General features: G+C 67.3%; 59 protein-coding genes and 1 other RNA gene (1 of these 60 running past the window's edge). 32 read left to right on the top strand and 28 right to left on the bottom strand.

What is annotated here, in order from left to right; genetic code table 11:
* Together purE and CXY91_RS04425 are read right to left on the bottom strand one after the other, a co-directional pair.
* On the bottom strand, positions 1–159 hold the start of the coding sequence (purE, locus tag CXY91_RS04430) for a 5-(carboxyamino)imidazole ribonucleotide mutase (protein WP_091838792.1). It extends 339 nt beyond the left edge of the window; 159 of the gene's 498 nt are visible here — the first part of the coding sequence; the start codon lies at positions 157–159; its stop codon lies off the left edge, out of view.
* A gap of 101 nt (positions 160–260) precedes the next feature.
* Positions 261–479: a YdcH family protein gene (locus tag CXY91_RS04425; protein ID WP_100959452.1), complete on the bottom strand. Its 219-nt coding sequence runs from the start codon at positions 477–479 to the stop codon at positions 261–263.
* 228 nt (positions 480–707) lie between these two features.
* Between CXY91_RS04425 and CXY91_RS04420 the strand changes: the two genes are divergently transcribed.
* The 6 genes from CXY91_RS04420 to CXY91_RS04395 all read left to right on the top strand — a co-directional run bounded on the left by CXY91_RS04420 (position 708) and on the right by CXY91_RS04395 (position 6,340).
* Entirely contained in the window at positions 708–896 is a 189-nt protein-coding gene (locus CXY91_RS04420; RefSeq protein ID WP_091838802.1) for a YdcH family protein, read from the top strand.
* Positions 897–1,079: 183 nt separating this feature from the next.
* A complete protein-coding gene (locus CXY91_RS04415) occupies positions 1,080–1,925 on the top strand; it encodes a helix-turn-helix domain-containing protein (protein WP_100959451.1) in 846 nt (281 codons plus the stop codon).
* 66 nt (positions 1,926–1,991) lie between these two features.
* On the top strand, positions 1,992–2,711 hold the full coding sequence (locus tag CXY91_RS04410; RefSeq protein ID WP_100959450.1) for an alanyl-tRNA editing protein: 720 nt from the start codon (positions 1,992–1,994) through the stop codon (positions 2,709–2,711).
* An 8-nt stretch (positions 2,712–2,719) separates the two neighbouring features.
* A complete protein-coding gene (locus CXY91_RS04405; RefSeq protein ID WP_100959449.1) occupies positions 2,720–3,658 on the top strand; it encodes a DMT family transporter in 939 nt (312 codons plus the stop codon).
* Positions 3,659–3,664: 6 nt separating this feature from the next.
* Positions 3,665–4,762: an acetylornithine deacetylase gene (argE, locus tag CXY91_RS04400; RefSeq protein ID WP_100959448.1), complete on the top strand. Its 1,098-nt coding sequence runs from the start codon at positions 3,665–3,667 to the stop codon at positions 4,760–4,762.
* Positions 4,763–4,864: 102 nt separating this feature from the next.
* Positions 4,865–6,340 (top strand): AMP-binding protein, encoded by a 1,476-nt coding sequence (locus CXY91_RS04395; protein ID WP_100959447.1) that lies wholly within the window; start codon positions 4,865–4,867, stop codon positions 6,338–6,340.
* 2 nt (positions 6,341–6,342) lie between these two features.
* Here CXY91_RS04395 and CXY91_RS04390 read toward each other — a convergent pair whose 3' ends face one another.
* From CXY91_RS04390 to CXY91_RS04380, 3 genes are all read right to left on the bottom strand, one after another.
* Complete coding sequence (locus CXY91_RS04390; RefSeq protein WP_100959446.1) at positions 6,343–7,227, bottom strand: MBL fold metallo-hydrolase; 885 nt, start codon at positions 7,225–7,227, stop codon at positions 6,343–6,345.
* 37 nt (positions 7,228–7,264) lie between these two features.
* Complete coding sequence (locus CXY91_RS04385) at positions 7,265–8,002, bottom strand: DUF1013 domain-containing protein (protein WP_091838848.1); 738 nt, start codon at positions 8,000–8,002, stop codon at positions 7,265–7,267.
* A gap of 141 nt (positions 8,003–8,143) precedes the next feature.
* Entirely contained in the window at positions 8,144–9,142 is a 999-nt protein-coding gene (locus CXY91_RS04380; RefSeq protein WP_100959445.1) for an NAD(P)H-quinone oxidoreductase, read from the bottom strand.
* Between the two features lie 79 nt (positions 9,143–9,221).
* Here CXY91_RS04380 and CXY91_RS04375 point away from each other — a divergent pair, with 79 nt between their 5' ends.
* The 3 genes from CXY91_RS04375 to rcdA all read left to right on the top strand — a co-directional run bounded on the left by CXY91_RS04375 (position 9,222) and on the right by rcdA (position 10,905).
* Positions 9,222–9,419 carry a DUF1192 domain-containing protein gene (locus CXY91_RS04375; protein WP_091839418.1) on the top strand — a complete coding sequence of 66 codons (198 nt, stop codon included), beginning with the start codon at positions 9,222–9,224 and terminating at the stop codon, positions 9,417–9,419.
* 436 nt (positions 9,420–9,855) lie between these two features.
* Positions 9,856–10,014 carry a hypothetical protein gene (locus CXY91_RS30010; RefSeq protein WP_158673259.1) on the top strand — a complete coding sequence of 53 codons (159 nt, stop codon included), beginning with the start codon at positions 9,856–9,858 and terminating at the stop codon, positions 10,012–10,014.
* 363 nt (positions 10,015–10,377) lie between these two features.
* Positions 10,378–10,905, top strand: coding sequence for a protease adaptor protein RcdA (gene rcdA, locus CXY91_RS04370; RefSeq protein ID WP_091838862.1), 528 nt, complete (start codon positions 10,378–10,380; stop codon positions 10,903–10,905).
* Positions 10,906–11,124: 219 nt separating this feature from the next.
* Here rcdA and rpmE read toward each other — a convergent pair whose 3' ends face one another.
* Positions 11,125–11,358, bottom strand: a complete 234-nt coding sequence (gene rpmE, locus CXY91_RS04365; protein ID WP_091839422.1) for a 50S ribosomal protein L31 — start codon at positions 11,356–11,358, stop codon at positions 11,125–11,127.
* A 144-nt stretch (positions 11,359–11,502) separates the two neighbouring features.
* Here rpmE and CXY91_RS04360 point away from each other — a divergent pair, with 144 nt between their 5' ends.
* A complete protein-coding gene (locus tag CXY91_RS04360) occupies positions 11,503–13,281 on the top strand; it encodes an ABC transporter transmembrane domain-containing protein (RefSeq protein ID WP_100959444.1) in 1,779 nt (592 codons plus the stop codon).
* Positions 13,282–13,374: 93 nt separating this feature from the next.
* Here CXY91_RS04360 and CXY91_RS04355 read toward each other — a convergent pair whose 3' ends face one another.
* The 17 genes from CXY91_RS04355 to CXY91_RS04275 all read right to left on the bottom strand — a co-directional run bounded on the left by CXY91_RS04355 (position 13,375) and on the right by CXY91_RS04275 (position 29,956).
* Positions 13,375–15,129, bottom strand: a complete 1,755-nt coding sequence (locus tag CXY91_RS04355; RefSeq protein WP_100959443.1) for an ankyrin repeat domain-containing protein — start codon at positions 15,127–15,129, stop codon at positions 13,375–13,377.
* 349 nt (positions 15,130–15,478) lie between these two features.
* Positions 15,479–16,669, bottom strand: a complete 1,191-nt coding sequence (locus CXY91_RS04350) for an ABC transporter substrate-binding protein (protein WP_100959442.1) — start codon at positions 16,667–16,669, stop codon at positions 15,479–15,481.
* A gap of 37 nt (positions 16,670–16,706) precedes the next feature.
* The gene (locus CXY91_RS04345) at positions 16,707–17,729 is read right to left on the bottom strand and encodes an N-acetylglucosamine-6-phosphate deacetylase (RefSeq protein ID WP_100959441.1); all 1,023 of its coding nucleotides are present in this window, start codon (positions 17,727–17,729) and stop codon (positions 16,707–16,709) included.
* Between the two features lie 7 nt (positions 17,730–17,736).
* On the bottom strand, positions 17,737–18,480 hold the full coding sequence (locus CXY91_RS04340) for a glucosamine-6-phosphate deaminase (protein ID WP_100959440.1): 744 nt from the start codon (positions 18,478–18,480) through the stop codon (positions 17,737–17,739).
* A gap of 165 nt (positions 18,481–18,645) precedes the next feature.
* Positions 18,646–20,064, bottom strand: a complete 1,419-nt coding sequence (locus tag CXY91_RS04335) for a peptidoglycan-binding domain-containing protein (protein WP_100959439.1) — start codon at positions 20,062–20,064, stop codon at positions 18,646–18,648.
* A gap of 127 nt (positions 20,065–20,191) precedes the next feature.
* Positions 20,192–21,211, bottom strand: coding sequence for a peptidoglycan -binding protein (locus CXY91_RS04330; RefSeq protein ID WP_100959438.1), 1,020 nt, complete (start codon positions 21,209–21,211; stop codon positions 20,192–20,194).
* A gap of 177 nt (positions 21,212–21,388) precedes the next feature.
* Entirely contained in the window at positions 21,389–22,432 is a 1,044-nt protein-coding gene (locus CXY91_RS04325) for a flagellar motor protein MotA (RefSeq protein ID WP_100959437.1), read from the bottom strand.
* Between the two features lie 86 nt (positions 22,433–22,518).
* Positions 22,519–23,307 carry an inositol monophosphatase family protein gene (locus CXY91_RS04320; protein ID WP_091838901.1) on the bottom strand — a complete coding sequence of 263 codons (789 nt, stop codon included), beginning with the start codon at positions 23,305–23,307 and terminating at the stop codon, positions 22,519–22,521.
* A 97-nt stretch (positions 23,308–23,404) separates the two neighbouring features.
* Positions 23,405–24,325 (bottom strand): tetratricopeptide repeat protein, encoded by a 921-nt coding sequence (locus tag CXY91_RS04315; protein WP_100959436.1) that lies wholly within the window; start codon positions 24,323–24,325, stop codon positions 23,405–23,407.
* Positions 24,322–24,975, bottom strand: a complete 654-nt coding sequence (locus CXY91_RS04310; RefSeq protein WP_100959435.1) for a thiamine phosphate synthase — start codon at positions 24,973–24,975, stop codon at positions 24,322–24,324. Before CXY91_RS04310 ends, CXY91_RS04315 begins: the two co-directional genes overlap by 4 nt.
* Positions 24,972–26,126, bottom strand: coding sequence for a benzoate/H(+) symporter BenE family transporter (locus CXY91_RS04305; RefSeq protein ID WP_100959434.1), 1,155 nt, complete (start codon positions 26,124–26,126; stop codon positions 24,972–24,974). The genes CXY91_RS04310 and CXY91_RS04305 overlap by 4 nt, the downstream gene beginning before the upstream one ends.
* Before the next feature lie 8 nt (positions 26,127–26,134).
* Complete coding sequence (locus CXY91_RS04300) at positions 26,135–26,959, bottom strand: TIGR00282 family metallophosphoesterase (RefSeq protein WP_100959433.1); 825 nt, start codon at positions 26,957–26,959, stop codon at positions 26,135–26,137.
* Positions 26,960–27,140: 181 nt separating this feature from the next.
* Positions 27,141–27,716, bottom strand: a complete 576-nt coding sequence (locus CXY91_RS04295; protein ID WP_100959432.1) for a 5-formyltetrahydrofolate cyclo-ligase — start codon at positions 27,714–27,716, stop codon at positions 27,141–27,143.
* A 4-nt stretch (positions 27,717–27,720) separates the two neighbouring features.
* Positions 27,721–27,876, bottom strand: a non-coding RNA gene (ssrS, locus tag CXY91_RS04290) — 6S RNA.
* Between the two features lie 248 nt (positions 27,877–28,124).
* On the bottom strand, positions 28,125–29,189 hold the full coding sequence (locus CXY91_RS04285; protein ID WP_100959431.1) for a D-alanine--D-alanine ligase family protein: 1,065 nt from the start codon (positions 29,187–29,189) through the stop codon (positions 28,125–28,127).
* A 90-nt stretch (positions 29,190–29,279) separates the two neighbouring features.
* Positions 29,280–29,648 carry a cell division protein ZapA gene (locus tag CXY91_RS04280; protein WP_100959430.1) on the bottom strand — a complete coding sequence of 123 codons (369 nt, stop codon included), beginning with the start codon at positions 29,646–29,648 and terminating at the stop codon, positions 29,280–29,282.
* Complete coding sequence (locus CXY91_RS04275) at positions 29,648–29,956, bottom strand: DUF4164 family protein (RefSeq protein ID WP_244543938.1); 309 nt, start codon at positions 29,954–29,956, stop codon at positions 29,648–29,650. The genes CXY91_RS04280 and CXY91_RS04275 overlap by 1 nt, the downstream gene beginning before the upstream one ends.
* Positions 29,957–30,214: 258 nt before the next feature.
* Here CXY91_RS04275 and tkt point away from each other — a divergent pair, with 258 nt between their 5' ends.
* The 7 genes from tkt to fba all read left to right on the top strand — a co-directional run bounded on the left by tkt (position 30,215) and on the right by fba (position 37,152).
* The gene (gene tkt / locus CXY91_RS04270; protein ID WP_100959429.1) at positions 30,215–32,218 is read left to right on the top strand and encodes a transketolase; all 2,004 of its coding nucleotides are present in this window, start codon (positions 30,215–30,217) and stop codon (positions 32,216–32,218) included.
* 108 nt (positions 32,219–32,326) lie between these two features.
* Complete coding sequence (gap, locus tag CXY91_RS04265; RefSeq protein ID WP_091838943.1) at positions 32,327–33,337, top strand: type I glyceraldehyde-3-phosphate dehydrogenase; 1,011 nt, start codon at positions 32,327–32,329, stop codon at positions 33,335–33,337.
* Between the two features lie 71 nt (positions 33,338–33,408).
* Complete coding sequence (locus CXY91_RS04260) at positions 33,409–33,873, top strand: hypothetical protein (protein WP_100959428.1); 465 nt, start codon at positions 33,409–33,411, stop codon at positions 33,871–33,873.
* Entirely contained in the window at positions 33,870–34,439 is a 570-nt protein-coding gene (locus tag CXY91_RS04255; protein WP_100959427.1) for a putative glycolipid-binding domain-containing protein, read from the top strand. The genes CXY91_RS04260 and CXY91_RS04255 overlap by 4 nt, the downstream gene beginning before the upstream one ends.
* A 13-nt stretch (positions 34,440–34,452) precedes the next feature.
* Positions 34,453–35,646, top strand: a complete 1,194-nt coding sequence (locus CXY91_RS04250) for a phosphoglycerate kinase (protein ID WP_100959426.1) — start codon at positions 34,453–34,455, stop codon at positions 35,644–35,646.
* 110 nt (positions 35,647–35,756) lie between these two features.
* Positions 35,757–35,978 (top strand): hypothetical protein, encoded by a 222-nt coding sequence (locus tag CXY91_RS04245; protein ID WP_158673258.1) that lies wholly within the window; start codon positions 35,757–35,759, stop codon positions 35,976–35,978.
* A 91-nt stretch (positions 35,979–36,069) separates the two neighbouring features.
* Positions 36,070–37,152, top strand: coding sequence for a class II fructose-bisphosphate aldolase (fba, locus tag CXY91_RS04240; RefSeq protein WP_091838959.1), 1,083 nt, complete (start codon positions 36,070–36,072; stop codon positions 37,150–37,152).
* A 230-nt stretch (positions 37,153–37,382) separates the two neighbouring features.
* Here the strand turns inward: fba and CXY91_RS04235 are convergent, their stop codons facing one another.
* Entirely contained in the window at positions 37,383–39,386 is a 2,004-nt protein-coding gene (locus tag CXY91_RS04235) for a PhoX family protein (protein WP_100959424.1), read from the bottom strand.
* Between the two features lie 79 nt (positions 39,387–39,465).
* Positions 39,466–40,818, bottom strand: a complete 1,353-nt coding sequence (locus CXY91_RS04230; RefSeq protein WP_100959423.1) for a globin-coupled sensor protein — start codon at positions 40,816–40,818, stop codon at positions 39,466–39,468.
* Between the two features lie 176 nt (positions 40,819–40,994).
* On the opposite strand from CXY91_RS04230, the gene CXY91_RS04225 reads away from it, so the two are divergent.
* The gene (locus tag CXY91_RS04225) at positions 40,995–41,741 is read left to right on the top strand and encodes a YebC/PmpR family DNA-binding transcriptional regulator (RefSeq protein WP_100959422.1); all 747 of its coding nucleotides are present in this window, start codon (positions 40,995–40,997) and stop codon (positions 41,739–41,741) included.
* A gap of 48 nt (positions 41,742–41,789) precedes the next feature.
* On the opposite strand, the gene CXY91_RS04220 is transcribed toward CXY91_RS04225, so the two are convergent.
* On the bottom strand, positions 41,790–42,569 hold the full coding sequence (locus CXY91_RS04220) for a sulfite exporter TauE/SafE family protein (protein ID WP_100959421.1): 780 nt from the start codon (positions 42,567–42,569) through the stop codon (positions 41,790–41,792).
* Between the two features lie 128 nt (positions 42,570–42,697).
* On the opposite strand from CXY91_RS04220, the gene ruvC reads away from it, so the two are divergent.
* Complete coding sequence (ruvC, locus tag CXY91_RS04215; RefSeq protein ID WP_100959420.1) at positions 42,698–43,216, top strand: crossover junction endodeoxyribonuclease RuvC; 519 nt, start codon at positions 42,698–42,700, stop codon at positions 43,214–43,216.
* On the opposite strand, the gene CXY91_RS04210 is transcribed toward ruvC, so the two are convergent.
* Positions 43,198–44,409 carry an NAD(P)/FAD-dependent oxidoreductase gene (locus CXY91_RS04210; protein WP_248307349.1) on the bottom strand — a complete coding sequence of 404 codons (1,212 nt, stop codon included), beginning with the start codon at positions 44,407–44,409 and terminating at the stop codon, positions 43,198–43,200. The genes ruvC and CXY91_RS04210 overlap by 19 nt on opposite strands.
* 92 nt (positions 44,410–44,501) lie before the next feature.
* Between CXY91_RS04210 and ruvA the strand changes: the two genes are divergently transcribed.
* From ruvA to CXY91_RS04175, 7 genes are all read left to right on the top strand, one after another.
* Positions 44,502–45,119: a Holliday junction branch migration protein RuvA gene (gene ruvA / locus CXY91_RS04205; RefSeq protein ID WP_100959599.1), complete on the top strand. Its 618-nt coding sequence runs from the start codon at positions 44,502–44,504 to the stop codon at positions 45,117–45,119.
* Positions 45,116–45,604, top strand: coding sequence for a GNAT family N-acetyltransferase (locus tag CXY91_RS04200; protein WP_091838986.1), 489 nt, complete (start codon positions 45,116–45,118; stop codon positions 45,602–45,604). The genes ruvA and CXY91_RS04200 overlap by 4 nt, the downstream gene beginning before the upstream one ends.
* 23 nt (positions 45,605–45,627) lie before the next feature.
* Positions 45,628–46,650 (top strand): Holliday junction branch migration DNA helicase RuvB, encoded by a 1,023-nt coding sequence (ruvB, locus tag CXY91_RS04195; protein ID WP_100959598.1) that lies wholly within the window; start codon positions 45,628–45,630, stop codon positions 46,648–46,650.
* Between the two features lie 95 nt (positions 46,651–46,745).
* Entirely contained in the window at positions 46,746–47,249 is a 504-nt protein-coding gene (locus CXY91_RS04190; RefSeq protein ID WP_158673257.1) for a DUF3828 domain-containing protein, read from the top strand.
* Between the two features lie 80 nt (positions 47,250–47,329).
* Positions 47,330–47,737: a tol-pal system-associated acyl-CoA thioesterase gene (gene ybgC, locus CXY91_RS04185; protein WP_100959418.1), complete on the top strand. Its 408-nt coding sequence runs from the start codon at positions 47,330–47,332 to the stop codon at positions 47,735–47,737.
* A gap of 57 nt (positions 47,738–47,794) precedes the next feature.
* Positions 47,795–48,442 carry a TetR/AcrR family transcriptional regulator gene (locus CXY91_RS04180; protein WP_091839004.1) on the top strand — a complete coding sequence of 216 codons (648 nt, stop codon included), beginning with the start codon at positions 47,795–47,797 and terminating at the stop codon, positions 48,440–48,442.
* Positions 48,443–48,800: 358 nt separating this feature from the next.
* A complete protein-coding gene (locus tag CXY91_RS04175) occupies positions 48,801–49,253 on the top strand; it encodes a DUF2852 domain-containing protein (RefSeq protein ID WP_091839008.1) in 453 nt (150 codons plus the stop codon).
* A gap of 118 nt (positions 49,254–49,371) precedes the next feature.
* On the opposite strand, the gene CXY91_RS04170 is transcribed toward CXY91_RS04175, so the two are convergent.
* Positions 49,372–50,100, bottom strand: a complete 729-nt coding sequence (locus tag CXY91_RS04170) for a hypothetical protein (protein WP_100959417.1) — start codon at positions 50,098–50,100, stop codon at positions 49,372–49,374.
* A gap of 338 nt (positions 50,101–50,438) precedes the next feature.
* Between CXY91_RS04170 and tolQ the strand changes: the two genes are divergently transcribed.
* From tolQ to CXY91_RS30785, 6 genes are all read left to right on the top strand, one after another.
* Positions 50,439–51,152, top strand: coding sequence for a protein TolQ (gene tolQ, locus CXY91_RS04165; RefSeq protein ID WP_091839015.1), 714 nt, complete (start codon positions 50,439–50,441; stop codon positions 51,150–51,152).
* An 11-nt stretch (positions 51,153–51,163) separates the two neighbouring features.
* On the top strand, positions 51,164–51,613 hold the full coding sequence (gene tolR, locus CXY91_RS04160; protein ID WP_425285461.1) for a protein TolR: 450 nt from the start codon (positions 51,164–51,166) through the stop codon (positions 51,611–51,613).
* A gap of 46 nt (positions 51,614–51,659) precedes the next feature.
* On the top strand, positions 51,660–52,781 hold the full coding sequence (gene tolA / locus CXY91_RS04155; protein ID WP_199777355.1) for a cell envelope integrity protein TolA: 1,122 nt from the start codon (positions 51,660–51,662) through the stop codon (positions 52,779–52,781).
* Between the two features lie 5 nt (positions 52,782–52,786).
* Positions 52,787–54,139, top strand: a complete 1,353-nt coding sequence (gene tolB / locus CXY91_RS04150) for a Tol-Pal system beta propeller repeat protein TolB (protein ID WP_100959415.1) — start codon at positions 52,787–52,789, stop codon at positions 54,137–54,139.
* Positions 54,140–54,333: 194 nt separating this feature from the next.
* Positions 54,334–54,837, top strand: coding sequence for a peptidoglycan-associated lipoprotein Pal (gene pal / locus CXY91_RS04145; protein ID WP_091839027.1), 504 nt, complete (start codon positions 54,334–54,336; stop codon positions 54,835–54,837).
* Positions 54,838–55,023: 186 nt separating this feature from the next.
* Positions 55,024–55,235 (top strand): YbgF trimerization domain-containing protein (locus CXY91_RS30785; RefSeq protein WP_282569360.1); only part of this gene is annotated, 212 nt, incomplete at its 3' end.

Below are 55,235 nucleotides of genomic sequence, written 5' to 3'. Positions count from 1 at the left end.
GGCGAAGGCATACATCCGGTCCGGCGTGCGATGGGCCGACATGATGCGCGCGTCGAAGGCGATGCCGAGTTCGGCAAGCGTGTCTGCGGCATGGCGCATCGTCGCCCAGTCGGACTGGCTGCCCATGATGATGGCGACGGGTGGGGTCGGCTCGGCCATGAAATCGGCGCTTCCCGGCAGGAGGGAGGAAGCGCGCGATCTAGACTGGCCGCTGCGTCATAGGCAAGCGGCGAATCGGGATTCCTGCGGATTTTCCGTGGCTAAGCGATGATGTCGGGCGTCAGCTGGTCTTCGAGATAGGAGATGCGGTCGCGCAGATAGAGCTTGCGCTTCTTCAAGCGCTGGATCTGGATCTGGTTGATCGGGCCGAGGCGTTCGAGCGCATCGATGGCGCTGTCGAGATCGCGATGTTCCTCACGCAACCGCGCGAGTTCCGCCTGCAGAACCTCGATCTCCTCCGCGCTCAATTCGAATCCCATGAAGCCGTCTCATCATCGCCGCGATCGCGTCCGACTATGCGCAGGCGCGGGCGGCCCGGCAAGGTGTCGCTGGCGTGATGCGGGCCGGCTCGCTCGCATTCATGCGCCTCGGGAAAGGTCCCGGAAGGGATCACAGAAACTCATGGTGCAGTGCACGTCTGCCCCGCAGACGCGAAGCCGGCTCTGTGTCAGACTTCTCTTGCTAGAACGCTCATCAGGAGGATCCAGATGTCGCTGCAGACACATCTCGCCGAGCTCGAACGCAAGCATCGCCAGCTCGAGGAAGCCATCGCCCAGGCGGTTGCCAGCCCCTCGTCCAGCGATCTCGGCGTGGCAGAGCTCAAGCGGAAGAAGCTGCTGCTGAAGGATGAGATCGAGCGCGTGCGGCTGACCATGCCGGCACCGACACTACACTGACATGCCAGAGCGGACCGCGGCGGTCCGTGACGAATTCGCGCAAGGTGCGCTTCACCGGCCCCGAAAGGGGCCGGTTTTTTGTGACTACAAGCGCTGCGACCTGCGGCCGGCGCTGACGGACGCCGGGCTTGGACGCGATCGAGGGATCGTGCGAGACTGCGCCGAGATGAGAGGAATGCGCCGTTGGCCCGTGTCGATAGGCACAATACCGCACGCTACTGGAACGCGACCGGCGTCGACGGACTCAGCTGCCTCCACGCCGATTTCACCACGCATGACTACGCGCCGCACCAGCACGAGGCCTTCGTCGTCGCAGTGACGGAGAGCGGCGGCTCCGAGTTCAAGAGCCGCGGCCGCAGCGACGAGGCTCGCGAGAGCGTGCTGCTCGTCTTCAACCCCGCCGAGCCCCATTCCGGCCGCATGGGCTGGAGCAGAAGCTGGCGCTATCGCTCGTTCTATCTGACGCAACCCGCCATCGATCAGGTCACGGCCGATCTCGGCATCGATCGCCCGGCCTATTTCATGCGCAATGTCATTGGTGACGCCGATCTGATCGCGGCTTTCGGCCGGCTGCATCGCAGCCTGGATGACGGCCATGATCCGCTCGAAGAGCGCGAACTCCTCGTCGCCAGCTTCGGCCAGCTCTTCGCGCGTCATGGCGACGGCGCCCACGCGATCCCGATTGCGCCGCGCGACGAGGCCGCGCTTTCGCTTGTGGCCGGGCGGATGGCCTCGCAGCATGCGGAAAGCGGGCTGAGCCTGACCGAGATGGGGCTTTGGGTCGATATGACCCCGTTCCAGCTCATCAGCCTGTTCAAACGCACGGCCGGCCTGACGCCCCATGCCTATCTGACCCAGCTCCGGCTGAAGGCGGCGATCCGGGAGCTGAAGGCCGGCGTGCCGATCGCCGACGCGGCGCTGGCCAGCGGCTTCTATGACCAGAGCGCCCTGACGCGGCACTTCAAGCGCTCCTTCGGCATCACGCCCTTGCAGTATCAGCGGGCGGGCGCTGCCGGCCGCGCCCGCTGATCGGTCAATTTCCGCCAATACGGTTCCAAGCCGCGTCCCCAGACTTCTTCGAAAAGGAGTCTTCGTGTGACGCGCTATTTCTGCCTGGACGAGCCGGAGGTGTTCGCCCTCGAAACCGTCGTGACGGCCGCAGAGCCGGGCCGTATCCGGCTCGATCGATCGCCGTTCTATCCCGGCGGTGGCGGCCAGCTTCCCGACAAGGGCACATTGCAATGGTCGGGCGGCGAGGTCGCGATCGCCGGCTTCGAGGACGCAGGCGATGGCATCTGGCATCTTCTGGCCGAGCCGATCTTGCTCTCGGGGGCCGTGGTCGCCGAGGTCGACCGCCCGTTCCGGCAGCTCATGCGCGAGCTCCATACCGATCTGCACATCGTCAATGCGCTGGTCTATCAGGGCTTCGACGGCGCGCTCGTCACCGGCGTCCAGATGAATGAGGACGGCACGGCGCGGATCGATTTCGACCTGCCGGAGGCCGACAATGAGCGCCTGCGCGGTCTGGAAGGCGCCATCAACGACGTGATCAGGCAGGACCTGCCGGTCCGTGAGACCCATGTCGGCGAGGGCGAGGCCTTCGACGAGCCCGGCCTGATCCGTTCGCGCTCGGTCACGCCGCCGCCGACGGCCGATGGCCGGATCAGGGTCGTCGAGATCGCCGGGCTCGATCGCCAGGCCTGTGGCGGCACGCATCTGGCGTCTACGGGAGCGTCGCGCCCGCTGCGCATCCTGAAGATCGACAACAAGGGCCGGCACAATCGGCGCCTGCGCATCGGCCTCGACGGCGGGTGAGGCCGGCCATGTCCACGCTGCTGAAAGGGCTCTGGGGGCGTCCGCTCCTGCTGCTCTGGCTGCCGCCATTGTTCTGGGCCGGCAATCTCGTGCTCGGGCGCGCATTGGGGCCGAGCTTTCCGCCGGTTTCGCTCGCCGTCGGGCGCTGGCTCGTGGCGCTGGCCTGCCTTGCTCCGTTCATCGGCCGGCAAGCCTGGCGGCAGCGGGCGCTGCTGCGGCGGCACCTTGCCCTGATCGCCGCCTGCGGCGCCTTCGGCATCGCCGGCTACAACGCGCTCGGATATCTCGCCTTGCGGACGACGCCGGCCGCCAGCGTCGCTTTCCTGAACTCGACCCTGCCGCTGATGGTGCCGCTCGCGGCCTTCGCGCTCGGTGTCGAGCGTGTCTCCGGCCGGACGCTCGCCGGCATCGCGCTGTCCTTCACCGGCGTGGTCTGGATCGTCGCGCGCGGCGACCTGCAACAGCTCGGGGGATTGCGGGCCGATGGCGGCGAGCTCCTGGTGCTGATCGCCGTCGCCAACTACGCGATCTATTCCGTCTTGCTGCGGCGCAAGCCGGCAAGCTTGAGCCCGCTCGTCTTCCTGGCCGCGACGATGGCGGCGGGCCTGCTGGTGCTTGCGCCGTTCTGGGCGTTCGAATTGGCGCAAGGCGCGCACATCCCGACCGATGCGGGCTCGGTTGCGGCGGTTCTCTATATCGGCGTGTTCGCCTCGCTGATCGCCTTCATCCTCTGGGGCCATTGCGTCGCGACGCTGGGCCCGAGCGTCACCGGCGTCTCGTTCCATCTGGTCGCGCTGTTCACGGCGCTGCTCGCGGTCGCGGTCCTGGGCGAGCCGGTGCGTGGCTTCCATCTCGCCGGCATGGCGCTGATCCTTGCCGGCTTCTTCCTCGCGACAGGAAAGTGGACAGGCACGCGGCTGCAGCCGGCACGGCAGCGGGGCGCTTAGGCCGACATGGATACCGCCGAGATCCTGCGCAGGCTCGTCGCCTTCGACACGACATCGCGGCGCTCCAATCTCGACCTGGTCCACTGGGCCGCTGACTATCTGGAAGGTGCGGGCGCGCGGATACGCCTGACCAGCGACACGTCGGGCGAGAAGGCCAACATCCTGGCGACGATCGGGCCGGATGCGCGGGGCGGCATCGTCCTCTCCGGGCATACCGATGTCGTTCCGGTCGACGACCAGGACTGGGTGAGCGACCCGTTCTCGCTCGCGAGCCGGGACGGGCGACTGCACGGCCGCGGCACCGTCGACATGAAAGGCTTCGTCGCGGCCTGTCTCGCAGCCGTTCCCGGCTGGCGGGCCCGGGAGCTGCGGCGGCCGATCCATCTGGCTCTGTCCTATGACGAGGAGGTCGGCTGCCTTGGCGTGCCCTCGCTGATCGCCGACATGCTGGCGCATTGCCCGCGCCCGGCACGCGCCATCATCGGCGAGCCGACACAGATGCGCATCGGGCTCAGCCATCGCGGCTTCTACGGCTATCGCAGCGTTTTCCATGGCCGCGCCGCCCATTCGAGTGACCCGCGCCGCGGCGCCAGCGCGATCGAGCCGGCGGCGGCATTCGTCGCAGCGCTCGCCGGCTTCGGGAAGCAAGATGGCCGGGCGCTGACCACCGTCAATGTCGGCAGGATTACCGGCGGCAGCGCCATCAACATCGTTCCCGAACGCTGCGAGGTCGTCTGGGAGTTCCGGCCGCCCGACGAAACTGCCGTTGGCTTCGTCCTGGCCGAGATGGAGGGTTTCGTGGCGGGACTGCCTCCGGGTGTGAGTGTCGAGACGATGCCGTTGGCGCGGGTGCTGCCGCTCGATTGTGCAGTGGTTAGTCCGGCTGTAGCGGTGGCGCGCGAGCTCGGCGGGCTGTGGCCGCCGCTTGCGATGCCGTTCGGGACCGAAGCCGGCTTCTTCCAGCAGGCGGGCATCCCGGCCCTGGTCTGCGGTCCCGGCTCGATCGCGCAGGCACACCAGCCGAACGAGTGGATCGCGATAGCCGAGCTGGATGCCGCGGATCGCTTCCTCGCGCGTGTCGGCGCCTGGGCTGCCGCACCTTGAGGTGAACAACGGTCGGCAGAAGGTTCATGCCGTTTTCGACGACCCGATTTTACCTGCCGCTAAAGACTCCAGCGTAACGTTCGAGGCCGAAACGCGGTGCGTATGGCGGTGTTCGACGACATCATCGACAGTCTCTTCGACGCGACGCCGAAGCTGATCATGACCGCGACCTGCGGCATCGAGCCGACGCGCGTGGTCGAATACAAGCCGCTGCTCGACGCGGCGATCGATCTCGCGACGCATAAGCCAAATGCCTGCATCGTCTTGCAGCGGCCGCAGGTCGACGCCTCCATGCATGTCAGCCGCGACAAGAACTGGCGCACGCTCGTCGCCGCTGCGCGGGCAAACGGCCGCAAGGCCGACTGCGTCGAGGTCGCCGCGACCGACCCGCTCTATGTGCTCTACACTTCCGGCACCACCGGCAGGCCCAAGGGCGTGGTCCGCGACAATGGCGGGCACATGGTCATGCTGGTCGCGACCATGACCCAGCTCTACGACGTCAGGCCCGGCGAGGTGATGTTCACCGCCTCCGATGTCGGCTGGGTCGTCGGCCACAGCTATATCGTCTACGGCCCGCTGATCCAGGGCGCGACCTCAATCCTCTACGAGGGCAAGCCGGTCGGCACGCCCGATCCCGGCGCGTTCTGGCGGGTGATCGCCGAGCACAAGGCGGTGGCGATGTTCACCGCCCCGACCGCCTTCCGGGCGATCCGCAAGGAGGATCCGCAGGCGACCTATCTCAAGAATTACGACCTTTCGCAGTTCCGCACGCTCTTCCTCGCCGGCGAGCGGGCCGATCCCGATACGCTGAAATGGGCAGAGGATGTGCTCGGAGTGCCCGTGGTCGACCATTGGTGGCAGACCGAGACCGGCGCCTGCATGGTCGGCAACCCGGTGGGACTGGGATTGCTGCCGATCAAGCACGGCTCGCCGAGCGTGCCGTTGCCGGGCTACGACATCCAGTGCCTCGACGAGGGCGGCCGGCCGGTGCCGGCGGGAACGATGGGTGCGATCGTGGCGAAGCTGCCGCTGCCCCCCGGCGCATTGCCGACGCTGTGGCAGGACGACGAGCGCTTCCGCAGCGCCTATCTCGAGACCTATCCCGGCTTCTACAATACGTCCGATGCCGGCTTCATCGACGAGGACGGCTATGTCTTCATTATGGGCCGCACCGACGACATCATCAACGTCGCCGGCCACCGGCTCTCGACCGGCGGCATGGAGGAGGTGCTGGCCTCGCATCCGGCCGTGGCGGAATGCGCAGTGGTCGGCATCAGGGACGCGCTCAAGGGCGAGCAGCCCTGCGGCTTCGTCGTGATGAAGGCGGGGGTGACGCAGTCGCCGGCCGAGGTCGAGAAGGAGCTGGTCGGGCTGGTGCGTGACAAGATCGGTCCCGTCGCCGCCTTCAAGCTGGCGATCACCGTGGCGCGTCTGCCGAAGACGCGCTCGGGCAAGATCCTGCGCGCGACGATGAAGAAGATCGCCGACGGCGAGGAGTATGCGATGCCGGCGACGATCGAGGATCCGGCTGTGCTGGGCGAGATCGGGACCGCGCTGAAGGGCAGGGGGCTGGGCTAAGCTCAGAACCCGATCGCGGCGCCGTTCCAGCGCAGCAGCCGCGCCGGCAATTCCAGCCGCATCAGGTCCTCGCCGACGACCAGCGGTCCGGCATAGCCGCCGGCCCGGACTTCGGCGAAGAGCGCCGCGGTGTCGGCCCCCGGCGGGACGAGATGGGTCAGCGCCAGCGCCTTGACGCCGGCGCGCCGGGCGAGGCCGGCCACGACCGCCGGGGTCATGTGATAGCTCTGCACCGACGCAACCGTTTCGGCCGAACGCACACCGGCGGTCACCGGCATCTGGCTGTCGATGAAGACCTCGCAGACCAGGAGATCGCAGCCATCAGCGGCCTGTTCGAGCGATGGCGTCAGGCGGGTGTCGCCGGAGAAGACGATGCGGCTGCCATTGGCCGAGAGGCTGAGCCCGAAGGCCGGTTCGACCGGCTTGTGATCGACCAGGAAGGCTTCGACTGCGAGGTCGCCAAGTCCCGCTACCGGGCCTTCCCGCAGTTCCTCGAACACGACCTCCAGGCCGGTCGCGTCCGGGCGCTTCTCGAAGGCGATGCGCAAGGCGCGCTCGCGGGCGAAGGCCTCGTACTGGCCGCGCATATTGGCGAGCGCCGGCTCGGGCGCGAGCACGCGCCAGGGCCGCTTGCGGCCCTGATGCCAGGACGAGACGATCAGCTGGTAGAAATCGACCAGATGGTCGGAATGCTCATGGGTGACGATCAGCGCGTCGATCTGCGCCCCGGCATGGCCGGCGGCGACGAGGCGCTGGCTGACGCCCGAGCCGCAATCGATCAGAAGCTTGCTGCCGCCCGCCTCGACCAGATGGGCAGGGCCGGCGCGGCGCAGGCTGACGGGCGGTGCGCCGCTGCCGAGAAAGGTGAAGGCGAGGTCCGTCGTCATCGTCGCTCGCCTCCGATCCTAATCCGGCCGGCCGGACTCAGTAGCCGCCGTCGTCATCCTCGTCGTCAGCCGGGCGCTTGAGCTGCTTCAGCTTGGCGAAGACCGAATCGACGTCGATCTTCTCCTCGTCCTGGCGCTTCGGCCGGCTCATGTCGGCGAAGGGCTGCGAGGACGGCGCCGGCTCGGGCGCGGTGGTCTCCTCGGCCGGGAGCAGGGTCGAGCCGGTGTTCTGCAGGACCATGGCCGGACGCTCCTTGGCGGCGCGGGCCACTTCGAAGTCGAGGTCGATCTGCGAGGTCAGGCCGAGGCTGACCGGGTCGATCGGCTGCAGCTGCTGGGTGTTCCAGTGCGTGCGGTCGCGAATCTGGGCGATCGTCGTTTTGGTCGTGCCGATCAGGCGGATGATCTGCGCGTCCTTGAGCTCGGGATGGTTGCGCAGCAGCCAGAGGATCGCGTTCGGGCGGTCCTGGCGCTTCGAGACCGGGGTATAGCGCGGGCCCTTGGTGCGCTTGATCTCCGGCACCTTGACCTTGCGCTCGGCGAGCTTGAGCTGGTGCGCCGGGTTCTTGGCGGCGCGCTCGAGCTCCTCGCGGGTGAGCTGGCCGGAGGTGATCGGGTCGAGGCCCTTGATGCCGGCGGCGACTTCGCCATCGGCGATGCCACGGACTTCGAGCGGATGCAGTTTGCAGAACTCGGCGATCTGCTCGAAGGTCAGCGAGGTGTTCTCGACCAGCCAGACCGCAGTGGCTTTCGGCATCAGCGGCGTTTGTGACACGGGCCGTCTCCTGGAATGTCGCGGGCAATAGCTCTCGGGCGCCGACCGGCCGCCCCGGCCGGTCATCCAAATCATCGACGATGAGGAGGATAGGCCGCCTTATAGGCAAAGCCGGGAAGGCTGTCCAATCAATCCGATCGCTCAGATCGTCAGCACGATCTTGCCGATATGGGCGTTGCTCTCCATCAGCCGGTGGGCTTCTGCGGCCTGTGCCAGCGGGAAGCGGGCGTGGATCACCGGCTTGCAGCGCCCTTCGGTCAGCAGCGGCCAGACCTTCGCTTCCAGCTCGCGCGCGATTCCCGCCTTCTCGGCAATGCTGCGCGGGCGCAGGGTCGAGCCGGTATGGGTCAGCCGCTTCATCATCAGGCGGCGGAAATCGACCTCGGCCTTGGGCCCGTTGAGGAAGGCGATCTGGACGATGCGGCCGCTCTCCGCGGCGGCGTCGTAATTGCGGTTGATATAATCGCCGCCGACCATATCGAGGACCAGGTCGACGCCGCGTCCGCCGGTTGCGGCCTTCGCCGCTGCGACGAAATCCTCGGTGCGGTAGTTGATGGCGTGGTCGGCGCCGAGGTCACGGCAGGCGGCGCATTTTTCGTCCGATCCCGCGGTCGCCAGCACGGTCGCGCCAAAAGCCTTGGCGAGCTGGATCGCGGTGGTGCCAATACCCGAAGTGCCGCCATGCACCATGAAGCTCTCGCCCTTCTTCAGCCCGCCGCGCTGGAAGACATTGGTCCAGACGGTGAAATAGGTCTCCGGGAGGGCGCCGGCCTCCTCCAGCGACAGCCCGGACGGAATCGGCAGGGCATTGTCCTCATGGACCACGGCATATTGCGCATAGCCGCCGCCGGCGACGAGCGCGCAGACCTGATCGCCGACCTGGTAGCGCGAGACGCCTTCGCCGAGCGCGACGATCCGGCCGGCGATCTCCAGCCCGGGGATGTCGGACGCGCCGGGCGGCGGGGCATAGCCGCCGAGGCGCTGCAGCACATCCGGCCGGTTGACGCCGGCGACCGCGACATGGACGAGGAGCTCGCCGGGACCGGGCTGCGGCACCGGGCGCTGCTGGGCTTTGAGCACATCCGGGCCGCCGGGGGCATCGAAGCCGATGGCGGTCATCATCGCGGGCAGGGCAGTCATGCAGTGTCTCCTCGCCTGTGGTCTCGGCGTTCGCGTCCGATTAAGCTCCCGCGCTCCGAGGATGCAAGGCGAGGCTATGATGGCTGGATTTCTCGACGACGATCGCCCGGCGCCGAAGCGGGCCCATGAGATCGGGCAGGACCTGTCGCAACTCGCGGTCGCCGAACTCAGCGAGCGGATCACGCTTCTGGAAGCGGAGATCGAGCGGCTGAAGGAAGCGCGTGAGAAAAAATCGGCCTCGCGTTCCGCAGCCGACGCCTTCTTCAAGAAGGCCTGAGGCGAAACCGCGGCGGTCAACAGGGTTGGTCGGTTGGGCAGCAATTTGTGCGAGATTGAGTCCTTCCTGCCACGCGACAAGATGCGCCAGCAGATGAACGGATATTCATCTTCGCGGTGCGGGTCGAAACGCCTATCCTGAGGACGTGGACAGAAGGCGGCCGAATGCCGCCCGCCCTTGCCGACGCAATGTCGCGGCCGGGGTCGCTTCCGACAATGACAGCAGGTGGAAACGCGCGGAGAGACGGCTGGGTGCCGTCCCCGATCGCGTGCCCGCCTTGCGACAGGAGACAAGACGATGCGCTTCGTCGCACTCGCCACGGCCTTGCTCGCCGCAGCACCCGCCATCAGCCGTCGAGGACACTGCCAGGATCGGGCTGCGCGAGGATGGCGGCAAGCCGCTCGCCGCTTTCCAGCTCCGTTGGCCGCAGACCATTGTGACCATGCAGGCACCGGTCACGGTGCTCGGCGGCCACAGCATCGAGATCCGGCGCGAGATCGCGCCCAGCGTCAGCCTGGGAGGGACCTATCGCTATTCGCTCGGCGAGCGCTTCGTCAGCGAGCGCTTCGGCCTGAAGCTGACGGTGACGCGCTGAGGTTCTGCAATGCGTCAGGATCGTTCGAATTTGTCGCGTTTTCGGGCGGCGTTAACGGTCGCTTAACGATTCCAAAGTATGAATCGCATCATCCAGTTTGTCTGGATGTCGAGTGGCTCCTGCCCACTCTGTTTGACGCCTCCCTGTTGACCTTCGAGCCGCCCTCAAGGCGGCTCTTTTTTTGGTCTGGTGCCCGGATTCTCGGGCAGGGCAAGGCGTCGCCGGGCCGGACCATCGCACCGTTAACCTTAATGATACGTTACCGCGGCGCCGACAGAGTGATGGCGTTATCCTTGCGATGTCCCGGCCAGTCCGGCGTCGCGTCCCTCGATCGCGCGCCACTGTGCCGATTGGAGACATGGGATGACCGATTTGACGATGCTGAGGCCCGAGGCCGACGATGGCGCGATCCCGTTTGCGCGCAGCTTCGTCAAGTCCGAGGCGTTCATGCAGCTGTTCCGCGAGGGGATGGGTTTGGTCGAGGCCACCGCCTCCTACCTCGACGGCGAGGGGCGGGCCGAATCGGCCGCTCTGCAGCGCGAGGTCTCGCTGACCTATGCGACCGAGAGCATGCGCCTGACGACGCGGCTGATGCAGATCGCCTCCTGGCTGCTGGTGCAGCGCGCCGTCGCCGAGGGAGAGATGAGCGCCGAGCAGGCGCGCAGCGAGCACAACAAGGTGCGTATCGCTGAGCCGATGCTGCAGCCGAGCAGCGCCGAGGCGGCGCGTCTGCCGCAGCGCCTGCGCGATCTCGTGGCCCACTCGATCCGCCTGCAGGAGCGTATCCGCAATCTCGACCAGCAGATGTCGGGCGCTGTCCGCCCCGCGCCGGCAAATCCGGTGCGCGGCCAGATCGAGAGCCTGCAGGCCCGGCTCGGCCTGCTGCGCTGAGAAGGGCGCGTCATGCTCAGGCTTGCGCCGAGCATCTCAGGCCGGAGGGGGCTCCGATAGAGCCTTCTCGTTATAGGATTCTCGGGTCTGCGCTGCGCTTCGCTCGAGAACGACGGCAAGTCTGACCGCGGCGTATCGTCGCCGCCAATGCAAAAAGCCCGGCCGCGAGGCCGGGCTTCTCTATTTGGCTCTCGGGCCAGAAGGCCCGGAAAACACAAATTACTTCTTGCCGAGGGTGCCCAGCGCGCCGAAACGCGAGTTGAAGCGCGAGACGCGGCCGCCACGGTCCAGCATGTGCTGGGTGCCGCCGGTCCAGGCCGGGTGGGTCTTCGGGTCGATGTCGAGGTTGAGGGTGTCGCCCTCCTTGCCCAGCGTCGAACGCGTGAAGTATTCGGTGCCATCGGTCATGACGACCTTGATGGTGTGGTAGTCGGGATGAATGCCGGTCTTCATGGCGAAATCCTCAATTCGAAAAGCTGGCGGCCGGAACTCGGCGCGCATCGCCGGCTCTTCGAACAATTCGTATGAGCCTGTTGTGAAGTGGGCTGCCCATAGCGCAGCCGCGGCGACGGTGCAAGCTTTTCGGGATAGGTAAGCGTGGCGAACGAGATCAAGGAAGACCAGAAGGCGCGGCCGGATTTCAGCGCGCTGCGCTCGTTCTGGCCCTATGCACTGGCGCAGAAGCAGCGGATCGCCTTCGCGCTGGTCGCGTTGATCGTCGCCTCGGTCGCGACTCTCGCGCTACCCATGGCGGTCCGGCGTGTCATCGATGTCGGCTTTTCCGGCGGTGAGCAGCAGCTGGCGAACTCTTATTTCGCGATCCTGATCGGCGTCGTCGCCGTTCTGGCGCTGGCGAGCTCGTTTCGCTTCTATCTGGTGATGACTGTGGGCGAACGTGTCGTCTCGCAATTGCGCTCCGACGTCTTCGCCCATCTGACCAAGCTCGAGCCGGCCTTCTTCGACGCCAGCCGGGCCGGCGACCTGGTCTCGCGCCTGACCGCCGATACCACGCAGATCAAGTCGACCTTCGCCTCGACCGCCTCGATCGCCTTGCGCAACGGCATCATGTTCCTCGGCGCTCTGGCGCTGATGGTCGCGACCAGCCCGCAGCTCTCGGCGATCGTGATCGGCGCGATCCCGCTCGTCGTGCTGCCGCTGGTCTTCTCCGGCCGCAGCGTGCGCAAGCGCGCCCGCGCCGCGCAGGACCGGCTCGCCGATGCCTCCGCCTTCGCCTCGGAGGCGATCGGCGCGATCCGGACCATGCAGTCCTTCGGCGCCGAGCGCGCGACGACGCAGCGTTTCCAGGGGGCTTCGGACGGTGCTTATGAGGCCTCGCGCGATGCGACGCGCTCGCGCGCCTGGCTCTCCGGCATCGCGATCTTCCTGGTCTCGGCCAGCGTCGTGCTGGTGCTCTGGGTCGGCGCGACCGAGGTCTTCGCCGGGCGGATGAGCGGTGGGCGCCTGTCGCAGTTCGTACTCTACGCCGTGCTGGCGGCAAGCTCGCTCGGCCAGCTCTCGGAGGTCTATGGCGACATCTCGGCTGCCGCCGGCGCGGCCGGACGGCTCGGTGAGATCCTCGCGACCAAGCCGGCGATCGCCGCGCCGCCGCACCCGAAGGCGTTGCCGACACCGCCGGTCGGCGCGCTGTCCTTCGAAGGCGTCTCCTTCCGCTATCCCGGCCGCAGCAACCTCGCGCTCGCCGATCTCGATCTGGCGATCAAGCCGGGCGAGCGGGTCGCGCTGGTCGGTCCGTCCGGCGCCGGCAAGAGCACGGTTCTGCAATTGGCGCTGCGCTTCTACGATCCCTTCGCCGGCCGCGTCGTCGTCGACGGCGTCGCCGGGCCGGAGGCCGACCCGACCGACTGGCGCAGCCGCTTTGCGCTGGTGCCGCAGGAGCCGACCGTGTTCGGCGTCTCCGTCGCCGACAACATCGCCTATGGCCGTCCCGGAGCGAGCCGGGCCGAGATCGAGGACGCGGCACAACTCGCCGCCGCCGACGGCTTCATCCGGGCGTTGCCCGAGGGCTACGACACCATCATCGGCGAGCGCGGCGTCACCTTGTCCGGCGGCCAGCGCCAGCGCCTGGCCATCGCGCGGGCCGTGCTGAAGGATGCGCCGATCCTGCTGCTCGACGAAGCGACCTCGGCGCTCGATTCGGAAAGCGAGCGCGCCGTGCAGGATGCACTCGACCGCCTGATGCAGGGGCGCACGACTTTGGTCGTGGCTCACCGCCTTGCGACGATCCTCTCCGCCGACCGCATCCTGGTGATGGAAGACGGGCGCGTGGTCGAGGAGGGCACGCACGCCGCCCTCGTCGCCAAGGGCGGGCTCTATGCGCGCCTCGCTGCGCTCCAGTTCGGGCTCGAGGCGGCTTAGCTTCCTTCTCCCCTCGGGGGAGAAGGTCCCGGCAGGGGGATGAGGGCGGGCCGACTGGGTTGACGAGAGAGGGCCGCTTGCGCAGCCCTTCCCTCATCCGTCAGCGCTTCGCGCTGCCACCTTCTTCCCCGAGGGGAGAAGGGGAGCTGCCAGCAGCGCTGCGGCATCTAGCAGCCCCCGCTTGTGCGCGACCTGCGCCGGCATCAGCCCTTCCGCATTGCGCACCGTCGGATCGGCCCCCGCCGCGAGTAAGAATTCGACGAGATCGCAGGCGCTGGTGTCGTCGTCGGGCAGGCAGAACAGCGGCGCCTCGCCCAAGCGCGCCGGCGCATTGGCGAGTGCCGGTTCCTCTGCAAAGAGCGCCTCCAGCCGCTCGATCTCGGAGGCCTCGCACAGAGCTTCGATGTCGTGGCTGCGTGAGGCCAGATAGATCTGCGCGGCGCTGGCGCCCTGATGACGCGCCCAGCCGAGCGGCGTCGAGCCATAGCGGCGCTCGATCGGATCGATCTCGGCGCCCGACTCGACCAGGAGCGCGACGATCTCGATCGCATCGCTCCCCGCCGCCTCATGCAAGGCGCGAACGCCGTCCTGCGTCCCGGCATCCGGCGAGACGCCGAGGCGCAAGGCAAGAGCTGCGATCTCCGACTTGCCCTGCCGGATCGCGACGAAGAGCGGCGCCGGGCTGAGCAGGAACTCCTGATTGCCCGTGAGCAGCCGGCGCGCTTCGGCCTCATCGCCGCGTGCGACCGCAGCGGTGAAGGCCTCCTGTCCATCGAGCTCGACCGGGCTGGCGCCATTGTCGACGAGCAGGCGAACGAGATCGCTGCGGCCGTCAAGCATGGCCTGCTTGACCAGGCTCTGTTTCGAGTAGGCGTTGAGCGCCTGCGCATTGGCGCCATGGGCGAGGAGCCAGGCGGCCCGCTTCGGCTGGCGCGGTACGGCGTTGCCGAGCAGGTAGTCGAGCGGCGGCGCCGGCAGTTCGCGGACGGGCTCATGCCAGCGCCGGGTCTCGCCGCGCTTCTCCGTCTCGCTCCAGAGCAGGTCGAGCCAGGTGACGTCGTCGGCGCCGAGCGAGGAATTGTAGAGCGCCTGGCCATTCAAGGGGTCGGCGCCGCGCGCGATCAGCAGCCGCGCCAGTGCTTCGGCCTGCGGATGCGGCGGCTGGTTGTTCTCGCCGCCGCCGATGACGCCGGTGAGCGGCGTGAAGTGGTTGGTGCCGTCGCTGAACAGCGCGTTCGGATCGGCGCCATGGTCGAGCAGGAGCTGCGCGATCGCGACGGCGTTGTGCGACTGCGCTTCGTTCGGCAGCCGCGTGAAGGCGAGGCGGACGAGCGGCGTCCAGCCGTCGAACTCGCTAGGCCTGTCCGCGAGCTTGGCATCCTTGCTGAGCCAGGCGCTGACGGCAGCGAGATCATGCGCGGCGACGGCGGCGTGGACGCTGTCACGAGCGATCTCGGGATGGCGTTCGAGCAGGCGCTGCGCCAACCCGCCGCGCGCCGGCCGGTCGGCTTCGTATTCGCCCCAGCGTTGCGTGCCGGGCTTGACGCCATAGCGCAGCGCCGACTTCTCCAGGAACAGCGCGACGAGCGCGGCATGGCCGCGCGCCGCGGCCTCGCGCGCGATGAGTTCCTGTTTCAGCGCCGCCCAGTTCGCCTGCCCGTAGTCGCAGGCGAGGGCATGCTGGACCTCGCGCAGCTTCGGCACGGCGGCATGGTTTGGGATCAGCTTGCGGAAGCGGACAATGGCCTCTGCATCGCCGGCCTCGATCTCCTTCAGCCAGCGCTTGGCCTGGCGGCGGATCGTTTCGAGGGTCGAACGGGGCGTGAGTTCGCGGGTCGCGTCAGACATGGGTCTTCCTTCCGGGATCAGCCTGATGTCCGCTCGACAGGCCGGAAGAAAGCGATGATGCGATGTCGTCGCCTGGATATGGGTGGGAGCAGGCTCCCTTGCCGCGGACTGGTGGCGCCCCACGCGCTCTGCGGCGATGAAAAGCGCAGGGGGGCGGGGAAGTCAATCGGCATTGATGCCGGCCGCGACGCCTCTTCCTTCTCCCGGATGGGAGAAGGTGGCGCGGAGCGCCGGATGAGGGCCTGCCTTGTCGGCAGGGGGCGCAACGGAACCGTAGTGCCTTTACAATCGGCGGCGGTCCCTCACCCCTGCCCCTCTCCCATTCGGGAGAGGGGTTTTGCGCGGAGCTTCACTTCGCCCGCTTCGCCCCCACCAGCTCGTCCCACTTGCGGAAGGCGACCACCATCTTGTCGGGCTTCAGCGGCAGTTCGATCGGGTTGTTGGCGATGAGATCGGCATATTCCGGCCGGCCGAACTCGGCGATGACCTTCTGACTCGATTCCGGCGCCAGCGAGAGCGGCACGTTCTTCACCGCCGGGCCGGGATAGAGATAGCCCTCGTCATAGGAATAAGCCTGCATCTTCGGCGTCAGCACATGCGCCATGATGTCGAGCACGACGGCGAGCCGGTCATTGGGCAGGCCCTTGGGCACGCACATGAAGAAGGCGTCCGAGACCCAGTGGAAACCCTTCAGCGTCTGAATCCTGGCTTCCTTCGGCACGATGCCGAGCGCGCGGGGATTGATGTCCCAGCCGGTGGTCGAGATGATGATGTCGCGCGAGCCGTCGCCGAACTCCTTCATCGTCGCGCCTGTGCCGGCCGGATAGTACTCGATGTACTGGCCGAGCTCCTGCAGATAGGCCCAGGTCTTGTCCCAGCCGCCGACCGGGTCCTGCGGGTCCTTGTCGCCGAGGAGGTAGGGCAGTCCCATCATGAAGGTGCGGCCCGGGCCGGAATTGGTCGGGCGGGCATACATGAACTTGTTCGGATTGGCCTTGGCCCAGGCGAGCAATTCCTCGGCCGTGGTCGGGACGTTCTTGACCCGGTCCGGCATGTATTCGAGCAGCGGGCCGGAGGGGTAGTAGTTGACGACGACGCCGAAGCCGTCGCCCTGCGCCTTGTGCAGGTTGAGCGCGGCCGGCTCGTAATTGGCCTCGATGTTCGGGAACTTGTCGGCAAAGTCGGGCAGGATCTTCTGCCAGAGCTTCTGCTCGAGGCCGGCGGCGAGGCCGTCGCTGCCGGTGAGGATCAGGTCGAGATCGACCTTGCCGGCATCCTGCTGGGCCTTGAGCTTGCTGGCGAGCTCGGGGGCAGGGGCCTTCACGAAGGCGATGCGCGAGACCAGCTTGGGATTGGCGGTGCGGTAGTCCTCGAAAGCCTTCTGCATCAGCGCCAGCGCGCCGCCGACATCCATGACGCTGATCACGACCGGGCTCGTCGGCAGCGGCGGCGAAGCGGCGAGCGCCGGCCCGCTCGCTGCGAGTGCGCCGAGACCGCCGAGCACGGTGCGGCGGTCGATACCCTCAGGATACTTGGTCATTGCCTTCCCCTCTTGTTGTCGCGCCGTTCGGCGGCGCTCATGCGTCGTAGTGGCGTTCCTGGTCGGCGAGGCGGACGCGCCTGATGAAAAGCTCATCCGACCACTCGACCTCGCCCTCCGCAAGCACGAGGCCATGCGCCGCGAGCGCCGGCCGGATCGCGGCAAGCGCATGGTCGGAGGCCATGGCGAAGGCCTGAGCGGGTGTCGCGATGCCCCAGGAGACGACATTGCGGACGGCTTCATCCAGGCAGAGGGCCGAGCCGGCGAGCAGGCCCGCCTCCTGCCGCACCGAGCCATCCGGCATGCGATCGACCGCCATGCCGGCGAAATGATAGCGGCCGATCGGCGCCGCGGCCGCGACCACCGCATCGGTGACCAGAATCGAGCGCTCTAGGCCCTTGGCCCGGATCAGCGCAGCGAGCGCCTTCGGATGGACATGGATGCCGTCGGCGATGAAGCCGGCCATCAATCGGTCCTCGGCGAGCTGGGCGAAGATCGGATTGGCGAGCTTGTGCAAGCTCTGCGGCAGGCCATTGCCGAGATGGGTCGAGAGCGACAGGCCTACATCGGCCGCAGCAGAGACCTGATCGAAATCGGCCGCTGAATGCCCGACGGCGACGATCTTGCCGGCCTCGGCCAGGCTCTTCGTCAGCCTGATGGCGCCCTCGCGCTCGGGGGCGAGCGTCACCATCAGGATCGGCCGCGACAGGCCACGCTCGACCTCGGCGATCAGCTCGGGCCTCGCCGCGGTCATCGCCTGCGGCGGATGGCAGCCATGGTAGCCCGGCGCCGGGTTCAGGAACGGGCCTTCGAGATGATAGCCCGGGCACATCAGGGGCCCGAGCCGGCTCTCGGCGACGGCTTTGTCCAACGCCTGAAAACGCTCGACCAGCTCGTGCGGATGGGCGGTGATGATCGTCGGCAGGCACTGCGTCACGCCGGTCGCGAGCATCGCCTCCAGCGCCCGGTCGAGATCGGCAGGAGTGATCGCCGGGTCGTTGAAGTCGACGCCGGCGAAACCGTTGATCTGGAGATCGACGAGACCGGGCGAGGTCGGCATCTCAGCCTCAGCTCGTCTTCAGCAGCGAGGCGGCCGGCGGATCGAGGAACAGCACGGTAGTGGGATGGCGCTGCAGGATCGAGGCCGGATGGAGCGGGGTGACCTCGCCTTCGAGCGCATCCTTCACTGCCTGCGCCTTACGCGCATCCGGCACCGACAGCACGATCAGCTCGCTCTTCAGGATCTGGCGGATGCTCATCGAGATCGCCTGCTCCGGTACCGCTTCGAGGCTTTCGAACCAGCCTTCGCCGAATTGCTGGTTGCGGCAGGCCTCGTCGAGCGTGACGACGATGTAGGGCTCCTCGGTCTCGAAATCGGCCGGCGGGTCGTTGAAGGCGAGATGGCAGTTCTCGCCGAAGCCGGCGAAGCAGAGATCGATGCGGCGCCCGCCGATCAGTGCATTGAGGCGCTTCGTCTCGGCGGCGGGATCGCCCTCGCCATTGACCGGAACGAAGGCCGGCTTGACGGGGAGCGGAGCGAGGAAACGCTCTTTCAGATAGCCGCGGAAGCTCGCCGGATGGCTCTCGGGCAGGCCGACATATTCGTCGAGATGGAAGGCGGTGACCTTCGACCAGTCGATGCCTTCGGCCACAACGAGGTTCTGCAGCATCTCGAACTGGCTCGCGCCGGTGGCGACGATGATCGTCGCCTCGCCATGGCGGGCGATGGCGACGCGGATCGCCTCGGCGCCGAGCGCGGCGGCCTGCCGGCCGAGCTCGTTCTTATCGGGGGTGATGCGGATATCGATCATGCTGCTCCTGCCGGGCTCGGCTGCGGCGAGGTTGGTATACTACCATACCAGAGGCGAGCCTAGCATGGCTGTGGGGCGACGCATCCCTTGCGAAGGCATGGCGCTTCGCAGCTTTTCGCATTAGCCCCGGCCATGAACCGCCATGCGGCGCAGGCCTCCGTCACGTCAGCCGGGATTGCACAGATCGATGTCGACGAAGTCCATCGTCGGTCCCATGCCCTCGATGATCTCGTACATCAGGTTGCCGATCTGGGTCGAATGCTCATGGGCCCCCATGGCGTGGCACATCTCGTGGGCGAGGGCGATGATGAGCTTCTTCTGGTCGTCGCCGTAGTTCTGCATGAAAACGCGGTCGTGATAGGTGACCGCCACCGTACGCTCACCCTTCAGACGCCACATGAAGTAGACGACCTTGCTGCGGTTGCCCTTGAGGCGATCGAACTCGTTGTCGAACACCCGCTGCTTTCCGCCCGCGAAGTGGAACACCGCGTCGCTTCCCATTTCAGCCGCGACGCGCTGGCCTGCATCGAACGGGTCGCCGAGGTCCTCGTCGACCGCGAACGGCATCGAACCGTGATAGGCGATATCGATATTGCACCACGATTTGAAGAAGCGCGTCAGCGAGGCCATGGCGGTCTGGACATCGCTCTCGCTGTATTGGCTGCGATTCTTCCTGGCGTCGGTGACGAAGACTGCACGGGCGTGGACAGAGATGGCGCCCTTGACGCTGAGCAGCGCGTCCCGGGCAAGAACTTCCTCCCAGCTTTCGCCGTCGGCGCGGAGCATCAGGACTCCGGTGCCGGCGCTTACCCCGGTCACCGTGATGTCCCTGACCCCGGGGCCGGCGGGGATCGTGACCACCGAGTCGACCGGCGCCGTAGGCGCGCCGTCGATCGCGACGGTAACATTGGCCGGCACACGCAGGCGCGTTCTCGCGCCGTATGTCATCGCGGTGATCGTGCGCGTGCCGTGCAGCGGGACCATCTGGTAATTGACGCCGGCCAGGACCGAGGCGCCGCCCTCGCCGCGACCGCTGCCGACGCCGACCATCAGCTTGGGTTTTTCCGCATTCGCCGCGACCGGCGCCGTTATGCGCTGCCGGTTCGAGCCCGCCACGATCGCAGACCGATCGTCCGCAGCGCTCGCCACGAAACCGCCCGCTCCCCGCATGTCGGCCTGCCGACGGGCGATGGCGAGCATCCGGCGGCCCTGGAGCGGTGAGCAATTGGGCGAGGCACAGCGCGACGTGCCGCTCGATATGCCCTTGACTTCCAGGGCCTTCATTTCCTCGTCGAGGGCAGCGATCGTCATCTTGCCGACGATCGCGTCCTCCTTGGACTGGTAGCTGCGGTTGATGATCTTGCGCTTCTGCTTGAAAGCGAGGACGGCCCGTTCGGTCGAGGCTCCGTAGATGCGGCCGCGCCACTCGGCCGGATCGATCACTGCATCGTCCAGGGCAGCCAATGCAGCCTGGATCTTGCCGACATGGACGCCCTTGGCGCCGCGCAGGATATGCGAGGCGTCGCGAACGGCGCACTGCTCCAGCGCCTGATTGCCGGCGAAGAGAAAGGATTTGAGGGCCACCACACGTCTCCAGGTTACGCGGCCGCTCATCAGGACCGATGCCGCCGGTTGCCGCATCATCCGTTTCGTGTAGGCCGCGAAGTTCGGGGCGTGGCGACGGAGTCGCGTACACCGCCAAGCCTGCGGTTCACCGTTCGGTGATCTTGAACTCGATCCTGCGGTTGCGGCGCCAGGCGTCGTCATTGTTGGCGACGTCGAGGGGCTGGAACTCGCCGAAGCCGGTCGCGGCGATACGGTCGGCGGGAATGCCCTTGCTGACAAGGTATTCGACCACTGCCACGGCGCGCGCGGTCGACAGGCTCCAGTTCGACGGGAATTGCGGCGAGCGGATCGGCCGGTTGTCGGTGTGGCCGTCGACGCGCAGGATCCAGGGCAGGTCCGGCGGCATCTCGCGGGCGAGATCGGCGATGATCGCCCCGAGCTTGTCGAGCTCGCCGCGGCCTTCCGGCTTCAGCACGGCCTGGCCGGCGTCGAAGAACACCTCGGACTGGAAGACGAAGCGGTCGCCGACGACACGGATGTCGGGCCTTGTGCCGAGCACCTGGCGCAGGCGGCCGAAGAAGTCGGAGCGATAGCGCGCCAGCTCCTGCACGCGCTGGGCCAGCGCGACGTTGAGGCGCGAGCCGAGCTCGGAGATGCGCGCCTGCGATTCCTTGTCCTTGGCCTCGGCGGCGCCGATCGCCTCCTCCAGTGCCGCGAGCTGGCGACGCATGGCGACGATCTGCTGGTTGACCAGCTCGACCGTGGCCTGCGCCTTGGCGGAAAGCTGCTTCTCGGCGTCGAGCGCCTTCTGCGTCTCGGCGAGCTGGGTCGGCGCGTTGGTGCGGGCGGCGCCGTCGAGCAGGCCCTGGACGCGGGCGCGCTCGGCCTGCTCGCTGGCGAGCGAGGACTGCAGCAAGGCGAGCGAGTCCTTCGCCTCCTTGCCGCTCGAACGCTCGAGGGCGAGCAGGTCGCTGAGCTCGGAGATCTGGCGGTTCAGCCGGTCGAGCACCGTGTCGCGGCCGGAAATCTCCTGCGACAGGAAGAACTGGCCGAGGACGAAGACCGAGAGCAGGAAGACGATGCCGATCAGCATCGTCGAGAGCGCGTCGACGAAGCCCGGCCAGAAATTGACCTCTTCCCGGCGATGCGAGCGCGACAGGGCCATTGGCTCCGATACTCCTCTGCTGCGTGGTCATCCCGGGCGACCGGAGGGAGACCCGGGATCCATTCCGGAACCTCTTTCGGCTAGGCTCCGGAATGGATCCCGGCTCTACGCTGCGCTCCGGCCGGGATGACCAGCGCGGATATCATTAACCTGTCGAACAGCGCCTTCTCGGCGCAATCACGACTCGCTCACCCGCTCGGCGGCGAGGCGCTCGATCAGGCGCTTCAGATCCTTCTCTCGCACGGCCTGCGCCTCGACCCAGTCGCGGATCAATTGCTGCTCGGAGCGCATGTGCTGGACGAGACCCTGGATGCCCTCGGCGAGATTGGCCAGCGCCTGGGTCGCCGCGCGGTTGTTGGAGCCGTCCTGCATGGCGGCCTGGAGCTTGTCGAGGCGCTCGACCACGATGTCGCCGGCGACAGTCGGGCCGGAGGGGGACATCGCCAGCGGGGTCGTCGCGGAATGGCTCGTGGCGGTGCCGAGATAGCCCTCGATCTCGTTGCGGAAACGGCGCTGGCCCTGGCCGACCTGCAGGTCGAGGAAGCCGAGGATCAGCGAACCGGCGATGCCGAACAGCGAGGACGAGAAAGACAGGCCCATGCCGGCGAGCGGGGCGGCGAGGCCGGCCTTGAGCTCGTCGAAGAGCACGCCCGCTTCCGCGCCGGTACGCAGGCTCTTGATGACGTTGCCGACCGAGGAGACGGTGTCGAGCAGGCCCCAGAAGGTCCCGAGCAGGCCGAGGAAGACGAGCAGTCCGGCAAGGTAGCGCAGTACCTCGCGCCCGTCGTCGAGCCGGACCGCGATCGATTCGAGCAGGCTCGTCGCCTGGCTGGGAGCGAGGTTGCGCTGTTCCAGCGCCGGCAGCACGGGGGCAAGCGGGCTGATCACCTGGTTGCGCCGGAGCGTCGCGCCAGCCGGATTTGCGGCGAGGCGGGTAGCAGCGCGCGCCTCGCTGTCGACGCGCCAGAGTTCGCGCAGCGACAGGAGGACGCCGACTGCGAGCGCGCCGACGATCAGGCCGTTGAGCCCGGGATTGGTCATGAAGGCGGTGAGCAGGCCCGCCTGCAGGATGAAGATCAGGAAGCCGATCAGCGCGAGGAAGACCAGCGCGCGGAGAAAATAGCGCAGCGGGCGGGAGAAGCGGAACGTCTGCGGCCGATTGGGGCTCGTCGCTGGGGGCTCCAGCGGCGGGACCTCCGGGGCCGCCTCGTCATTGGCCATGCCTGCTCATCCGATCCGGTTTCGTAGCGCGGGCGACTGTCGCCTCCCGCCACGCTAGGATCAAGCCGAAAACGGCCTCGGTTTCGTCAAAGAACCGTCTTGAGGACTGCGCGCAACGCCGGCTCGCCGGCCTCGTTGCCGCAGATCACGTCCTTGGCCGAGGTCGGCTGCTTGCCGTCGAGCGTGCCGAAGGTGCCGCCCGCCTCGCGCACCATCACCGCGCCGGCGCCGAAATCCCAGGTGTTGAGGCCGCGTTCCCAATAGGCGTCCATGCGGCCGGCGGCGACATAGGCGATGTCGAGTGCGGCCGAGCCCATGCGGCGGACATTGGCGAAGCGGCTCATCACCGCGCCGAGCTCCTTCAGAAAGAGCGGATGGCCGCCCTTGCCGATATGCGGCACGCCCATTCCGATCAGCATGTCCGCCGATTCTCGCCGGCCGGAGACGCGCAGGCGGCGGTTGTTGGCATAGGCGCCCTTGCCCTTCTCGGCGATGAAGAGCTCGTCCTTGGCGGCGTCGTAGATCACGCCGGCGATGAATTGGTTGTCGCGCTCCAGAGCCACCGAGATGTTCCAGTGCGGGATGCCGCGCAGGAAGTTGTGGGTGCCGTCGAGCGGGTCGATATGCCAGCGATTGCTCTCGTCGGTGCCAGCGACGACGCCGCTCTCCTCCATGACGAAGCCGTAGCCGGGCCGGGCCTTCTCCAGCGCCGCGCGCAGGATCTCCTCGGCTTTGTGGTCGGCCTTGGAGACGAAATCGCCCGGGCCCTTGGCCAGGACCTGCAGGTTCTCGACCTCGCCGAAATCGCGCTTCAGCGAACGCGACGCCTTCATCACGGCATCGGTCATCACGGTCATCAGGGGGGAGCGGATCATTGTACAAACCTCGAGGCGCGCGACGCGCGGCAGAAGAGAACAGACTATCAAAGAGCGGTGGTGGAGCTGCGCCGACTTCGCGCCGGCAATTTCGCCGTCACTTGCTCGGTTGGCTCGGCGTCGTCAAGGCCGTGGCCTCGATCCGGTCGGCGGCAAGACGCGCGGCGCGCTCGCGCTGCTCCGGCGAAAGCCGCTCCAGGAGCTGATCGAGCGTGGCGTCGGCAAGGCCCTGGGCGCGCGCTGCGAGGTGCCAGGCTGCTGCCTCCGAAAGGTCGGGAGGGACGGCACGGCCGAACTGGTAGAGCTTTGCCAGCCGGTTCTGGGCGATGGCATTGCCCTTGTTGGCGGCGCGGATGAAGAGCTTTGCCGCGGCGCGCTCGTCCTTGGCCACGCCGTCGCCGTTGAACAGCACGATCGCATACTCGACCTCGCCGGCGATCAGGCCGTTGGAGGCAGCCTTTCCCATCCATTCGGCCGCCACGGCGTCGTCCTGCGCCACGCCACGGCCCATCTTGTAGAGCACGCCGAGCGCGTGCTGGGCGTCGGCGAGGTCGGCGGCTGCGGCGATCCTGAGACAGGCGATGGCGCGCTGGTCGTCCTGCGCCCGCCCGGTCGCGAGCAAGGCGAGGGCCAGATTGTAGTTGGCGGCGGGATGCCCGGCGGCGGCGGCCTTCTCCAGCAGGACGCCGCCGGCCTTCGGATCGCGCGCCAGACCACGGCCTTCCAGCATCGCCATGCCGAGGGCGAAGACCGCGTTGACGTCGCCCTTGTCGGCAGCGAGGCGATACCAGTCGGCGGCGGCCTTGGGATCGATGCGGACCCCGAGCCCCTGCCGGTAGATCTCGCCGAGCAGCGTCATCGCCGCGGCGTCCTTCGGATCGGCCTCTAGCCGCTTCAAGGCTTCGTCCTGGGCTCTCCGGTAGTGTCCGGCCTGATAGGCGCCGTAGGCGAGGTCCGGCTCCGCCGCGATGGCAGGGAGGGCGACCATCAGGGCGAGCGCTGCGAGCGCAAGCCTCATCGCGCCATCCTGCGGGCGTGTTGCGCTGCGATCGCGGCATCCGCCTGCGCGACTGCGGCGCGGATGTCGACATCCTCGGCGAAGACCCATTCGCCGAGCGCGATGAATTCGGCGCCGGTCTCGATCAGGGCCGGAACGGACTCCGCATCCGGGCAATAGGCGATGCAGGGGGTCTCGAAGATCTCGGCCCACCAGGAGGCGCGCTCGATCACCGCCGGCAGCGCCGGCAGCGAGCCGTCCGGCCGCGGCTCGCCGAACATGACGTAGTCGACGCCGGTCTCGCCGATATCCATGGCGTCATGGCGCGAGCGCAAGCCCCCGGCGCCGATGATGCGTTCCTGCTTCAGGCTGGAGCGCGCCTCGGCGACCGCCTCGGCTCCCGCAGTCAGATGGACGCCGTCGGCGCCGCCGCGGCTGGCGACCTGGGCCGAGGCCTCGACGACCAGCGCGACGTTCTGCGCCTGCACCGGGGGGGCCAGCGCCTTGACCCGTTCGGTGAGGCTGCGCTCGTCCCCGGGCGCGAGCCGCAGCAGCACGGCGGCGACATCGCCGCCGGCGAAGGCCTGCATCAGGCGAAAGGAGATGGCGCCGGGATCCGAGATCGGCGGCGTGACGAGCATCAGGCGGGTGCGGGGGACGGATGTGTTCATGATCGTCCGCGCAAACGGCCCGCGGCGTGGTCCAATGTCAAGACCATAAGCCCGGCGGCGAGGCTCCAGAACGCGGAGCCGACGCCGAACAGCGATAGGCTGGAGGCTGCGACGGCGAAGGTGACGACCGCGGCGAAGCGGCCCTTGTCGCTGCCCATGGCCTGGCTGAGTGCGCCGGTGAGCGAGCCGACGAGGCCGAGGCCGGCGACCGCGACGATCAGCGCCTTCGGCATAGCGAGGATGAGCGCCAGCAGCAGGCCGGATGTTGCGGCGACAACGAGCCAGAGCAAAGCGTACCAGACCCCGGCCTTCCAGCGCTCCTTCGGATCGGGATGCGTATCGGCGCCGGTGCAGATCGAGGCGCTGATCGCCGCCATGTTGACCATATGAGCGCCGGTCGGGGCGGTCAGGAACGACATCAACCCGGTGACGAACAGGCAGGACGCCGTCGGCGGCTGGTAGCCGGAGGCGCGCAGCACGGCAAAGCCCGGCAGGTTCTGCGCCGCCATGGTGACGAGATAGAGCGGGATGCCGATGCCGACGATGGCCGTGAGATCGAGATGCGGGACGATCAGCTCGACATGCGTCAGCGCGACGGGGCCGGCGGGCAGTGTCGCTGTGCCGGTGGCGAAGGCGAGGGCGAGTCCGGCGCCGAGCGCCGCGATGACGCCGAGGAAGGGGTTCCACAACCGCGCCAGCAGGAAGACCATGAGCAGCGTCAGCACCAAAGCCGGCTGCAGGCGCATCTCGTCGAAGACGGCGACGACGAAGCGGAAGATCACGCCGGCGAGCATGGCCGCGGCGATGCTCATCGGGATACGCTCGACCAGCGCTCCGAGCGGGCGGAAGGCGGCGGTCGTCATCATCAGCACGGCGGCGGCGAGGAAGGCGCCGACGGCCGAGGCCATGTCGACGCCGCTCACCGCAGCGATCAGCGCCGCACCGGGCGTCGACCAGGCGCAGATGATCGGCATGCGATGCCGCCAGGACAGGATGAAGCTGGACAGCCCCTTGGCGATGGCGAGTCCCGCGAGCCAAGAGACCGTCTGTCCCGGCGTCGCGCCGACCGCCTGTGCGGCGGCAAGGATCACCGCGACCGAGGCCGCGTAGCCGACGAAGACGGCGACGAAGGCAGAGAACAGCTGCGACATCGGCCGGTCTATTCGTCCCAGGCGGTCGGCCAGGTCTCAGTGAGCGTAGCGCCCAGGCGCACCGGCCAGGCCGCCTTGGCGAGGCCGGTGCGGTCGTCGGTCTCGACCGCGATGCCCGAGAGCGTGCCCTCGCCGAGCGCCGGCTCCAGCCGCGACCCCGGCGTCTTCTGCAGGAAGCGGCGGATTGCCTCCTCCTTCTGCATGCCGAGGATCGACTCGTAGTCGCCGCACATGCCGGCATCGGTCTGGTAGGCGGTGCCGGCCGGCAGCACGCGCGTGTCCGACGTCGGGACATGGGTGTGGGTGCCGACGACGAGGCTGGCGCGGCCGTCAAGATAGTAGGCCATGGCGAGCTTCTCGCTGGTGGCCTCGGCATGGACGTCGACGATGACGGCGTCGGCCGCGTCCCCGAGCGGGCAGGCGGCGAGCTCGCGCTCCAGCGCGGCGAAGGGATCGTCGAGCGCGTCCATGAACAGGCGGCCCATGACGTTGACGACAAGGACGCGGGCGCCGTTTCTCGCCTCGATCACGGTCGCGCCGCGGCCGGGCGTGCCGGGCGGATAGTTCGCCGGACGGATCAGGCGCGGCTGGCGCTCGATGAAGACCAGCGCCTCGCGCTGGTCCCAGGAATGGTTGCCGAGGGTGACGACATCGGCGCCGGCGGCCAGCGTCTCGTCGCAGATCGCCTCGGTGATGCCGAAGCCGCCTGCGGAGTTCTCGCCGTTGATGACGACGCAGTCGAGCTTCCAGCGCTCGCGCAGCCCGGGGAGGCGATCCTGGACGGCGAGGCGTCCGGCGCGCCCGACGATGTCACCGAGAAAGAGCAGACGCATGTCACGATCCAACGCTTGGGCCGTGCATCACGGCCCGTTATTTCGCATCTCCACGCAAGACAGCCGTCCCGGCTCTTCCCAGGCCGCGCGGTACGATCGTGCGGCTTTGAGAAAACACGGCGGGACGGCAGCGTCTTGAAGGAAAGGCGCAGCCGCTAATGACGTGATCGCCGCGGCGAAATCAACCGCAGCGGATCGTCTCGTCCTGTGTGACGACCCAGTCGAGGCGGCGATCATGCGGCTCGGCTGGCACTTCCGCGATCTCCTGCGCCGCATAGGCGATGCCGACGGTCAGGGCCGGTTCCAGCTCGGTGATGGCGCGGTCGTAATAGCCCTTGCCGTAGCCGATCCGGTAGCCGCGCCGGTCGAAGGCGGCGAGCGGGACGATCAGGATGGCGGGCTTCACTTCGGGCTGCTCCGGCGCCGGTACCAGCGTGCCGAAGCCGCCGGGCACGATCGGCTCCCACGGCGCCCAGCGCCGAAAATGCATGCGCTTCTCGACGATCGCCGGCAGGCAGAGCAGCAGGCCGCGCTCGTGCAGGGCCTCCAGGATCGGGCGCGGATCGGCCTCGGAGCGCATCGGCCAATAGGCGGAGATCGGCCCCTGCGTGACGACCGGCAGCGCCAGTACACGTGCGACGATGGCCTCGTCCCAGAGCAGGCGGTCGTCGAGTTCGAGCGCGTCGCGCCGGGCGAGCGCCTCGGCACGCAGCGCGGCTTTGCGCGGGGAGGGGGCGAGAGAGACGCTGTCGGTCATGGGGTGCGGAGCCACCTCGGCCGTGGAGATTTCGATCCCGGGACACCTACAAAGTAGGTGGGCGCCGTGTGTCCGGGTCCAGGGACCCGGTCAGGGACAGCTCCCTAGGGAGTCGTATGGGCCCGGGAATACATGACTCGCACGCACCAGGCAGCCCCGCCGCGACAAGGTAGGACGCATGCCGGCAAAGCGCCAGAGGTCCGGGATGAATTTCGTACGGGACTACGCCTTGGCAACCCCCTCACTGTCGTCCCGGGCGACCCGAGGGAGACCCAGGACCCATTCCGGAACCTTAATCGGAAAGGCTCAGGAATGGATCCCGGATCAGCGCCGCTGCGCGGCTTGTCCGGGATGACACCGAGGAGGAGTTAGCCAGGCGGTTTGCGGTCCGTGAGGCCTGCGCCCGCTTCAGGCCCCCCGCGCCATCCCATGCCGGATCACGCGATCGATCAGGTCGGGATAGGCGACACCGCTGGCGGCGAGCGCCTTCGGGAACATGCTGATGTCGGTGAAGCCGGGGATGGTGTTGATCTCGTTGACCAGCGCGCTGCCGTCCGGGCGCAGGAAGAAGTCGACGCGGGCCATGCCGTCGCAGCCGAGTGCATGGAAGGCACGCTTCGCCAGTTCCTGCAGGTTGGCGATCGTTTCCTCCGGCAGATGAGCGGGAACCTCGACGCGGGCGCCGTCCTCGTCGAGATATTTGGCCTCGTAGGTGTAGAAGCCGTGGCTCGCGGCGGCGACGATTTCGCCGGGCAGCGAGACGATGGTCTCGCCATCGGCCTGCTCTAGCACGCTGAGCTCGATCTCGCGGCCGGCGATGAACTCCTCGACCAGCACCACACGGTCGTGCCGGAAGGCCTCGGCGAGCGCCGCTGCGAAGCTCTCGGCATTCGTCGCCTTGCTGACCCCGACCGAGGAGCCCTGGCGCGCCGGCTTGACGAACAGCGGCAGGCCGAGCGCGGCGCTGACCTGTTCGAAGCCGAGCGCCTCGCCCCGGCGAACGGTGAGCGAGCGGGCGACGCTCAGGCCGGCCTCGCGCAGCAGCCGCTTGGCGATGTCCTTGTCGAGCGCATTGGCCGAGCCGACGATGCCGCAGCCGGCGAGCGGGATGCCGGCAACCTGGGCCAGCCCCTGGACCGAGCCGTCCTCGCCATCGAGGCCATGCAGAACCGGGAAGAGCACGTCGATCTTCGGCAGGGTCTGCGGCGCGGCGCCGTCCTGCAGGCGCAGGAGGCGCCCGTTCCCGCCCGGCAGCAGGCAGAGCTCGGCGCCGTCCTGCGGGATCGGATCGGGCAGAACGCCGTTCTGCAATTCGAGCTCGCGCCATTCGCCGGCCCTGGTGATCAGGATCGGCACGACGTCATATCTCGCCTTGTCGATCGCCTTGACCACATTGGTCGCGGACATCAACGAGACCTCGTGCTCGGAGGACCTGCCGCCGAGGAGAATCGCCACCCGAACCCTGTCACCCATAGCCGCCGCCTTCATCGATTCGCTTCCGTCTGGAAGCGTCAGTCGGGGATGATTGAGGAATTGCAAAGGCGGCGGAAATGCCTGCGGCGACTACCCCACCTGCCCGGGCAGCAGGCTCCTCGCCACGCTCTCGATGCGCTCGGCCGCGGCGACGAGGGCGGCGGCGGCCCTCTCCTCGACCTCGCCGGCGCGCTGGTCGGCGAAGCCGGCATCGCCCTGCAGCGAATGGAGGCGACCTTCGAGCGTCTCGACCTTCCTCTTCAGCTCGGTGACCTCGTCGGCGACCATCAGCGCTGCCATGACGTGCAGGCGCATGTCGCCGATCTCGCCGAAGGCCTGGCGCATCTCCTCGATCTTGCCGTCATAGAGCTGAGCGAGCGCCTCCAGATGCGGCTCCTCGCCGTCGCCGCATGCCATGCGATAGGCCTTGCCTGAAATGGTGACGTTGACCTGGGGCATCAGGCGTCCTGCTCGGCTTCTTCGTCGGGTTGGGCCTCGACGCGGGCGATCACTTCGGCAAGCGCCGTCATGGCGCGGTCGAGCTTGCGGTCGACCTCCTGCGCGACGCCCTCGACCTGGCCGATCCGGGCCATGGCGCCGTCGAGTTCGACGGCGAGGCGGGCACGATCGTCCTGCATCAGGGTGAGCTCGGTTTCGAGGTTTGCGCGGCCACGCTCGACCTCGAGCCGCCTGCGAGCAGCTGCTTCGAGCTGGCCGAGCGCGCCTTCGAGGCGCGACAGGGCGTGATCCAGTGCTGGAGACGCCACGCTTCTTCCTTTGCGTGCCGGGGAAGCCGGCTCATCCGATTCGGAAGCGTAGATTAACAAATATCTCCGTGGAAAGCGCTTTGGCCGGTGCGGTCCGAGCGAAGCGTGGGGAAAACTCGATATCTGCGTCCTTGCAGGCGAATTGACTCCGCTTGAGCGGGCGGCCTATCGAACGCGCGACCTTTTTCTCAAGAGTTCGCTGCTCGTCGCCGGCCAGCTTCGGCGCGAGCCTCGTTCCGCACTTGCCGGAGAGACTCCATGACGACGCCTGCGATCGACCGCGCCCAGCACGAGCGGCTCGCCAACGCCATCCGCTCCCTCGCCATGGACGGCGTCGAGCAGGCCAAGTCCGGCCATCCCGGCCTGCCGATGGGCGCGGCCGACGTCGCGACCGTGTTGTTCACCCGCATCCTGAAATACGATGCGGCCGAGCCGCGTTGGCCCGATCGCGACCGTTTCGTGCTCTCGGCCGGCCATGGCTCGATGCTGATCTACGCGCTGCTCTATCTCACCGGCACGCCCGGCATGGAGCTCGACGACCTCAAGAAGTTCCGCCAGCTCGAATCGAAGACGCCGGGCCATCCCGAGAACTTCATGACCGCCGGCGTCGAGACCACCACAGGCCCGCTCGGCCAGGGTCTCGCCACCGCGGTCGGCATGGCGATGGCCGAGCGCATGCTCGCCGCCGAGTTCGGCAAGAAGCTGGTCGACCACAGGACCTATGTCCTCGCCTCCGACGGCGACCTGATGGAGGGCATCAGCCAGGAGGCGATCGCGCTCGCCGGCCATCAGAAGCTCAACAAGCTGATCGTGCTCTGGGACGACAACGGCATCTCGATCGACGGGCCGCTCTCGATCTCCGACTCGGTCGACCAGCTCGCCCGCTTCAAGGCCTGTGGCTGGAAGGCAGAGCGCGTCGACGGGCATGATCCCGACGCGATCGAGGCTGCGGTTCGCCGCGCCCAGAAATCGAACAAGCCGACGCTGATCGCCTGCAAGACCGTGATCGGATTCGGCGCGCCGAAGAAGGCCGGTACCTCCAAGGCGCATGGCGAGCCGCTCGGCGCCGAGGAACTCGCCGCCGCCAAGAAGGCGCTCGGCATCACCGGCGGGCCGTTCGAGGTCGCGGCCGACGTGCTCAAGGCCTGGCGCGGTTTCGGCGCTACCGGCTTCGCCGAGCGCAAGGACTGGAATACACGCCTCGCGGCGCTGTCCGAGCGCAAGCGCGGCGAGTTCGAGCGCCGCCTGAACCACGCCGTGCCGGCCAAGCTCGCCAAGACGCTGGTCGCCCACAAGAAGGCGCTGGCTGCGAACCCGGTGACCGTCGCGACCCGCAAGGCTTCGGAACTGGCGCTGGACGTGATCGTGCCCGTGATGCCGGAGCTGGTCTCGGGCTCGGCCGACCTGACGCCCTCCAACAACACCCGCGCCAAGGGCTTCGAGGACTTCACGCCGAAGACCCCGAAGGGCCGCTATGTCCGCTACGGCATCCGCGAGCACGGCATGGCGGCGGCGATGAACGGCATCACCCTGCATGGCGGCTTCCGCACCGCCGGGGGCACCTTCCTGGTCTTCGCCGACTATGCCCGTCCCTCGATGCGGCTCGCCGCGCTGATGGGGCTGCCGGTCATCTATGTCATGACCCATGATTCGATAGGCCTCGGCGAGGACGGTCCGACCCACCAGCCGGTCGAGCAGATCGCCAGCTTGCGCGCCATGCCGAACATGCGCGTGCTGCGTCCCGCCGATGCGATCGAGACGGCCGAAGCCTGGCAGATCGCGCTGGAGCGCACCGACGGCCCGACGGTGCTGGCGCTGTCGCGCCAGAACCTGGCGCCGGTCCGTACCGACGGCACCGCGACGAACCGTTCGGCCAAGGGCGCCTACGAGTTGCTGGCGGCTGAAGGTGGCAAGGCGCAGGTCTCGCTCTTCGCCTCGGGCTCCGAGGTCGAGATCGCGGTCGCTGCCCGCAAGCTCCTGGCCGACAAGGGCATGCGCGCCCGAGTCGTCTCGGTGCCCTCGCTGGAAGCACTGCTTGAGCAGGACGAGGCTACCAAGGCCGCGATCATCGGCGATGCCCCGATCAAGATTGCGGTCGAGGCGGCCGTGCGCTTCGGCTGGGATGGCGTGATCGGCACTGACGGCGGCTTCGTCGGCATGTCCTCCTTCGGGGCGAGCGGCCCCTACAAGGAGGTCTACAAGCATTTCGGCATCACCCCGGAGGCGGTGGTCGAGGCGGCGATCAAGCGTCACAACGGCTGAGCCACCTCAAATTTTTAAGGCCTGCCCTTGCGTTCCGCCATGGTTTGGCCGATTTGCCCGCGTGAATGGCCCGGCCCATGCCGGTGAACGGCGAAGGAGAGGATTGAGATGACGGTCAAGGTGGCGATCAACGGCTTCGGCCGTATCGGGCGCAACGTGCTGCGCGCGATCATCGAGTCGAAGCGCAAGGACATCGAGGTCGTGGCGATCAACGATCTCGGCCCGGTCGAGACCAACGCCCATCTCTTCCGCTTCGATTCCGTGCACGGCCGCTTCCCCGGCACGGTCACGGTCTCCGGCGACACGATCGATGTCGGCCGCGGCCCGATCAAGGTCACCGCGATCCGCGATCCCAAGGACCTGCCGCACAAGGCGCTCGGCGTCGACATCGCGCTGGAATGCACCGGCATCTTCACGACCCGCGACAAGGCGGCGGCCCATCTCGCCGCCGGCGCCAAGCGCGTCCTGGTCTCGGCCCCCTGCGACGGCGCCGACCTGACCGTGGTCTACGGCGTCAACAACGAGGCCCTGACCAAGGACCACATCGTCGTCTCGAACGCCTCCTGCACGACCAACTGCCTCGCGCCGGTGGTCAAGGTGCTGCATGACGCCGTCGGCATCGACAAGGGCTTCATGACCACGATCCATGCCTATACCGGCGACCAGCCGACGCTGGACACGATGCACAAGGACCTCTATCGCGGCCGCGCCGCCGCGATGTCGATGATCCCGACCTCGACCGGCGCCGCCAAGGCGATCGGCCTCGTCATCCCCGAGCTCAAGGGCCGGCTCGACGGCACCTCGATCCGCGTGCCGACCCCGAACGTCTCGGTCGTCGACTTCAAGTTCATCTCGAAGCGCAAGACCACGGTCGAGAAGATCAACGACGCCATCATCAAGGCGAGCAAGCGCGGCGCGCTGAAGGGCATCCTCGCCGTCACCGACCAGCCCAACGTCTCGATCGACTTCAACCACGACCCGGCCTCGTCGACCTTCGCGCTCGACCAGACCAAGGTCATGGACGAGAAGTTCGTCCGTGTCCTCAGCTGGTACGACAACGAGTGGGGCTTCTCGAACCGCATGAGCGACACCGCCGTCGCCATGGCGAAGCTGATCTGACGCACACTCCCTTCGCAGCCGCGCCGGACAGGCGCGGCTGCGCCTAAAACTGCCGAGGAACGGACCGCGCAATGAACAAGATCGAGCCGACCGTCGCCACGTCGACCACGTCCCCTGAGACCGTCATCGTGCCGCCGGCCCCGAGCATGGCCGAGATCGCCGCAGCGCGCGCCACCGACGCGAAGCCGGCCGATCCGCTCGCGCCGAGCGATCCGCGCAAGCTCGACCAGCTCTCGCGCATCGAGGACAAGACGGCCCGGATCGAAGAGAAGTTCGCGCGCTACGAGGCGGTGCTGACCCGCGCCGAGGCCTCGCTGGAGCGCAGCGCCCAGAAGGTCGATCTCGCCGCCGGCACCATGGACTTCGCCGGCCTGCGCGAGGAGCTCTCGGCCCTGCGCCAGCGCGTCAATTCAACCCCGCGCTTCGGCGCCCTGCTGCTCACTGGCATCGTCACCGCGGTTCTGACCGTCGTCCTGACGGTGATCGTATTGAAGAGCGGCGTTCCCGGCGTGCTGCCGCCGATCCTGCCGCGATGAGCTTCCGCCCGCCCGCCGATCTTGCGGACGGGCGCAGTGTCCGCTGGCGGGCATTGGAAGGCGACGGGCTCGAACATCTGACGGTGCGCGCGCAGGCGAACGGTCTTCGCGCCGAGGCCACTGTGGTCGGCGAGCGCGATGGGAGCCGCTTCGGCGCGAGCTATCGCATCGATTGCGACGCCGATTTCACGGTCCGCTCCTTCGAGGTCGCGACGACCGATGGCCGTGGTCTCGCCATGACCCGGCGAGACGGCGCGTGGCATGACGGCGAGCGCGGCCTTCTGCCGGCTTTCGACGGCTGCGTCGACATCGATCTCTCCGCCACGCCCTTCACCAACACGCTGCCGATCCGTCGTCTCGCCTGGGAAATTGGCCAGCAGCGGCGCATCGCCATGCTGTTCGTGCCGTTCGACAGCTTCGAGCCCTTCGTCACCGAGCAGGTCTATACCTGCCTTGCGCCAAGGCTTTTCCGGTTCGAGACGGCCGATGGCAGTTTCACCGCCGAGCTTCCGGTCGACGAGGACGGCCTCGTCATGGATTATCCCTGTCTGTTCCAACGTTTGTAAGAGAGCGCCCTTCATGCCTGCTTTCCGCACCCTCGACGACGCCGATCTCGCCGGCAAGCGCGTCCTCGTCCGTGTCGATCTCAACGTGCCGATGGAGGAGGGCAGGGTCACCGATACGACCCGTATCGACCGGATCCTGCCGACGATCCGCGAGATCGCGCAGAAGGGCGGCAAGGTCATCCTGCTGGCGCATTTCGGCCGGCCCAAGGGCCGCGACGAGAAGAACAGCCTGCGGCAGGTGGTGCCGGCGCTGGCGCATGCGCTCGGCCAGCCGGTGATCTTCGTCGGCGATTGCATCGGCACGGAGGCGCAGAAGGCGATCGCCGCCGCCAAGAACGGCGAGATCCTGCTGCTGGAGAACACCCGTTTCCACGCCGGCGACGAGAAGAACGATCCCGAATTCGTCAAGGCGCTCGCCGCCAATGGCGATCTCTATGTCAACGACGCCTTCTCGGCCGCCCACCGCGCCCATGCCTCGACCGAAGGCCTGGCGCATCTGCTGCCGGCCTATGCCGGGCGCACCATGCAGGCCGAACTGGAAGCGCTTTCTGCCGGTCTCGACAACCCGGCCCGGCCGGTGATGGCGATCGTCGGCGGCGCCAAGGTCTCGACCAAGCTCGAACTGCTCGGCAATCTCGTCCAGAAGGTCGACGTGCTCGTCATCGGCGGCGGCATGGCCAACACCTTCCTCGCCGCGCGCGGCGTCAACGTCGGCAAGTCGCTCTGCGAGCATGATCTCGCCGACACCGCCCGCGAGATCGAGGCGAAGGCCAAGGCGGCAGGCTGCGAGATCATCCTGCCGGTCGATGCGCTGGTGGCGCGCGAGTTCAAGGCCCATCCCGGCCATCGCGTCGTCTCGATCAATGAGGTCGGACCGGACGAGATGATCCTCGATGCTGGCCCGCTCAGCGTCGCCGAGGTCGTGCTCAAGCTCGACAGCGTGAAGACCGTGGTCTGGAACGGGCCGTTCGGCGCCTTCGAGCTGCCGCCTTTCGACACGGCGACGGTCGCCGTGGCCAAGGCCGTGGCGGAGCGCGTGCGCGAGGGCAAGCTCGTCGCGGTCGCCGGCGGCGGCGATACGGTCGCGGCGATGAACCATGCCGAGGTCGCCGAGGATCTGACCTATGTCTCGACCGCCGGCGGCGCCTTCCTCGAATGGATGGAAGGCAAGGCGCTGCCGGGTGTCGAGGCGCTGCGCAAGGGTTGATCGGCGGCGCAGCTTGCGGTTGCGGGGTAGAATGTTTATGCTATGTTCTCGCTGTGGCATGATGGTTTCACTGGAGCCACGATGCGATGAGCGAGAATGTGCAGACTGCGATGTTCGAGGTCCTGAAGAAGATTCAGGCGCAGCTGTCCGAGCACGACAAGCGCTTCGACGCCGTCGACAAGCGCTTTGATGAACTCGGGGATCTCGTCCGCAAGCAGAGTAGGGATACGGCTGGCCTGCTCGTCATGGCGAAGTCGATCACCGGCAACTTCGCGGAGGAGCTGGCCGCGATCGAGGAGTGCGTCAGGGTCCTCGAAGCGCGCGGGCGCTGATCGCGTTCACGTTTTCAGCGCTTTGGCTTTGCGTCCGCCACAGTTCGATTCTAAACCCTCCGGATAAGCTGAGCCCAACCGGAGGATCATCGTGGCCCGCATCACGCTTCGCCAATTGCTCGACCATGCCGCCGAGAACGACTACGGCGTTCCGGCCTTCAACATCAACAACATGGAGCAGGCGCTCGCGATCATGGCCGCGGCGGACGCGACTGATGCGCCGGTGATCATCCAGGCCTCGCGCGGCGCGCGCTCCTACGCCAACGACATCATGCTCAAGCACATGATGGACGCGGTCACCGAAATCTATCCGCACATCCCGGTCTGCGTGCATCTCGACCACGGCAACGAGCCGGCGACCTGCATGACTGCGATCCAGGCTGGCTTCACCTCGGTGATGATGGACGGCTCGCTCAAGGCGGACGGCAAGACCCCCGGCGACTGGGACTACAATGTCGGCGTGACCAAGACGGTCACCGACATGGCCCATCTCGGCGGCATTTCGGTCGAGGGTGAGCTCGGGGTGCTCGGCTCGCTCGAGAGCGGCGAGGGCGAGAAGGAGGACGGCCACGGCTTCGAGGGCAAGCTCAGCCACGACCAGCTCCTGACCAATCCGGACGAGGCGGTGAAGTTCGTCGCCGAGACCAAGGTCGATGCGCTCGCGATCGCCATGGGCACCTCGCACGGCGCCTACAAGTTCACCCGCAAGCCCGACGGCGCGATCCTGGCGATGCATGTCATCGAGGAGATCCACAAGAAGCTGCCGAACATGCATCTCGTCATGCACGGCTCCTCCTCGGTGCCGCAGGACCTGCAGGACGTGATCAACCAGTATGGCGGCAAGATGCCCCAGACCTGGGGCGTGCCGGTCGAGGAGATTCAGCGCGGCATCAAGCACGGCGTGCGCAAGATCAACATCGACACCGACAACCGGATGGCGATGACCGGCCAGATCCGCAAGATCCTGTCCGAGCATCCCGGCGAGTTCGATCCGCGCAAGTATCTGAAGCCGGCGATGGAGGCGATGACCGCGCTCTGCAAGAAGCGGCTGGAGGAGTTCAACACCGCCGGCCAGGCCTCGAAGATCAAGCGCGTGATCACGCTGGCCGACATGGCCAAGCGCTATGCCAAGGGCGAGCTCGATCCGACCTTCGGCGCCAGGAAGGCAGCGTGAAGCTCCACTAGCCTCTATCGACGAACAAGGAGCGCGGGAAACCCCTCTCCCGGATGGGAGAGGGGTAGGGGTGAGGGACCGCCGTCGGACGTTATGGTGGCGAGCTAACCGCGGCTCGGTTTTCGTTTCGCTGGTTCGACTGCAGGCCCTCATCCGGCCCTACCGGGCCACCTTCTCCCATTCGGGAGAAGGAAAGCGCGTCGCTCGCCCAGTCTTCCGGACAGCGAAACCTACACGCCGATCTTGCCACCGCCCCGCTTGGTGATCGCCACCACCGAAGGACGCGTCGGCATGTCCGGCTTGAAGTCGGGCCAGCGGGTCGAGAGATCCTCGTAATAGGAGCGGCGGCCGAAGGCCGGCCAGTCCGGGCCGTCGTCGCCGGGATGCTGGACGGCTACGAAGGCAGTCGTGTCGTCCGGCGTGAAGCAGGGGCCGCAAAGCTCGGCGCCATGAGGCACGCGGTAGAACAGCTTGGAAGTCCGGCGTGCCTCGCCTTCGGTATCGACCGCCCAGAGACCATCGGTGCGGCCTGTCTCCTGCGGGCCGTTGCCGTCGGTCGAGACCCAGAGCCGGCCGGCGGAATCGACTACCGCATTGTCCGGCATGCCGAACCAGCCATTCTTGCTGGTTTCGGTCGAGAAGCTGGCGCCGACCGCGGCGACCGACGGATCGCCGCATTTCAGCAGCACTTCCCATTTGCCCTTGGTCGCGGTGAAGTCGCCGCCGTCCTCGATGATCTCGATGATGTGGCCGAAGGCGTTCTTGGCGCGCGGATTGGCGGCGTCGACCTGGTCTTCCTTGCGGTTGGTGTTGTTGGTCAGCATCACATAGACGCGGCCGTTGACGCCGTTGGGCGTGATGTCCTCGGGCCGGTCCATCTTGGTGGCGCCGAGCAGGTCGCCGGCGCGGCGGCTCTCGATCAGCACGTCGGCCTGGCTGGCGAAGCCGTTGGCTGCAGTGAGCGGGCCCTGGCCGAAAACCAGCGGCAGCCATTCGACCGTGCCGTCGGCGGCAAACTTCGCGACAGAGAGCGTGCCGGTGTCGAGCAGGTCCACGTTGGCGGCGCGATTGTTCGGATCGAAGCGGCCGGCCGTGACGAATTTGTAGACATAGTCGAAGCGCTCGTCGTCGCCGAGATAGACGACGACGCGGCCGTCCTTGGCGACGATGCTGTCGGCGCCTTCATGCTTGAAGCGGCCGAGCGCGGTGCGCTTCTTCGGCACCGAGTTCGGATCGAACGGGTCGACCTCGATCACCCAGCCGAAGCGGTTGGCCTCGTTCGGCTCCTTGGCAAGATCGAAGCGCTCCTCGAACCGGCCCCAGGCATAGGGTGCCGACGGAATCGCGAGGCGCTTGTAGTTGGCTTCCTCGCGGTGGCCGTCAGGCAGCTTGCCGGAGAAGTAGCCGTGGAAGTTCTCTTCGCCGGAGACGAAGGTGCCCCAGGGCGTCATTGCGCCGGAGCAGTTGTTCAGCGTGCCGAAGACCTTGCGGCCGCTGGCATCGGCATTGGTCTTGACGCGGTCGCTGCCGGCGACGGGGCCGGAAAGCTGCATCTCGGTGGCGGCGGTGATGCGGCGATTGTACTTCGAGTCCTTCACCAGCGCCCATTTCCCATCGGTCCGGCGGATCTCGGCGACGGTGGCACCATGCGCCATGGCTTCGACCGCGAAACGCTCCGGGGTCGCGTTCTTCATCACCGGCTTGCCGTCCTTGATCTCGACGACGCCCGGGAACATCAGATGCGGGTTGGTGTATTCGTGATTGACGAAGAGCACGCCATGGGCCGACGGGTCGGCCGCGCCTGGCACGGGCAGGTAGCCGACGAAGTCGTTGTTGTAGCCGAACTGCTTCGCCTGGGACTCGGGCGTCTGCCTGATCGGATCGAAAGCCGGCGCGTCGGGGAAGAGCGGGTCGCCCCAGCGCAGCAGCACGTCGGCCTGATAGCCTTCCGCGACATGGTGGTCGGCGTCGACCCCGGCCTCGACCTCCTTGAAGCTGAAAGCGGAGCCCTTCGCCTGGGCCTTGGCCTCCTCGGCGGTCGCCAGAGCAGTGGCGCCGACCGTCGCCGAGATGGCGGAGACGGCGAGGGCGCCCTTGAGCAGGCCGCGGCGCGAGAACCGCTGGCCGATCAGTTCGCCCATGGTCGGATTGGCGGATTGGTTCTGCGGGGGCGCATCGTCATGCTCGAGCATGCTGGCGCCGAAGGTGGATTCGTATTGGGTCTCGTCAGTCATGACCGGCCCCTTCCTGTCGTCCAAGTTAGAATGGCTTGAAATTAGGAGCCATGCTTGACAGGTGGGTGACGGATACGCCTCAGGCGACGCGGTTCTGCCTGCTCAGATTCTCGAAGGCCTCGGTCAGGGTCCCAGCCCGCTGGGCCAGCGTCTGGGCGAGGCCGAGCATCTCGCCGACGCCGGCGCCGGCGGCCTGGGCGGAGTCGTTGACGCTGGCAATCGCCTGCGCGACCTCCTGCGTGCCCTGCGAGGCGTAGCTGATGCTGCGGGCGATCTCCTGGGTCGCCGCCCGCTGCTCATCGACCGAGCTCGCGATCGTCAGTGTCGTCTGGTCCATGTCGCCGACGAAGCCGACGATGCTCTCGATCGCCTCGACGGCCTCCTGCGTCGCGGCCTGCATGGCCGGCACCTGGGCCGCGATCTCGTCGGTCGCCCTGGCGGTGCGCGCGGACAGCTGCTTCACCTCCTGGGCGACGACCGCAAAGCCGCGCCCAGCCTCGCCGGCGCGGGCCGCCTCGATTGTCGCATTGAGTGCCAGCAGATTGGTCTGGGCGGCGATGTCGCGGATCAGGTCGACGATCGAGCCGATCGTCTGCGCCGACTGCGCCAGGCCCTTGACGATCGCTTCCGTTCGCAATGCCGCATTGCTGGCATGGTGAGCCTTGGTCGTGGCGCTGGCGACCTCCCCCGAAATCGCACTCAAGGAGATGGAGAGCTGCTCGGTGGCGCTGGCGACGCTGCCGACATTGTCCGAGGCCTCGTCCGAAGCTCGCGCGGCGGCGACGGCCTGCACGCCAGTCTCCTTGACGAGCCCGTTCATCGTATGGGCCATGTCCTCGACGATGCGGGCGCTACCGGTCACCGCGCCGACGACCTCCCGGATCGTGACTTCGAAGGCCGAGATCTCGCGCCGGGTGCGCTCGCGGCTCTCCTGCTGGACATGGCTGTACGTTTCGAGCAGCAGTTCGAGATCGAGCTGCACGGCCTTGTTCAGGGCGGCGCGCAGGGCGATGCGCCGGTTGTATTCCTTGGCGTGCCAGACATGGCTGAGCCTGGCGAGGCCGTCGCGCAACAGGCCGAGCTCGGCGCCGATCGCATTGCCGACGATCGCATGGCAGATCGCGACGGCATGGGCGGGAACGCCATTATCGTAGAAGGCGCTGGCGAGTGCGCGTGCCGACTGCAGAAAACCATCTTCGAACTCGCCCGAGACCAGCCTGATCCAGTGCGCGAGCCGCAGCTCATGCACGTCCGGCCGCTGCATGGCGCTCAGGATCTCGGGCCAGGCCTCGAAATGGGGGTGCAGCTCCGGCAACAGGGTCGGCAGGCGCCGACGGGCGAATTCGGCCTGCTGCCGCAACTGGCCGATATCGGTGGCGTCGATCCGGAAAGTCCGCAGGCGCGCGTTATGCTCGACGATGGCGTTGGTCATGCGCGCTGTGTTCTAGTCCGCTGATTGGCCAAACCGCACATTGCGGACAGTTCGCCAACAAACGCTTAAGCATCGCGCGCAGAGCAGATAGGCTGGAAAGCCTGCGGCTGCGCTTGCCTCGCGCCGAGCCGGCTGAGTATAAGCCGGCCGACGCATAACAGCGGAGATCAGGGCGTATGGCCGGCCATTCACAGTTCAAGAACATCATGCACCGCAAGGGCAAGCAGGATGCTGTGCGCTCCAAGCTGTTCTCGAAGCTGGCCCGTGAAATCACCGTTGCCGCCAAACTGGGCATGCCCGACCCGAACATGAATCCGCGCCTGCGCATGGCCGTGCTGGCGGCCCGGGCCGAGAACATGCCGAAGGACAATATCGAGCGCGCCATCAAGAAGGCGCTCGGTGGCGAGGGCGATAACTATGACGAGGTCCGCTACGAGGGCTATGGACCTGGTGGCACTGCCGTGATCGTCGAAGCGCTGACCGACAATCGCAACCGCACGGCCTCGGCGGTGCGCTCCTACTTCACCAAGTCCGGCGGAGCGATGGGCGAGAGCAATTCGGTCTCCTTCATGTTCAACCGTGTCGGCGAGATCAGCTATGCGCCGGAGGTGGGCGACGCCGACAAGGTGATGGAAGCCGCGATCGAGGCCGGCGCCGACGATGTGATCTCCGATGAGAACGGCCACACCATCCTTTGCGCCTTCGACGCCCTGAACGAGGTCTCCAAGGCCCTCGAAGCTTCGCTCGGCGCGCCGGCTTCGGCCAAGCCGGTCTGGCGGCCGACCACGACGGCGCCGCTCGACGAAGAGAAGGCGGCGTCGATGATGAAGCTGATGGAAGCACTCGACAATGACGACGACGTCCAGAACGTCTTCGCCAATTTCGAGATCGCCGACGACATCATGGCCAAGCTCGGCAGCTGAAGCCCTTCTGCCGCCGAGCCCCGGTCAAGTCCGAACATCGCGGCCTGGCTATCGCCCGATCAGCCCGTCCCAGATCGGCAGGCTGACGAGGGCGCTCAGGAAGATCGTCAGATAGGCGATGCGGCGGAAGGCCTGCTCGGAAGCGAGACCGAAGGCGTGCGTCCCGAGCCAGAGCCCGGCGCCATAGACAGCGAAGAGCGGCAGCGCCATCAGCGCCGAGGCCAGCGTGATGATGCCCTTCAGCGCGAGGATCGTGCCGCTGACCACCGTGCTCAGGCCGAAATAGGTCTGCAGGTTGGCACGGGTCTTGTGCCGGTCGTTGCGCTGGGCGCCGAGCCAGAATACGGCGAGCGGCATGCCGCCGATGCTGGCGAGCCCGTTGCAGAGACCCGAGGCCGCTCCGACGCCGAGCGAGAGCGGGATGCCGGGCTTGCCGTGATAGCGCCAGCCGGACGCCATCAGCGCGACGGCGGCAAGCACGAGCAGCGCCAGCAGCCAGCGCATCGTCTCGCGATCAAGCCAGGTGAGGAGGGCGATGCCGAGCGGCAAGGTCAGCGTCGCCGCGACCAGCAGCGGGACGACCTCGCCCCATTCGGCCCGCTTGGCCGAGCGTGCCGCCAATGGCAGGGCGAAGGGCAGATCGATCACCCAGATCAGCCCGAGCGCCGCGACAGGGCCGATCACGATCGATGCCAGCGGCATGAAGACCATGGCGAAGCCGAAGCCGGTAAAACCGCGCACCAGGCCGCCGAGCAGGGTCGCGCCGACGAGAATGGCGATGCCGTCGGCTGTAAGTCCGGGAAAGAGCGAGGTCAGGAAAGCGGTCATCGAAAAGGCCGGCGAGGGAATTTCTTTCCTTCACGCTCAACGGCAAGCGATCAACCCCCGTCGCTGTGATGGCAGCGATGAGCGTCGTTCATCCATCCAAGCAGGCCGAAATCTTCTAGTCTGCGCCGATGTCCGAACCGATTCGCATTCTCGGCCTCGATCCCGGTCTCAGGAAGACAGGCTGGGGCCTCGTCATCAGCGAGGGGACGAAGCTGTCCTTCATCGCCTGCGGCGTGGTCGAAAGCGACGAGAAGCAGCCCTTGGCCGATCGTCTCAGGCAGTTGCACGAGGGCATTGCCGACGTGATTACACGGCACCGGCCGCAGGAGGTCGCGGTCGAGGAGACCTTCGTCAACCGCGACCCGCAATCGGCGCTGAAGCTCGGCCAGGCACGCGGCATCGCACTGGTCGTGCCGGCGCTGGCCGGGCTCGATGTGGCGGAGTACGCCGCCAATCTGGTGAAGAAGACCGTGGTCGGTGTCGGCCATGCCGACAAGAAGCAAGTGCAAGCGATGATCCGCGTGCTGCTGCCCAAGGCCGAGACGCGCAGCGCCGACGCGGCGGACGCACTTGCCGTCGCGATCTGCCATGCGCAGCACCGTGGCGCCCGGGCGCTGCTGGCGCAGTATCAGCTGCGGAAGGCGTAGAGCTCGGCGTCCGGATCTGCCTTGCCGAGGAGACCGGCCCGAATGATCTCGGCGCCGATGCGGCTATAGGTGATGCCGTTGCCGCCGAAGCCCATCACGGCCCAGCAATTTGGCAGGTCCGGCATCGGCCCCAGGGTCGGCAGGCCGGTTTCGGAGGTGCCGAAGGTGCCGGTCCAGGCATAGTCGACTTCCGTCGAGATGCCGGGCAGGAGTTTGCCGAGTTTGCGCCGGATCGCTGCCGTCTTTCGCTCGATCAAGGCATCGCGTTTGTCCTCGTCGACGAAATCCTCGTCCTCGCCGCCGCAGATGACGCGGCCGTCGCGCGTGCTGCGCAGATAGAGGTAAGGGTCCGATGCCTCCCAGATGAAGCAGCATTTGGGCCAGAGGCGACGCTTCTGCGGCACGGTCGCCAGAGCCCAGGTGGAAAGCACCTTGTGGCCCTTGGGCAGCGTGCCGAAAGGCAGTTCGTAGCCGGTCGCGAAGACCAGGTGCCGACAGCGGATGCGGTGACCGTCCTTGGTGCGCAGGCTGACCGAGCGCGCCCTGGCATCGAGGTCGACGATCTCGACCGGCCAGGCGAGACGGGCGCCGCGCCCGAGCGCCGCGCGCAGGAAGCCGGTGGCGAGCGCGACCGGGTCGGCTTCGAGATTGTCGTAGCCGAGCAGGGCGGCGGGGCGCTCGATGCCGAAGCGCTCCTTCAACGTGTCGGCATCGAGGAGGGCGGTTTCCAGGCCGGCGTGCCGGCGCGCCTCGTGCTCGCGGGCCAACGCATCGGCGTCGAGCACATTGCCGGCGAGGTAGAGCGAGTCGCGGCGCACGACCTGCGCCAGCGACAGCTCCTTGATCCGCGCCGCCAGGCCGTCGAGCGCCAGACGCGAGCGGCGCCAGGCGCGGATCGCGGCCTCCTCGCCGATCTGGCGCTTCAGCTTCGTCAGCGGCTGGTCGATCTCGTATTGCAGCAAAGCGGTGCTCGCAGGTGTCGAGCCGCGCACGGGGCCGCGGCGGTCGACGACGAGGACGCTGAAGCCCGCCTCGCTCAGCATGTCGGCTTGCATCGCGCCGGAGATGCCTGCGCCGATGATCACGACGTCGCTCTCCGTGTCAGCCGTGATGCCTTGCTTGGGAAAGCGCGGTGGCCGTTCGCCCTGCCAGACCGAGCGGCCGGTCCGCAGGTTGCGGTGTTTCGTCAGCATGCGGAAGAATCCCCCAAATCGCCGGTGGAGAACGCATGAACGCCGCGAATGATCCGGTCTGGCGGCAGCTTGCCGTCATGCTAACAGGGAGCATGATCGGAAAGCTCAAGGGCCTCATCGATTCGTACGGCGAGGACCACGTCATCGTCGACGTGCAGGGCGTCGGCTATGTCGTGCAGTGCTCCTCGCGCACGCTGCAGCGCTTGCCCAAGATCGGCGAGGCGGCGGCCCTCTCGATCGAGACCCATGTCCGCGAGGACGCGATCCGGCTCTACGGCTTCATGTCGGATAACGAGCGCGACTGGTTTCGGCTGATGCAGATGGTGCAGGGCGTCGGCGCCAAGGTAGCGCTCGCCATCCTCTCGACGCTCGAGCCCGGCGCGCTCGCGACCGCGATCGCAACCAACGACAAGGCGGCGGTGGCGCGCGCGCCCGGCGTCGGTCCCAAGCTCGCCCAGCGCATTTGCGCCGAGCTGAAGGACAAGGCGCCGGCCTTCGGCCATGTCGACCCGGCATTGGCGCAGCTCTCGGGTGCGCTCGAGGACAAGCGGTTGCCGCAGCCGGTGGCGGACGCCGTCTCGGCGCTGACCAATCTCGGCTATCCGCAGGCGCAGGCTGTTGCTGCGGTCGCGGCCGCGTCGCGTGACGCGGGCGAGGGGGCCGGCACGGCGCAACTGATCCGGCTCGGCCTCAAGGAGCTGGCGAAATGAAGAAGGGACCGGCGGTGATCTTCCGCGAGATTGCCGACAAGTCGACCTTCCTCGCGCTGATGATGCGGCATTGGGGCTCGCATCGCATGATGATCGGCTCGAAGCTGTATGATTGCGCCGAGCTGCCCCTGATCGGCATGTTCACGGCCGAGGGCGAGCTGCTGGCGGTGGCGAGCTGGGCCCGAGACGGCGATATCGCGGTGCTCTGCGCGCTGCACTCCCTCAAGGAAGGGGAGGGTGCGGCCTCGCGCATGCTGGAAGCCGTGAAGGCTGCGGCCAAGGCGGCCGGTGCGCGCAAGCTCAGGGCGATGCTCACCAATGACAACATGCCGGCCCTGGTGTTCTACCAGAAGCATGGCTTCCGCTTCTCCGGCCTCTATATCGAGGCGATCGACGCCTATCGCGCGATGGTTCCGACGATCATCAAGACCGGCTACCAGGACATCCCGGTGCATGATGCGCTGGAGCTGGAGATCGAGTTGTGAGTGAGCCGAAGCGTCCCGGCCTGATGACGGCGGACAAGCGCGACGACGACAGCGAGGCCTCGCTGCGGCCGCTGTCGCTCGCGGATTTTACCGGGCAGGCGGCGGCGCGCGCGAACCTCCAGGTTTTCATCAATGCCGCCAAGAGCCGGGGCGACGCGCTCGATCACGTCCTGTTCGTCGGCCCGCCCGGCCTCGGCAAGACGACGCTGGCTCAGATCGTGGCGCGCGAGCTCGGCGTCAGCTTCCGTTCGACCTCTGGCCCGGTGATCGCCAAGGCCGGCGACCTTGCGGCGCAGCTGACCAATCTCGAAGAGCGCGACGTGCTCTTCATCGACGAGATCCACCGGCTCAACCCGGCGGTGGAGGAGATCCTCTATCCGGCGATGGAGGATTACCAGCTCGACCTGATCATCGGCGAGGGGCCGGCGGCGCGTTCGGTCAAGATCGACCTGCCGAAGTTCACTTTGGTCGGCGCCACCACCCGAGCCGGTCTGCTGACGACGCCGCTGCGCGACCGCTTCGGCATCCCGATCCGCCTGCAATTCTACACGGTTGAGGAATTGCAGGGCATCGTCGCGCGCGGCGCCAGGGTGCTCGGCGTGCCGATGTCGGATGACGGCGCCAATGAGATCGCCAAGCGCTCGCGCGGGACGCCGCGCATCGCCGGTCGGCTGCTGCGGCGCGTGCGCGACTTCGCCATCGTCGATGGCGATGCGATCGTCACCCGCAAGGTCGCCGACAAGGCGCTCGGCCTGCTCGATGTCGATGCGATCGGCCTCGACCAGATGGACCGGCGCTACCTGACGACCGTCGCGATCAATTTCGGCGGCGGCCCGGTCGGAATCGAGACCATCGCCGCCTCGCTCTCCGAGCCGCGCGACGCGATCGAGGAGATCATCGAGCCCTTCCTGCTGCAGCAGGGCTTCATCCAGCGCACGCCACGCGGCCGCCTGTTGACGCCGCACGCCTTTAGGCATCTCGGCATGCCCGAGCCGAACCGTGAGGGCGCGCAGTTCGGCCTGTTCGGGGATGATGACGAGGGCTGAGGCCGCGCGATAGCGTGTCCCGCATTTGGATGATGCGGCCTCCTGCGCATCGTGCTGTCGTCGGGTTCGAACAGGCGAGGCTGGGAGAAACGATAATGCGATCTGCGCTGATGCTGGCCGCCCTGATGCTGGTTTCCATGGCTGGCCATGCCGCCGAGCCCACGCCCGACGCCACCGTGCGCAAGGCCTATGCGGTCACGCAGAAGACCCTGGATGGCGGCGGTGAACCGCCCTGGCGCCCGCCGCATCGCGACGCGCTGATGAGCAAGAGCCTGGCGGCGCTGTTCGCCCGCGACGATCGCTATCAGGACGAGAGCGGCGATATCGGCCATATTGGTGCCGAGCCGTTCATTCAGGGCCAGGACGGCGAGGTAAAGAACCTCAAGGTCACGGTCACGCAGGCTCCGGCTGCGGGCAAGGCGCTGGTGACGGCGAGCTTCCGCAGCTTCGGCAAGGCGATGTCCGTGCCGTTCCGCATGGTCGAGGAGGGCGGTGGCTGGCGCATCGACGATATCGGCGTCGGCAAGAATTCTGTCCGTCGGGATCTGTCGCAGCCCTATGACTGCGGTTCGTTCATGGGCAAGCCCTGCAAGCGCTGAGCGACGCGAGCCGGCCATGAGGTTGTCCGGGGTGCGCGTGGCGGTCTAGAACGCCCGCGTTATCTCCCAGAAAGACCGTTATGGCCGCCGCTCACAGCATCTCCGTCCGGGTCTACTATGAAGACACCGACTTCTCCGGCGTCGTCTACCACGCCTCCTATCTGCGCTTCATGGAGCGCGGCCGGACCGAACTGATCCGCGATCTCGGCATCGAGCAGCGCGAGCTCTTCGACGGCGATGCGGCGCTGGGCTTCGCGGTCAGGCGCATGCTGATCGATTTCGTCAGGCCGGCGGTGATGGACGATCTGCTGACCATAGAGACCAGGCCGACCCTGGCGCGCGGCGCGACGATGGAACTCGACCAGCGCATATTGCGCGGGGAGGAGGTTCTGGTGACGGCGCAGGTCAAGGTCGCCTGCGTCGGCGGCGGCAAGGCGCGGCGTATCCCGGACGTGCTGCGGCATCGCCTGGGTCTCGAAATCCTCTGATCGCTCCTGCCGCCGCTGGCATCGACGCTGGCGGATCGCCATGTTAGGGCCCGTAACATGAGCTGGAAACGCAACGAGCCCGAGCAGCCGCGGGGTTACCACCACGGCAATCTCAAGGAGGCGCTGGTCCGCGCTGCCCTCGGCCTGATCGGCGAGAAGGGGCCGAACGGCTTCACCTTCGCCGAGGCCGCACGCATGGCCGGCGTCAGCCCGGCGGCGCCCTATCGCCACTATCGCGATCGCGACGAATTGCTGGCCGACGTCGCGGTCCATGGCTTCGCAGCCTTCGAGGCGGCGCTCGCCAAGGCCTGGGACAGTGGCAAGCCCGATCCGGAGACGGCCTTCCACCGGCTTGGCCGGGCCTATCTCGCCTTCGCCCATGACCAGCCGGCCTTCTATTCGGCGATGTTCGAGGCAGGCGTTCCGCTCGATGCCAGTCCGGAATTGCGCGCCGCCGCCGATCGCTCCTTCCAGCAGTTGCGCCAGGCGGCGGAGACGCTGATCGCGGCGCTGCCGCAGGGTAAGCGCCCGCCGGCGCTGATGATGGCGCTGCATATCTGGGCGATGTCGCACGGCGTCGCCGCCCTGTTCGGCCGCGCCGATGCGGGTCGGCGGCCGTTGCCGATGTCTGCCTCCGATCTGCTCGAAGCCGGAATGCTGATCTATCTCAAGGGCCTCGGCCTGCCGCCCGAGCAGGCGGGCTGACGGTCAGGCTCAGGTCTTCAGTTCATCGTCATCCCGGGCGTAGCGAAGCGGAGACCCGGGATCCATTCCGGAACCTCTATCGGAAAGGCTCCGGAATGGATCCCGGATCGGCGCCGCTGACGCGGCTTGTCCGGGATGACAAGGCAGGGAAGGTCTCGGCGCAAAAATTTGAGTCCGTCGTCTTGAAAGACTTGGCAGTTGCGTCCAGATATGTGAATGTGATTTACATTCACACGGTCGGCGAGGGCCGGATCCGATCGATTGATCGGTGAATTCGTCCCTCTTTCCAAGATGGAGCCGAACGGGAGGTTGGCCGGCAGCGGCATCCGTCGTTGCCATTCTGTTTCGAGAGGGATCGATGCCGATCGTCGCGAAGCTTGACGAATATGGAAAGGGAGCCTGGATCGCCTTCGCGGTGCTCGGCTTCATCATCTTCTGGCCGCTGGGTCTGGCGACCCTGGCTTTTCTTTTCTGGAGTGGACGCATGGGACATGGTTGCGGACCGGCTCGCTACGAGCACCGGATGAATCGCCTGCAGGACAAGATGGAACGCCTGCGCGAGCGCATGGGCGGAGCCCAGCAGTGGGGCAGCCGCGGCGGCTTCGGCGGCTGGGGCCGTGGCCCGTCCTCGAGCGGCAACCGCGCCTTCGATGAGTATCGCGACGAGACGCTGCGCCGTCTCGAGGATGAGCAGCGCGAATTCCACGATTTCCTCGGCCGGCTGCGCATGGCCAAGGACAAGGCCGAGTTCGACGAGTTCATGAATACGCGCCGCCCCAGCACCGGCACGGATACTGTCGAAAGCGCCTGAGAGCATGTTCCGCAAAAAGTGGGAACCACTTTTGCGATGAGAACATGCTCCAACATTTGAATTGGCGCGAATTCTGATCGTGCGACCGAAACGGTCGCACGGAAAGCGCGCCCCCTTTTCAGAGCTGACGACCGTCGGCGGCCCGCTTCCTCACGGAAGCGGGCCGTTGGGGTTTGTCCGCAGGAGCTGCTGCGGGAGGCGGCGCCGATTTCTTGTTGGTGGTCACGAAGAAGATCACGATGGTGAGAGCGGAGGTCAGCGAAGCCAGGACTGCTGTGATCTGGGCTTTCAGGCTGTCGATCTTGGCGATGCGCCCCGTGACGATGTTGTGACGGAGCTGGAGAGCGGTCAGCCGCGCTCCAGCCTCCTGCACCATCGCGTCCTCCATCGCCTGGATGGCGTGGACCGTATTCGCGTCGCTGTACTCCTGATCGACGAGGGCGTCATAAGGCGCCATCCGGCCCTGCCAGTCCTGCGGATGGACGATCACCGCCATGCGGCGCACGGCCTGCTTGGCGTTCAGCCGGAACAGCCGGTCGAGCAGGTACTTGTACTGCATGTCGGCCTGCGAGCCGTTCAGCACGAGGAGCAGGGCGCCGCGCCCGAGCTGCAAGGTCTCGAAGCTCTTCACCTGGCCGTCGAGCGCGCCGAGGTCGCGGGTGATGCCGTCGCGCTCTTCGGTGAAGCGGGCGCTGCGCCGGTCGAGCGAGTTCGAGATGGCGAAGGTCGCGATCGAGGACAGGATCGCCGGCGAGGCGATCAGGACGGCGCTGAGCGTCGTGCGGTTCCAGACATAGTTCCGGGCATAGTTCCGGACTTGGCCCCCCAGCCATTCGCCAAACCGCATCGCTCCAACCCCGGTCGTCGCTGCGTCGCCCGCTGACGGCCGCAGGGCCGTCATAACGCGATATTAACCATGCAGGCCCTTAACCTTGACGGTGACTTAACGGGACACAAGGCCCTTGGCGCCCGGGAACATCGCCGTTTGGCCCATCTTTCGCCGAATTCAGCGGTAATTGGTGTCAGTGGCATATCCCCGGAGCGCAGAAACGGGCGGCGGCGCGAGCTTCGCGGCGCGAAGAACAGGCTGCGTGGCGCCGCACTCGGTTTCGCGTCGGCCAGAGCCGGATTCGTTCAGGTCGCAATGGCCTGGCCGGTAGCGGCTCGAGAGAGAAGGATGACAGGATGAACCCCGCCGTGGAGATCGCGCAGGCCGCGCCGCAGGTCGACATGTCGTTCTGGACGCTGTTCTGGCACGCCCATATCGTCGTCAAGCTGGTGATGATGGGGCTTCTGGCGGCGTCGATCTGGTGCTGGTCGATCATCATCGACAAGACCCTGCTCTACCGCCGCACGCGCCAGGACATGGACGCGTTCGAGGAGGTGTTCTGGTCGGGCCGCTCGCTCGAAGAGCTCTATCGCGACCTCTCGAACCGCCCGGTCAACGACATGGCCGCCGTCTTCGTCGCGGCGATGCGCGAATGGAAGCGCTCGTTCGAGAATGGCGGGCGCTCGGTCGCCAGCCTCTCGGCTCGCATCGACAAGGTGCTCGACGTCACCATCCAGCGCGAGGCCGAACGGCTCGAATCGAAGCTGCTGGTGCTCTCGACCATCGCCTCTTCGGCGCCGTTCATCGGCCTGTTTGGCACGGTCTGGGGCATCATGACCTCGTTCACCGCGATCGCGGTCTCGAAAAATTCCTCCCTCGCCGTCGTCGCTCCAGGCATCGCCGAAGCGCTGTTCGCCACCGCGATCGGCCTGTTCGCCGCGATTCCCGCGCTGATGGCCTACAACAAGCTGCAGGCCGAGGTCGCCAAGGCGCAGAACCGGCTCGAGGCCTTCGCCGACGAATTCTCCGCGATCCTGTCGCGGCAGATCGACGAACGCCTGGCCGCGTGAGGGCTTAGACGATGGGCATGTCAGCCGCAGCCGGCGCAAAGGCCGGGGGACGCCGTGGGCGTCGTCCGCGCCGTCACGGGGCCATCGCCGAGATCAACATGACGCCGTTCATCGACGTCATGCTGGTGCTGCTGATCATCTTCATGGTCGCAGCTCCCCTGATCGCGACCGGCGTGCCGATCGACCTGCCGCAGACCGGCGCCAAGCCGATCAATGTCGATCAGAAGCCGATCACCATCGCCATCGACGAGAAGGGCCAGATCTTCCTGCAGGACCAGCCGACGCTCGAGCCCGATCTGGTGCAGAAGCTGCAAGGCCTGGCCAAGCAGGGCTTCGAGGACCGCATTTATGTGCGCGGCCACAAGCAGGTCGACTATGGCCGCGTCGCCTCGGTGATGGCGACGATCACCAGCGCCGGCTTCAAGCGCGTGGCGCTGGTCACCGAACCGCATTCGCGTTGAACGAGAAGGTGCCGTCGCGTTGATGCTTTCGCGCTCAGAGCCGGGCTTGGCGGTTTCCGCCCTGGGCCACGCGACCGTCCTGGTCGCGGGGCTGCTGGCCTTTGCCGGCACGGCGCCGCTGCCCGAGCATCAGGAGGCGATCGCCGTCGAGGTCATCGATCCCTCGGCGCTGAACCAGGTCACCCGCGGCGAGCGCCAGGCGGAGAAGGTGCAGGAGAAGCCGCAGCAGCGGGCCGAGCGCCAGTCCGAGATCGTCGAGCGCAAGGAAGCGGGCGAGGCCAAGCAGGATACGCCGGCGCCGCCATCGCGCCCGGCCGAGCTGAAAGTCGCCGAGGACAATGCCGCCGCGCCGCTGCCGCCTGCGCGTCCGACCCCGAAGCCGACACCGCCGGCCGAGCCGGTGAAGCAGCAGCCGCAGAAATCCGAGCAGGCGGCCGCCCGCGAGGAACAGCAGCGCCGCGATGAGCTGGCGAAGCTCGCCGAGGAGGCCGAGCTCGAGCGCAAGGCCAAGCAGGCCGAGCAGGAAGAAAAGGCCGCCGCCAAGGCGAAGGCCGAAGCGGAGGCGCAGGCGCGCGCCGAGGCGGCAAAGGCTGCCAAGGAGAAGGCGGTAGCGGAAGCCAGGGCGAAAGCGGAGGCCGAACAGAAGGCCAAGATCGCCGCCGAGGCCAAGGCGAAGCGCGAAGCGGAAGCCAAGGCGAAGCGCGAGGCCGAGATCGCCAAGAATTTCAACCCGAACGACATCGCCAAGCTCTTGCAGTCGAAGGAGCAGGCGCAGTCCTCGGGTTCGAGCGCGCCACAGATCAACCGTACCGCATCGCTCGGCACGCAGACCGGCTCCTCGCAGAAGCTCTCGCCGTCGCTGCGCACGCAGCTGATGGGCATCATCCAGGAGCAGCTGCAGAAGTGCTGGAACGTGCCGATCGCGCTGCAGAGCGCCTCGAAGCCGGTGGTGCCGCAGGTGCGCATGAAGCTCAACACCGACGGCTCTCTGATCGGCCAGGCGAGCGTGACCAATTCCTCGTCGGACCCGCTCTTCCGGGTCGCGGCGGATTCGGCGCTGACCGCGACGCGCCGCTGCTCGCCGCTGCGCATTCCCGCGCAATTTGCTTCCTATTACGACGATTGGCGCGACGTCATCGTGAATTTCGACGCCAGGGACGTGCTGTGACCGCCATGGACCGCATTGATCATTCCACCAATCTGCAGGCTCGCGGGTTGACCCGCCGCCATGCGCTGGCGCTGGCCGGCACGGGGCTGGCCTTGCCGGCCTTGCTCCCCACGCCCGCGCTGGCCGAACTGGTGATCGACCTGCGCAAGGGCACCTTCCAGCCGATGCCGATCGCGGTCGCCGATTTTGCCGGCGAAGGCGGCGGGCTGGTCTCCGGCATCATCGCCAACAACCTGAAGCGCTGCGGCTATTTCGTGCCGATCGAGAAGGCGCGGCATCCCGAGAAGAACCCGCCCTTCGATGCGGCGCCGCAATTCGAAGCGTGGAAGGCGGCCGGCGTGCAGGCGCTGGTGATCGGCCGGGTCTCGCGCGACGGCGGCCGGCTCAAGGCCGAGTTCCGGCTCTGGGACGTCGTCGCCGGCCAGCAGATCGACGGCCAGCAATACTTCACCGACCCGAACAATTCCCGCCGCGTCGGCCACATCATCTCGGACGCGGTCTTCACCAAGATCACCGGCGTCGGCGGCTTCTTCGACACCCGTGTGGTCTTCGTCGACGAATCCGGCTCGAAGGAGGCCAGGCGCAAGCGCCTCGCCATCATGGATCAGGACGGCGCCAATGTGCGTTATCTGACCGATGGCGCGACCTCGGTGGTGACGCCGCGGTACTCGCCGGTGGCGCAGGAAGTGACCTATATGGCGCAGCGCACCGGCGAGCAGCCGCGCGTCCATGTCCTCAACATCGAGACCGGCCAGCGCCAGGTCGTCGGCAACTTCCCCGACATGACCACGAGCCCGCGCTTCTCGCCGAATGGCGCGCGCATCGCGCTGAGCCTGCAGCAGGGCGGCAACGCCAATCTCTATGCGATCGACATCGGCTCGCGCACCACGCAGCGGCTGACCTCGACCTCTGCGATCGACACGTCGCCGTCCTATGCGCCGGATGGATCGCAGATCGTCTTCGAGAGCGACCGCGGCGGCTCGCAGCAGCTTTACGTGATGGGCGCCGGCGGCGGCGAGGGCAAGCGCATCTCCTTCGGCCAGGGTTCCTATTCGCAGCCGTCCTGGTCGCCGCGCGGCGACCTGATCGCCTTCACCCGCCAGGGTGGCGGCACCTTCGGGATCGGCGTGATGAAGCCGGACGGCTCGGGCGAGCGCATCCTGACCGAGAGCTTCCACAACGAGGCGCCGAACTGGGCTCCGAACGGCCAGTACATCATGTTCTTCCGGGATCCGGGCGGACAATCCGGCGGGAAATTGTACATGGTGGACATCACCGGCCGGGTCGAGGTGCCGGTGCCGACGCCGTCCTTTGCCTCCGATCCGACCTGGTCGCCGCTGCTGACGGCGGCGCGCTAGCGCGTTCTGCGATGGTGCAGGAATGCAACATCGTCGAACCGTCGGCATCCAGCCATATTTGGTTAACCATACGCCGCAATGCCGCCACTTCGCCTTGTTCTGGCAAGGTCTCGTTTAGGTTGACACATCATTGATTGGGATAACGCGTGACGCCGCCCGGCGCGCTCCGCGCCCGAAATTCGGAGAGAATTGACATGCTCGCCTCCTTTGCAGCCAGCGCCCGCACCGTGCGCATCGCCGCCGCCCTGATCGGAGCGCTCGCCCTCGGCGCCTGCGCCAAGGACCAGAACGCCGCCGATGGCTTCGGAGCCGGCGGTGCCGCCACGCCTGGCAGCGCCCAGGACTTCGTCGTCAACGTCGGCGATCGCGTCTTCTTCGAGACCGACTCGACCGATCTGACCCCGACCGCTGTCGCGACCCTCGACAAGCAGTCGGGCTGGCTGCAGCGCTATCCGCGCTACACCTTCACCATCGAAGGCCACGCCGACGAGCGCGGCACACGCGAGTACAACTATTCGCTCGGCGCCCGTCGCGCCCAGACGGTCCGGGACTATCTCGCCTCGCGCGGCATCCCCAGCAACCGCATCCGCACCATCTCCTACGGCAAGGAGCGGCCGGTCGCCGTCTGCAACGACATCTCCTGCTGGTCGCAGAACCGCCGCGCCGTGACGGTGCTCGACGGCGCCGGCGGCGTCTGAACCGGACAGCTCGATAAAAGCTTGACCTGGCCGGCGCTTACCGCAAGGAAAGCGCCGGCTTTTCCATATTTTGGCCGCGGTATTCGCGTCTGATGAGAACAGTCCCCGGGGCGATGCGGTTTGCCTGACATGAGCTTTGCGACGATTTCGATTCCGAGCCGGAAGCGGTTCCCGCTGCGGCATGCCATGCTTGCCGGTTTCTCGTTGCTGGCGATCGGCTTGGCCCAGCCTGCCGCCGCGCAGGACGCGGCCGATCTCGTGGTCCGCACGAGCAGGCTCGAGAACCAGCTGCGCCAGCTTTCCGGCCAGATCGAGCAACTGCAGTTCGAGAACCGGCGCCTGACCGAACAGCTGCGCAAGATGCAGGAAGATGTCGACTTCCGCTTCTCCGAGCGCGG

The sequence above is a fragment of the Allobosea sp. FBZP-16 genome (assembly GCF_002831785.1).
GTDB lineage: Bacteria > Pseudomonadota > Alphaproteobacteria > Rhizobiales > Beijerinckiaceae > Allobosea > Allobosea lupini.
Note: the sequence above shows the minus strand (reverse complement) of the source record. Positions and strands in the feature narration are given on the sequence as shown.

Coding starts and splice junctions, on each gene's coding strand:
- CXY91_RS04425 (WP_100959452.1), bottom strand. CDS start 479: ATGGGATTCGAATTGAGCGCGGAGGAGATCGAGGTTCTGCAGGCGGAA.
- CXY91_RS04420 (WP_091838802.1), top strand. CDS start 708: ATGTCGCTGCAGACACATCTCGCCGAGCTCGAACGCAAGCATCGCCAG.
- CXY91_RS04405 (WP_100959449.1), top strand. CDS start 2,720: ATGTCCACGCTGCTGAAAGGGCTCTGGGGGCGTCCGCTCCTGCTGCTC.
- argE (WP_100959448.1), top strand. CDS start 3,665: ATGGATACCGCCGAGATCCTGCGCAGGCTCGTCGCCTTCGACACGACA.
- CXY91_RS04395 (WP_100959447.1), top strand. CDS start 4,865: ATGGCGGTGTTCGACGACATCATCGACAGTCTCTTCGACGCGACGCCG.
- CXY91_RS04390 (WP_100959446.1), bottom strand. CDS start 7,227: ATGACGACGGACCTCGCCTTCACCTTTCTCGGCAGCGGCGCACCGCCC.
- CXY91_RS04380 (WP_100959445.1), bottom strand. CDS start 9,142: ATGACTGCCCTGCCCGCGATGATGACCGCCATCGGCTTCGATGCCCCC.
- CXY91_RS04375 (WP_091839418.1), top strand. CDS start 9,222: ATGGCTGGATTTCTCGACGACGATCGCCCGGCGCCGAAGCGGGCCCAT.
- rcdA (WP_091838862.1), top strand. CDS start 10,378: ATGACCGATTTGACGATGCTGAGGCCCGAGGCCGACGATGGCGCGATC.
- rpmE (WP_091839422.1), bottom strand. CDS start 11,358: ATGAAGACCGGCATTCATCCCGACTACCACACCATCAAGGTCGTCATG.
- CXY91_RS04355 (WP_100959443.1), bottom strand. CDS start 15,129: ATGTCTGACGCGACCCGCGAACTCACGCCCCGTTCGACCCTCGAAACG.
- CXY91_RS04350 (WP_100959442.1), bottom strand. CDS start 16,669: ATGACCAAGTATCCTGAGGGTATCGACCGCCGCACCGTGCTCGGCGGT.
- CXY91_RS04345 (WP_100959441.1), bottom strand. CDS start 17,729: ATGCCGACCTCGCCCGGTCTCGTCGATCTCCAGATCAACGGTTTCGCC.
- CXY91_RS04340 (WP_100959440.1), bottom strand. CDS start 18,480: ATGATCGATATCCGCATCACCCCCGATAAGAACGAGCTCGGCCGGCAG.
- CXY91_RS04330 (WP_100959438.1), bottom strand. CDS start 21,211: ATGGCCCTGTCGCGCTCGCATCGCCGGGAAGAGGTCAATTTCTGGCCG.
- CXY91_RS04325 (WP_100959437.1), bottom strand. CDS start 22,432: ATGGCCAATGACGAGGCGGCCCCGGAGGTCCCGCCGCTGGAGCCCCCA.
- CXY91_RS04320 (WP_091838901.1), bottom strand. CDS start 23,307: ATGATCCGCTCCCCCCTGATGACCGTGATGACCGATGCCGTGATGAAG.
- CXY91_RS04315 (WP_100959436.1), bottom strand. CDS start 24,325: ATGAGGCTTGCGCTCGCAGCGCTCGCCCTGATGGTCGCCCTCCCTGCC.
- CXY91_RS04310 (WP_100959435.1), bottom strand. CDS start 24,975: ATGAACACATCCGTCCCCCGCACCCGCCTGATGCTCGTCACGCCGCCG.
- CXY91_RS04305 (WP_100959434.1), bottom strand. CDS start 26,126: ATGTCGCAGCTGTTCTCTGCCTTCGTCGCCGTCTTCGTCGGCTACGCG.
- CXY91_RS04300 (WP_100959433.1), bottom strand. CDS start 26,959: ATGCGTCTGCTCTTTCTCGGTGACATCGTCGGGCGCGCCGGACGCCTC.
- CXY91_RS04295 (WP_100959432.1), bottom strand. CDS start 27,716: ATGACCGACAGCGTCTCTCTCGCCCCCTCCCCGCGCAAAGCCGCGCTG.
- CXY91_RS04285 (WP_100959431.1), bottom strand. CDS start 29,189: ATGGGTGACAGGGTTCGGGTGGCGATTCTCCTCGGCGGCAGGTCCTCC.
- CXY91_RS04280 (WP_100959430.1), bottom strand. CDS start 29,648: ATGCCCCAGGTCAACGTCACCATTTCAGGCAAGGCCTATCGCATGGCA.
- tkt (WP_100959429.1), top strand. CDS start 30,215: ATGACGACGCCTGCGATCGACCGCGCCCAGCACGAGCGGCTCGCCAAC.
- gap (WP_091838943.1), top strand. CDS start 32,327: ATGACGGTCAAGGTGGCGATCAACGGCTTCGGCCGTATCGGGCGCAAC.
- CXY91_RS04260 (WP_100959428.1), top strand. CDS start 33,409: ATGAACAAGATCGAGCCGACCGTCGCCACGTCGACCACGTCCCCTGAG.
- CXY91_RS04255 (WP_100959427.1), top strand. CDS start 33,870: ATGAGCTTCCGCCCGCCCGCCGATCTTGCGGACGGGCGCAGTGTCCGC.
- CXY91_RS04250 (WP_100959426.1), top strand. CDS start 34,453: ATGCCTGCTTTCCGCACCCTCGACGACGCCGATCTCGCCGGCAAGCGC.
- CXY91_RS04245 (WP_158673258.1), top strand. CDS start 35,757: ATGTTCGAGGTCCTGAAGAAGATTCAGGCGCAGCTGTCCGAGCACGAC.
- CXY91_RS04235 (WP_100959424.1), bottom strand. CDS start 39,386: ATGACTGACGAGACCCAATACGAATCCACCTTCGGCGCCAGCATGCTC.
- CXY91_RS04230 (WP_100959423.1), bottom strand. CDS start 40,818: ATGACCAACGCCATCGTCGAGCATAACGCGCGCCTGCGGACTTTCCGG.
- CXY91_RS04225 (WP_100959422.1), top strand. CDS start 40,995: ATGGCCGGCCATTCACAGTTCAAGAACATCATGCACCGCAAGGGCAAG.
- CXY91_RS04220 (WP_100959421.1), bottom strand. CDS start 42,569: ATGACCGCTTTCCTGACCTCGCTCTTTCCCGGACTTACAGCCGACGGC.
- ruvC (WP_100959420.1), top strand. CDS start 42,698: ATGTCCGAACCGATTCGCATTCTCGGCCTCGATCCCGGTCTCAGGAAG.
- CXY91_RS04210 (WP_248307349.1), bottom strand. CDS start 44,409: ATGCTGACGAAACACCGCAACCTGCGGACCGGCCGCTCGGTCTGGCAG.
- ruvA (WP_100959599.1), top strand. CDS start 44,502: ATGATCGGAAAGCTCAAGGGCCTCATCGATTCGTACGGCGAGGACCAC.
- CXY91_RS04200 (WP_091838986.1), top strand. CDS start 45,116: ATGAAGAAGGGACCGGCGGTGATCTTCCGCGAGATTGCCGACAAGTCG.
- ruvB (WP_100959598.1), top strand. CDS start 45,628: ATGACGGCGGACAAGCGCGACGACGACAGCGAGGCCTCGCTGCGGCCG.
- CXY91_RS04190 (WP_158673257.1), top strand. CDS start 46,746: ATGCGATCTGCGCTGATGCTGGCCGCCCTGATGCTGGTTTCCATGGCT.
- ybgC (WP_100959418.1), top strand. CDS start 47,330: ATGGCCGCCGCTCACAGCATCTCCGTCCGGGTCTACTATGAAGACACC.
- CXY91_RS04180 (WP_091839004.1), top strand. CDS start 47,795: ATGAGCTGGAAACGCAACGAGCCCGAGCAGCCGCGGGGTTACCACCAC.
- CXY91_RS04175 (WP_091839008.1), top strand. CDS start 48,801: ATGCCGATCGTCGCGAAGCTTGACGAATATGGAAAGGGAGCCTGGATC.
- CXY91_RS04170 (WP_100959417.1), bottom strand. CDS start 50,100: ATGCGGTTTGGCGAATGGCTGGGGGGCCAAGTCCGGAACTATGCCCGG.
- tolQ (WP_091839015.1), top strand. CDS start 50,439: ATGAACCCCGCCGTGGAGATCGCGCAGGCCGCGCCGCAGGTCGACATG.
- tolR (WP_425285461.1), top strand. CDS start 51,164: ATGGGCATGTCAGCCGCAGCCGGCGCAAAGGCCGGGGGACGCCGTGGG.
- tolB (WP_100959415.1), top strand. CDS start 52,787: ATGGACCGCATTGATCATTCCACCAATCTGCAGGCTCGCGGGTTGACC.
- pal (WP_091839027.1), top strand. CDS start 54,334: ATGCTCGCCTCCTTTGCAGCCAGCGCCCGCACCGTGCGCATCGCCGCC.